The organism is Streptomyces sp. NPDC037389 (genome assembly GCF_040636475.1).
Lineage (GTDB): Bacteria > Actinomycetota > Actinomycetes > Streptomycetales > Streptomycetaceae > Streptomyces > Streptomyces hesseae.
The window spans coordinates 295,739-347,808 of the sequence record NZ_JBEZUS010000006.1 but is presented as its reverse complement, the minus strand read 5'-3'; the positions used below and the strand labels follow the sequence as shown (position 1 = coordinate 347,808).

Annotated in this window: 43 protein-coding genes and 9 pseudogenes; 23 read left to right on the top strand and 29 right to left on the bottom strand. The window is 69.8% G+C overall.

Features of this window, described 5'->3' with window-relative positions:
* The 4 genes and pseudogenes from AB0E98_RS16080 to AB0E98_RS16065 all read left to right on the top strand — a co-directional run.
* A pseudogene (locus AB0E98_RS16080) lies at window positions 1-169 on the top strand (aldehyde dehydrogenase family protein); the annotation flags it as partial.
* Between the two features lie 181 nt (window positions 170-350).
* Window positions 351-2,633: a serine/threonine-protein kinase gene (locus AB0E98_RS16075; protein WP_361702621.1), complete on the top strand. Its 2,283-nt coding sequence runs from the start codon at window positions 351-353 to the stop codon at window positions 2,631-2,633.
* 99 nt (window positions 2,634-2,732) lie between these two features.
* Window positions 2,733-3,812: pseudogene (locus tag AB0E98_RS16070) on the top strand (nitronate monooxygenase family protein); the annotation flags it as partial.
* Window positions 3,813-3,949: 137 nt separating this feature from the next.
* Window positions 3,950-5,500: an acyl-CoA synthetase gene (locus AB0E98_RS16065; RefSeq protein WP_361702619.1), complete on the top strand. Its 1,551-nt coding sequence runs from the start codon at window positions 3,950-3,952 to the stop codon at window positions 5,498-5,500.
* Between the two features lie 88 nt (window positions 5,501-5,588).
* On the opposite strand, the gene AB0E98_RS16060 is transcribed toward AB0E98_RS16065, so the two are convergent.
* Entirely contained in the window at window positions 5,589-8,075 is a 2,487-nt protein-coding gene (locus AB0E98_RS16060) for a penicillin acylase family protein (RefSeq protein WP_361702617.1), read from the bottom strand.
* Window positions 8,076-8,202: 127 nt separating this feature from the next.
* The gene (gene paaK / locus AB0E98_RS16055) at window positions 8,203-9,516 is read right to left on the bottom strand and encodes a phenylacetate--CoA ligase PaaK (protein WP_361702616.1); all 1,314 of its coding nucleotides are present in this window, start codon (window positions 9,514-9,516) and stop codon (window positions 8,203-8,205) included.
* Window positions 9,517-9,758: 242 nt separating this feature from the next.
* Here paaK and AB0E98_RS16050 point away from each other — a divergent pair, with 242 nt between their 5' ends.
* Window positions 9,759-10,082: an ATP-binding protein gene (locus AB0E98_RS16050; RefSeq protein WP_361702614.1), complete on the top strand. Its 324-nt coding sequence runs from the start codon at window positions 9,759-9,761 to the stop codon at window positions 10,080-10,082.
* A 35-nt stretch (window positions 10,083-10,117) separates the two neighbouring features.
* Here the strand turns inward: AB0E98_RS16050 and AB0E98_RS16045 are convergent.
* Both AB0E98_RS16045 and AB0E98_RS16040 read right to left on the bottom strand, forming a co-directional pair.
* Window positions 10,118-10,252, bottom strand: a pseudogene (locus AB0E98_RS16045) (dTDP-4-dehydrorhamnose reductase); the annotation flags it as partial.
* A gap of 284 nt (window positions 10,253-10,536) precedes the next feature.
* Entirely contained in the window at window positions 10,537-11,370 is an 834-nt protein-coding gene (locus tag AB0E98_RS16040; RefSeq protein WP_361702612.1) for a helix-turn-helix transcriptional regulator, read from the bottom strand.
* Between the two features lie 117 nt (window positions 11,371-11,487).
* On the opposite strand from AB0E98_RS16040, the gene AB0E98_RS16035 reads away from it, so the two are divergent.
* From AB0E98_RS16035 to AB0E98_RS15995, 9 genes are all read left to right on the top strand, one after another.
* Complete coding sequence (locus tag AB0E98_RS16035) at window positions 11,488-12,552, top strand: aldo/keto reductase (RefSeq protein WP_361702610.1); 1,065 nt, start codon at window positions 11,488-11,490, stop codon at window positions 12,550-12,552.
* A 107-nt stretch (window positions 12,553-12,659) separates the two neighbouring features.
* Window positions 12,660-13,055 (top strand): transposase, encoded by a 396-nt coding sequence (locus AB0E98_RS16030; RefSeq protein WP_361702609.1) that lies wholly within the window; start codon window positions 12,660-12,662, stop codon window positions 13,053-13,055.
* A gap of 220 nt (window positions 13,056-13,275) precedes the next feature.
* The gene (locus tag AB0E98_RS16025; protein WP_361702607.1) at window positions 13,276-14,355 is read left to right on the top strand and encodes a site-specific integrase; all 1,080 of its coding nucleotides are present in this window, start codon (window positions 13,276-13,278) and stop codon (window positions 14,353-14,355) included.
* Window positions 14,352-14,678 (top strand): helix-turn-helix transcriptional regulator, encoded by a 327-nt coding sequence (locus AB0E98_RS16020; RefSeq protein WP_361702606.1) that lies wholly within the window; start codon window positions 14,352-14,354, stop codon window positions 14,676-14,678. The genes AB0E98_RS16025 and AB0E98_RS16020 overlap by 4 nt, the downstream gene beginning before the upstream one ends.
* Window positions 14,679-14,705: 27 nt before the next feature.
* Window positions 14,706-16,298 (top strand): hypothetical protein, encoded by a 1,593-nt coding sequence (locus tag AB0E98_RS16015; RefSeq protein WP_361702604.1) that lies wholly within the window; start codon window positions 14,706-14,708, stop codon window positions 16,296-16,298.
* 165 nt (window positions 16,299-16,463) lie between these two features.
* Entirely contained in the window at window positions 16,464-16,784 is a 321-nt protein-coding gene (locus AB0E98_RS16010) for a hypothetical protein (protein WP_361702602.1), read from the top strand.
* Window positions 16,775-16,933, top strand: coding sequence for a hypothetical protein (locus AB0E98_RS16005; RefSeq protein ID WP_361702601.1), 159 nt, complete (start codon window positions 16,775-16,777; stop codon window positions 16,931-16,933). The genes AB0E98_RS16010 and AB0E98_RS16005 overlap by 10 nt, the downstream gene beginning before the upstream one ends.
* A gap of 714 nt (window positions 16,934-17,647) precedes the next feature.
* A complete protein-coding gene (locus AB0E98_RS16000; RefSeq protein ID WP_361702600.1) occupies window positions 17,648-18,244 on the top strand; it encodes an RICIN domain-containing protein in 597 nt (198 codons plus the stop codon).
* A 479-nt stretch (window positions 18,245-18,723) separates the two neighbouring features.
* A complete protein-coding gene (locus AB0E98_RS15995; RefSeq protein WP_361702599.1) occupies window positions 18,724-19,461 on the top strand; it encodes a dienelactone hydrolase family protein in 738 nt (245 codons plus the stop codon).
* A gap of 809 nt (window positions 19,462-20,270) precedes the next feature.
* Here the strand turns inward: AB0E98_RS15995 and AB0E98_RS15990 are convergent.
* Window positions 20,271-20,876 (bottom strand): hypothetical protein, encoded by a 606-nt coding sequence (locus tag AB0E98_RS15990; protein ID WP_361702597.1) that lies wholly within the window; start codon window positions 20,874-20,876, stop codon window positions 20,271-20,273.
* A 270-nt stretch (window positions 20,877-21,146) separates the two neighbouring features.
* On the opposite strand from AB0E98_RS15990, the gene AB0E98_RS15985 reads away from it, so the two are divergent.
* Window positions 21,147-21,461: a DciA family protein gene (locus AB0E98_RS15985; protein ID WP_361702595.1), complete on the top strand. Its 315-nt coding sequence runs from the start codon at window positions 21,147-21,149 to the stop codon at window positions 21,459-21,461.
* On the opposite strand, the pseudogene AB0E98_RS15980 reads toward AB0E98_RS15985, so the two are convergent.
* From AB0E98_RS15980 to AB0E98_RS15960, 5 genes and pseudogenes are all read right to left on the bottom strand, one after another.
* A pseudogene (locus tag AB0E98_RS15980) lies at window positions 21,460-21,798 on the bottom strand (transposase family protein); the annotation flags it as partial. The gene AB0E98_RS15985 and the pseudogene AB0E98_RS15980 sit on opposite strands and share 2 nt — an antisense overlap.
* A 441-nt stretch (window positions 21,799-22,239) precedes the next feature.
* The gene (locus AB0E98_RS15975) at window positions 22,240-23,097 is read right to left on the bottom strand and encodes a MerR family transcriptional regulator (protein ID WP_361702593.1); all 858 of its coding nucleotides are present in this window, start codon (window positions 23,095-23,097) and stop codon (window positions 22,240-22,242) included.
* Between the two features lie 222 nt (window positions 23,098-23,319).
* Window positions 23,320-23,772 carry a hypothetical protein gene (locus AB0E98_RS15970; RefSeq protein ID WP_361702592.1) on the bottom strand — a complete coding sequence of 151 codons (453 nt, stop codon included), beginning with the start codon at window positions 23,770-23,772 and terminating at the stop codon, window positions 23,320-23,322.
* 158 nt (window positions 23,773-23,930) lie between these two features.
* Window positions 23,931-24,134: pseudogene (locus AB0E98_RS15965) on the bottom strand (IS5/IS1182 family transposase); the annotation flags it as partial.
* Between the two features lie 31 nt (window positions 24,135-24,165).
* Window positions 24,166-25,002, bottom strand: a complete 837-nt coding sequence (locus tag AB0E98_RS15960; protein WP_361702590.1) for an alpha/beta fold hydrolase — start codon at window positions 25,000-25,002, stop codon at window positions 24,166-24,168.
* On the opposite strand from AB0E98_RS15960, the gene AB0E98_RS15955 reads away from it, so the two are divergent.
* The gene (locus AB0E98_RS15955; RefSeq protein WP_361702589.1) at window positions 25,001-25,135 is read left to right on the top strand and encodes a hypothetical protein; all 135 of its coding nucleotides are present in this window, start codon (window positions 25,001-25,003) and stop codon (window positions 25,133-25,135) included. The two genes, AB0E98_RS15960 and AB0E98_RS15955, sit on opposite strands and share 2 nt — an antisense overlap.
* Window positions 25,136-25,596: 461 nt before the next feature.
* Here the strand turns inward: AB0E98_RS15955 and AB0E98_RS15950 are convergent, their stop codons facing one another.
* Genes AB0E98_RS15950 through AB0E98_RS15940 form a run of 3 tightly spaced genes read right to left on the bottom strand, consistent with a single transcriptional unit; the run spans window position 25,597 to window position 27,460 of the window.
* Window positions 25,597-26,406: a hypothetical protein gene (locus tag AB0E98_RS15950; protein ID WP_361702587.1), complete on the bottom strand. Its 810-nt coding sequence runs from the start codon at window positions 26,404-26,406 to the stop codon at window positions 25,597-25,599.
* Window positions 26,403-27,242 carry a sigma-70 family RNA polymerase sigma factor gene (locus AB0E98_RS15945; RefSeq protein WP_361702586.1) on the bottom strand — a complete coding sequence of 280 codons (840 nt, stop codon included), beginning with the start codon at window positions 27,240-27,242 and terminating at the stop codon, window positions 26,403-26,405. The genes AB0E98_RS15950 and AB0E98_RS15945 overlap by 4 nt, the downstream gene beginning before the upstream one ends.
* Window positions 27,239-27,460, bottom strand: coding sequence for a hypothetical protein (locus AB0E98_RS15940; RefSeq protein ID WP_361702584.1), 222 nt, complete (start codon window positions 27,458-27,460; stop codon window positions 27,239-27,241). Before AB0E98_RS15940 ends, AB0E98_RS15945 begins: the two co-directional genes overlap by 4 nt.
* Before the next feature lie 636 nt (window positions 27,461-28,096).
* Here AB0E98_RS15940 and AB0E98_RS15935 point away from each other — a divergent pair.
* On the top strand, window positions 28,097-28,825 hold the full coding sequence (locus AB0E98_RS15935) for an NUDIX domain-containing protein (RefSeq protein ID WP_361702583.1): 729 nt from the start codon (window positions 28,097-28,099) through the stop codon (window positions 28,823-28,825).
* 2 nt (window positions 28,826-28,827) lie between these two features.
* Here AB0E98_RS15935 and AB0E98_RS15930 read toward each other — a convergent pair whose 3' ends face one another.
* From AB0E98_RS15930 to AB0E98_RS15895, 8 genes are all read right to left on the bottom strand, one after another.
* On the bottom strand, window positions 28,828-29,028 hold the full coding sequence (locus AB0E98_RS15930) for a hypothetical protein (RefSeq protein ID WP_361702581.1): 201 nt from the start codon (window positions 29,026-29,028) through the stop codon (window positions 28,828-28,830).
* A 181-nt stretch (window positions 29,029-29,209) separates the two neighbouring features.
* Entirely contained in the window at window positions 29,210-30,064 is an 855-nt protein-coding gene (locus AB0E98_RS15925; RefSeq protein ID WP_361702579.1) for a hypothetical protein, read from the bottom strand.
* A complete protein-coding gene (locus tag AB0E98_RS15920; protein WP_361702578.1) occupies window positions 30,051-30,407 on the bottom strand; it encodes a hypothetical protein in 357 nt (118 codons plus the stop codon). Before AB0E98_RS15920 ends, AB0E98_RS15925 begins: the two co-directional genes overlap by 14 nt.
* 65 nt (window positions 30,408-30,472) lie before the next feature.
* Entirely contained in the window at window positions 30,473-31,486 is a 1,014-nt protein-coding gene (locus tag AB0E98_RS15915; protein ID WP_361702576.1) for an NAD(P)H-dependent glycerol-3-phosphate dehydrogenase, read from the bottom strand.
* Window positions 31,483-32,379: a class I SAM-dependent methyltransferase gene (locus AB0E98_RS15910; protein WP_361702574.1), complete on the bottom strand. Its 897-nt coding sequence runs from the start codon at window positions 32,377-32,379 to the stop codon at window positions 31,483-31,485. Before AB0E98_RS15910 ends, AB0E98_RS15915 begins: the two co-directional genes overlap by 4 nt.
* The gene (locus AB0E98_RS15905) at window positions 32,376-33,524 is read right to left on the bottom strand and encodes a YcaO-like family protein (RefSeq protein WP_361702572.1); all 1,149 of its coding nucleotides are present in this window, start codon (window positions 33,522-33,524) and stop codon (window positions 32,376-32,378) included. Before AB0E98_RS15905 ends, AB0E98_RS15910 begins: the two co-directional genes overlap by 4 nt.
* Window positions 33,511-34,767 (bottom strand): TfuA-like protein, encoded by a 1,257-nt coding sequence (locus AB0E98_RS15900; RefSeq protein ID WP_361702570.1) that lies wholly within the window; start codon window positions 34,765-34,767, stop codon window positions 33,511-33,513. Before AB0E98_RS15900 ends, AB0E98_RS15905 begins: the two co-directional genes overlap by 14 nt.
* Window positions 34,768-35,446: 679 nt before the next feature.
* Entirely contained in the window at window positions 35,447-35,851 is a 405-nt protein-coding gene (locus AB0E98_RS15895) for a hypothetical protein (RefSeq protein ID WP_361702569.1), read from the bottom strand.
* Between the two features lie 199 nt (window positions 35,852-36,050).
* On the opposite strand from AB0E98_RS15895, the gene AB0E98_RS15890 reads away from it, so the two are divergent.
* The gene (locus AB0E98_RS15890; protein WP_361702567.1) at window positions 36,051-37,352 is read left to right on the top strand and encodes a hypothetical protein; all 1,302 of its coding nucleotides are present in this window, start codon (window positions 36,051-36,053) and stop codon (window positions 37,350-37,352) included.
* 12 nt (window positions 37,353-37,364) lie between these two features.
* Window positions 37,365-37,934, top strand: coding sequence for a GNAT family N-acetyltransferase (locus tag AB0E98_RS15885; RefSeq protein ID WP_361702565.1), 570 nt, complete (start codon window positions 37,365-37,367; stop codon window positions 37,932-37,934).
* 78 nt (window positions 37,935-38,012) lie between these two features.
* Here AB0E98_RS15885 and AB0E98_RS15880 read toward each other — a convergent pair whose 3' ends face one another.
* Window positions 38,013-38,447 (bottom strand): hypothetical protein, encoded by a 435-nt coding sequence (locus AB0E98_RS15880; protein WP_361702564.1) that lies wholly within the window; start codon window positions 38,445-38,447, stop codon window positions 38,013-38,015.
* 631 nt (window positions 38,448-39,078) lie between these two features.
* Here AB0E98_RS15880 and AB0E98_RS15875 point away from each other — a divergent pair.
* Window positions 39,079-39,606, top strand: a pseudogene (locus AB0E98_RS15875) (transposase); the annotation flags it as partial.
* 34 nt (window positions 39,607-39,640) lie between these two features.
* Here AB0E98_RS15875 and AB0E98_RS15870 read toward each other — a convergent pair.
* The 4 genes and pseudogenes from AB0E98_RS15870 to AB0E98_RS15855 all read right to left on the bottom strand — a co-directional run bounded on the left by AB0E98_RS15870 (window position 39,641) and on the right by AB0E98_RS15855 (window position 44,830).
* Window positions 39,641-40,006 carry a hypothetical protein gene (locus AB0E98_RS15870; protein ID WP_361702814.1) on the bottom strand — a complete coding sequence of 122 codons (366 nt, stop codon included), beginning with the start codon at window positions 40,004-40,006 and terminating at the stop codon, window positions 39,641-39,643.
* Window positions 40,007-40,083: 77 nt separating this feature from the next.
* Window positions 40,084-40,209, bottom strand: coding sequence for a hypothetical protein (locus tag AB0E98_RS15865; RefSeq protein WP_361702812.1), 126 nt, complete (start codon window positions 40,207-40,209; stop codon window positions 40,084-40,086).
* A 22-nt stretch (window positions 40,210-40,231) separates the two neighbouring features.
* Window positions 40,232-40,672, bottom strand: a pseudogene (locus AB0E98_RS15860) (hypothetical protein); the annotation flags it as partial.
* 105 nt (window positions 40,673-40,777) lie between these two features.
* Window positions 40,778-44,830: an endonuclease/exonuclease/phosphatase family protein gene (locus tag AB0E98_RS15855; protein ID WP_361702563.1), complete on the bottom strand. Its 4,053-nt coding sequence runs from the start codon at window positions 44,828-44,830 to the stop codon at window positions 40,778-40,780.
* Window positions 44,831-45,299: 469 nt separating this feature from the next.
* Here AB0E98_RS15855 and AB0E98_RS15850 point away from each other — a divergent pair.
* Window positions 45,300-45,482, top strand: a pseudogene (locus AB0E98_RS15850) (transposase); the annotation flags it as partial.
* A gap of 280 nt (window positions 45,483-45,762) precedes the next feature.
* On the opposite strand, the gene AB0E98_RS15845 reads toward AB0E98_RS15850, so the two are convergent.
* Together AB0E98_RS15845 and AB0E98_RS15840 are read right to left on the bottom strand one after the other, a co-directional pair.
* Window positions 45,763-46,731, bottom strand: coding sequence for a Tn3 family transposase (locus tag AB0E98_RS15845; RefSeq protein ID WP_361702561.1), 969 nt, complete (start codon window positions 46,729-46,731; stop codon window positions 45,763-45,765).
* Between the two features lie 34 nt (window positions 46,732-46,765).
* Window positions 46,766-48,772 (bottom strand): annotated as a pseudogene (locus AB0E98_RS15840) (DUF4158 domain-containing protein); the annotation flags it as partial.
* Between the two features lie 138 nt (window positions 48,773-48,910).
* Here AB0E98_RS15840 and AB0E98_RS15835 point away from each other — a divergent pair.
* Together AB0E98_RS15835 and AB0E98_RS15830 are read left to right on the top strand one after the other, a co-directional pair.
* Complete coding sequence (locus AB0E98_RS15835; RefSeq protein WP_361702811.1) at window positions 48,911-49,291, top strand: hypothetical protein; 381 nt, start codon at window positions 48,911-48,913, stop codon at window positions 49,289-49,291.
* 129 nt (window positions 49,292-49,420) lie between these two features.
* A complete protein-coding gene (locus AB0E98_RS15830; RefSeq protein WP_361702560.1) occupies window positions 49,421-50,488 on the top strand; it encodes a terpene synthase family protein in 1,068 nt (355 codons plus the stop codon).
* A gap of 110 nt (window positions 50,489-50,598) precedes the next feature.
* On the opposite strand, the gene AB0E98_RS15825 is transcribed toward AB0E98_RS15830, so the two are convergent.
* On the bottom strand, window positions 50,599-51,828 hold the full coding sequence (locus AB0E98_RS15825) for an IS256 family transposase (protein ID WP_361702558.1): 1,230 nt from the start codon (window positions 51,826-51,828) through the stop codon (window positions 50,599-50,601).
* Between the last annotated feature and the right edge of the window lie 242 nt (window positions 51,829-52,070).

Genomic DNA, 52,070 nt, shown 5'->3' with positions numbered 1-52,070 from the left:
TCAGAGGGGTGACCGCGGCGTCGTGGTCCGGCACTCCCCCCACGCGGGGCGGCGCGCCGGCGCGCCGGGTCCGCTGCTGGTGCGGCGGGAGCCGGTGGGCGTCGTGGCGGCCGTGGTGCCCTGGAACGTGCCGCAGTTCGGGGCGGCGGCCAAGCCCGCCTCCGCCCTCGCGCCCCGCGCCGCCCCAGGCTACCGGCACGGGTGAAGACCCGGTCACATGGCCGGTGGCGGGCCGACCGGACCCGGAACCGGTTCCGCGGGCGTCGTCGTCGGCCTACAAGGCGCCTGGCCCGGCCGCCATACTTGAGGGGCTGGGGGAGGCACAGCGAATCGACGGGGGCGGCGGCGGCATGGCGGACACCAGGCTGATCCAGGGCCGGTACCGGCTGCTCGACCTGATCGGGCGAGGCGGCATGGGCGAGGTGTGGCGCGCCCGTGACGAGTCCCTGGGCCGGCACGTGGCCGTCAAGTGCCTCAAGCCCATGGGACGTCAGCACGAGCCGTCCTACCTCCGGGTGCTCCGCGAGCGGTTCCGCAGGGAGGCGCGCGTGGCCGCCTCCCTCCAGCACCGGGGGATCACCGTCGTCCACGACTTCGGCGAGTCGGAGGGCGTCCTCTACCTGGTGATGGAGCTCCTCGACGGCCGCAACCTCAGCCAGCTCCTGGAGGACAACAGGCACCACCCGCTCCCCGTGCCCGAGGTCGTCGAGATCGCCGCCCAGGTGGGCGCCGCCCTCGACTACACCCACCGGCAGGGCATCGTCCACCGCGACCTGAAGCCCGCCAACATCGTCCGCCTCGCCGACGGCACGGTGAAGATCTGCGACTTCGGCATCGCGCGCCTCGCCCACGACATCGGTTTCTCCACCCGGCTCACCGGCACCGGCATCGCCATGGGCACGCCGCACTACATGTCGCCCGAGCAGATCGGCGCCGGCAACGTCGACCACCGCAGCGACCTGTACTCGCTGGGCTGTGTGCTCTACGAGATCGCCACCGGCGCCCCGCCCTTCGACATGGACGACGCCTGGGCCGTGCTCGTCGGCCACCGCGACACCCCGCCCCGGCCGCCGCGCGAGCTCCGGCCCGAACTGCCCTGCCCCTTCGAGACGGTCGTCCTCGACCTGCTCGCCAAGGACCCCGACGACCGGCCGGAGGACGCCGCCGCCTTCGTCCAGAGCCTCGCCGAGCTCACCCCGTACCGGATGGCCACGCCCCCGGGCGGCACCCTGCCCGAGGGGCGCACCTGGCCCGTACGGGCCTCCGCCCGGCTCTCGGAGCCGCCCCGGCTGCCCGGCTGGGCCCGGAACATGACCACCGGCTCCAAGGCCGCCGGCACCGGCCACCTCGAACCGCCGCCGGACCCCTCCGCCTCGCTCACCGGCGCGTGGACCGGCACCCGGGGCGACGGCCCGGGCCGCACCGGGGTCCGGCGGATCCCCCCGCAGCCCTCCGGATCCGAACGCCCGCCCCCGGCCGGGCACGCGGCCGACCTCGCCGCGCGCTACAGCGAGGGGCTGCGCCTGGCCCGGCTCGACCGCTGGGCCGAGGCCGCCGAGACGCAGCGGGCCGTCGCCACCGAGCGCGACCGGCTGCTGGGCCCCGACCACCCCGACACCCTCGCCGCCCGCTACGAACTCGGCTTCGCCCTGAGCCGGCTGGGCCGCCCCCAGGACGCCCTGCGGGAGTTCGCCCGGACGGCGGCGGGCCGCGAGCGCGCCGCGGGCCCCGACCACCCCGACACCCTGGCGGCCCGCCAGGAGACCGCGTACGTCCTCGGCCAGCTCGGCCGCCACTTCGAGGCCCACCAGGTCTACACGTCCGTGCTCACCGCCCGCGAGCGCGTCATGGGCGGCGACCACCCCGACACCCTGCGCTGCCGCCACAACCTGGCCTTCAACCTCAGCAGACTGGGCCGCCTGGAGGAGTCCTACCGGATGGCGAGCGACGTCGCGGCAGCCCGCTCCCGCGTCCTGGGCCGCGAGCACCCCGACACCCTCGTCACCCGCTACGAGGTCGGCTACGCCCTCGGCCAGCTCGGACGCTGGACCGAGGCGCTGCGCACCTACCAGGAGGTCGCCGACTCCCGCGCCCGGGTGCTCGGACCCGACGAGCCCGACACCCTCGCCGCCCGCTACGAGGCCGGGATCTGCCTGGGCCGGCTGGGCCGCAGCGAGGAGGCCCTGGAGCTCTACCGCGAGCTGGTCGAGGACCGCGCCCGCGCCCAGGGCCCGGCCCACCCCGACACCCTGCGCGCCCGGCACGGACTGGGCGTCAACCTCGGCCGCCTGGGCCGCTGGGAGGAGGCCCTCGCCGAGGCGCGCGACGTCTGCGCGATCCGCGCCCGGGTGCTGGGCCCCGACCATCCCGACACCCTCGTCAGCCGCCGTGAGGTGGCGGTCGGCCTCGGCTGGCTCGGCCGCTGGGCGGACGCCCTCGCCGTCTACCGCGACGTGGCCCAGGCCCGGCAGCGCGTCCTGGGCGCGGACCACCCCGACGCCCTGGCCAGCCGGCACGACGAGGCCCACTGCCTGGAGCAGCTCGGCCGCTCGGCCGAGGCCGTCGAGCTCTACCGCCAGGTCGCGGCGGTCCGCCGGACCAGCGCCACGCGGGGGAACCAGCAGCCGCGCTGACCGGCCGGGGATCCGACCCGGACCTTGGATCTGACGCTACGTCAGAAAATAGGCTCCGGTGGCTTCCCTCCACCGCCTCCCTGCGGCATCCTGCGGCCCATGCGGACCGAGCTGAGCCGCCGGCTGGGCATCGAGCACGCCCTCTTCGGCTTCACTCCCTTCCCCCCGGTCGCCGCCGCGATCAGCCGCGCCGGAGGGCTCGGCGTCCTCGGCGCGGTGCGCTACACCGCGCCCGGCGAACTCGAGCGCGACCTCGACTGGATGCAGGCGCACACCGACGGCAGACCCTACGGGCTCGACGTCGTCATGCCCGCCCGCACCGTCCCCGGCCTCACCGAGGCCGACGTGGAGGCCATGATTCCCGACGGGCACCGGGAGTTCGTCCGCAGGACGCTCGCCGAGCACGGCGTGCCCGAACTGGCCGAGGGCGAACGCTCCGGCTGGCGCATCACGGGCTGGATGGAGGACGTCGCCCGCGGCCAGCTCGACGTGGCCTTCGACTACCCCCTCGCGCTCCTCGCCAACGCCCTCGGCCCACCGCCCGCCGACGTCATCGAACGCGCCCACGGCCGGGGCACCCTCGTCGCCGCGCTCGCCGGCAGCGCCCGGCACGCCGTCCGGCACGCGGCGGCGGGCGTCGACATCGTCGTCGCCCAGGGCTACGAGGCGGGCGGCCACACCGGGGAGATCGCCACCATGGTCCTCACCCCGGAGGTCGTCCGGGCCGTCGACCCGCTGCCCGTCCTGGCCGCGGGCGGCATCGGCAGCGGCGAGCAGATCGCCGCCGGGCTCGCCCTCGGCGCGCAGGGCGTCTGGCTGGGCTCGATCTGGCTCACCACCGAGGAGGCCGGTCTGGCCTCCCGCGCCCTGACCGCCAAGCTCCTGGCCGCGGGCTCCGGCGACACCGTCCGCTCCCGCGCCCTCACCGGCAAGCCCGCCCGCCAGCTCCGCACGCCCTGGACGGATGCCTGGGACGACCCCGAAGGCCCCGGCACCCTGCCCATGCCCCTCCAGGGCCTCCTCGTCGCCGAAGCGCTCTCCCGCATCCAGAAACACGAGGTGGTGCCCCTACTGGGCACGCCTGTCGGCCAGATCGTGGGGGCGATGGACTCCGTACGTTCCGTCCAAGCGGTAGTGGACGACCTGACGAAAGGCTTCGAACGGGCGGTGAGGCGGTTGAACGCGGTTGTGGGCAATCGTCCCGCTGGGCGATGGGGGTCCCCCCTGCCCGAGCGAAGCCGAGAGCTCGGGGGAGGGTGGGCACAACCCGACCACCGGCCCGCACTCGGCGACGCGCCCCAGGAGGAGACCACGTCATGAGGGAAGAGAGCACAGGCTTCTGGGCCCAAGCCATGAACGACCCGCACCGCGAGGTCCTGGTCACCCCACAGGGCGAAACCTGGACCGCGGGTCGCCTCCACTCCGACGCCAACCGCCTCGTCCACGCCCTCCGGGCGAACGGCCTCCGCGAGGGCGACGCCTTCGCCGTCGTCCTCCCCAACGGCGCCGAATTCCTCACCGCCCATCTCGCCGCCACCCAGGCCGGCTTCTACCTCGTCCCCGTCAACCACCACCTCGTCGCCCCCGAGATCGCCTGGATCCTCGCGGACTCCGGCGCCAAGGCGCTCATCGCCCACGAGCGCTGGGCGGACACCGTACGGGCCGCCGCCGACGAGGCCGGGCTGCCGCCCTCCGGGCGGTACGCGGTCGGGCACATCGACGGCTTCCGGTCCTACGCCGCCCTCCTCGACGGCCGGCCCACCACCCCACCCGGCGGCCGGACCCTCGGCTGGGTCATGAACTACACCTCCGGTACCACCGGCCGCCCGCGCGGCATCCGCCGTCCGCTGCCCGGCATCCCGCCCGAGGAGGCCCATCTCGGCGGATTCCTCGGCATCTTCGGCATCAAGCCCCACGACGGCAACGTCCATCTGGTGTGCTCGCCGCTCTACCACACCGCCGTCCTGCAATTCGCGGCCGCGTCCCTGCACATCGGGCACCGGCTGGTGGTCATGGACAAATGGACCCCCGAGGAGATGCTGCGGCTGATCGACACCCACCGCTGCACCCATACGCACATGGTCCCCACCCAGTTCGGCCGGCTGCTCTCCCTGCCCGCCGATGTACGGGCGGCCTACGACGTCTCGTCGCTGCGGCACGCCATCCATGGCGCCGCGCCCTGCCCGGAGCATGTGAAACGGGCGATGATCGAATGGTGGGGCGGGTGCGTCGAGGAGTACTACGCGGCCAGCGAGGGCGGCGGCGCGTACGCCACCTCCGAGGAGTGGCTGCGCAAGCCCGGCACGGTCGGCCGGCCATGGCCCATCAGTGAGATCGCCGTTCTCGACGACGACGGCGAGCCCGTGCCCACCGGGCAGGTCGGCACGGTCTATCTGCGGATGGCCACGGGCCCCTTCGCCTATCACAAGGACGCCGACAAGACCCGCCGCAGCCGCGTCGGGGACTTCTTCACCGTCGGCGACCTCGGCCATCTCGACGAGGACGGCTATCTCTTCCTCCACGACCGCAAGATCGACCTGATCATCTCGGGCGGCGTCAACATCTACCCCGCCGAGGTCGAGTCCGTGCTCCTGGCCCACCCCGCCGTCGCCGACGCCGCCGTCTTCGGCGTCCCGCACGACGACTGGGGCGAGGAGGTGAAGGCCGTCGTCGAACCGGAGCCCGGCCATTCCCCGGGCGCCGCCCTCGCCGCCGAGCTCCTCGGCCACTGTGCCGCCCGGCTCGCCGGCTACAAGCGGCCCAGGAGCGTGGAGTTCACCGCCTCCATGCCGCGCGACCCCAACGGCAAGCTCTACAAGCGGCTGCTGCGCGACCCGCACTGGCGGGGCCGGGACCGCGCCGTCTGACGGGACCGCGCCCGTCCGACGCCCCGCGTGGGGGCGCCGGACGGGCGCGGACACCGAAGGCCGCGAAGCCGCGAGGGCCGTGATGGCCTCAGCGCTCGCTCACCCGCACCACCTTCAGCCCCGGCGACGCCAGGATGTCCTTTTCGCAGAACCGGCCCTTGACCATGCGGCCCTGCGAGAACAGCTCGGTCTGGTCGCTGAAGTGCGGCGACGCGGTGTTCGAGGACTGGGAGTACGTCAGCAGCGTCCGTGCCACGGGGCAGCCGCTGCCGTCCCAGCCCACCGCCTGGATGTAGCTGGAGCCCATGCCCACCTCGGTGTAGCCGCCCTGCGCGGCGTTCCAGCGGGCCTCGACGATGTTCCAGACGCCCAGAGCGTTGGAGCCGCCGGGGACCGGTATGCGCTTGCCGCCGCGTATGACGAACTGGTGCTCGCCCAGTGGGGCGTCGAGGGGTATGCCCGCCGCCCGGAGCTCCGCGACCGCGTCGGCCAGCGACCGGGCGAAGCTGTCCGCACCGGTGTTGAGCGTGTTCGGGGTGGTCACGGGGGAAGCGGGGGAGAAGGGCACCCGCCACTGCTGGTCGTCCGGGACCGTAGCGGTGAACTTCCGCCAGAAGCGGTCGAAGAGCAGGGCGCCCTTGCTGCCGGTGTGCGTCGTGCGGTCCCAGCGGGCCAGCACACCGCACGCCGCCGACACGTCGACGGTCGTGCCGTCGCTCCCCGTCGCCCGGCCGCCCGGCAGCGTGACGCACGCCTTCGCCGCGTCGGCGGCGGTCAGGTCGCCGGCGGGAGCGCGGTCGGAGAACTGGAGCTTCTGGAGGTCGTCCACGGTCAGCCTGCCGCGCCGTGCCGTGGCGGAGACGTCCTCGACGGCGCCGCGCGTCCGGTAGGACCGCGCCGTTCCGGTGTCGCCGAAGATTCGCGGGTAGCCGGTGAGCGGCCGGTCCGCGTTGGCCAGCCAGGCGCTGTCGTTGGAGTTCTCGGCGTACGGGGCGTCGACCAGGGCCGGCATCGCGGACGGGCCGAAGACACCGGGCTGGAGGGCGTCGGCGTCGGAGCCCGGGACGCAGTCGCCGCGGGAGCCGTCCAGGATCGCCAGGCCGGACGCCTGGAACGTCTGCCGGCCCATCGGCGTGGAGCACCGGCCCGCCAGCTCGTCGGTGACGCGCGGCAGCACCTGGGACTGGGTGTAGAGGCTGTGCCCGGCGGAGTCGGCCGCGACGGTGTTGACCCATGGCAGCCCCTGGGTACGGCGCAGCGCGTCCTGGACGCCGCGTACGCCGCGGGCCTTGCTCAGGCCCAGCGAGGTGTCGGTGAAGCGCAGGTTGGCGGTGTTGGGGTCGGACAGGGCGAACAGCGACGTGTTCGTCCAGGGCAGGGGCAGTCCGCGCCCGAGGCCGCTGACGACCGGGCCGTAGCGCGTCCACCACTGCGTGCGGCTGACCCGCGACAGCCGGCCGTCCTTGCCGCGCACGGTGACGCTGACCTCGCGTTTGGTCAGCTTCTCGGGCTTGCCGTCCACCAGATACGCGTACGGGTCGGAGGGCGCGGTCTTCAGTTCGAACATGTTCAGGGGCACGCCCGTGGACACGGTGTGGCTCCAGGCCGTATGGGCGTTGTGGCCGATGGAGATCATCGGGAGGCCGAGCAGTGAGCCGCCCGCGACGTCGAGTTCACCGGGGATGGTCAGCTGGGACTGCCAGAAGCGGCGGCCGCCCTCCCAGGGGTAGTGCGGATTGCCGAGCAGCAGCCCGCGGCCGTCGGCGGTGGTGGAGCCCGAGAAGGCCACGGCGTTGGAGCCCATGGCGGCGTCGCGGCGGGAGAACAACGCGCCGGCCGCCTGCGCGGGATCCGCCGGCTCCGGGGCGCTCTTCGGCCGGGACGCGTCAGGCCGGGACGCGTCAGGTTCGGACGCGTCGGGCCTGGACGCGTCGGGTCCGGACGGGGGTCTGGCGCCGGTGATGCTGTCGGCCACGGCGCCCTGCCCACCGAGGACGGTGATGGCGTAGCCGCGCCGGGCCACGTCCAGTGCGGTGACGGGCCGGATCCAGTCGGCGCCTTTGCACGTGGGGTCGGTGACACGGTTCTGGCGGAGCCAGGCGTTGTAGCCGGCGGCCCAGCCGCGCATCAGCTCCTTGGCCTGGTGGCTCGGCCCCGCCGGCGCGGGCCGGTCGAGGAGCTTCTCCACGGTCCGGGCGTCGTTGATCCCTCGGAAGAACAGGTCGCTGGAGAGGTTGTCGCCGGCGTCCGACAGGGAGTGGTCGGCCTTGCCTTCGGGGCCGAAGTGGCGCGAGCGCTCCCCGCGCAGGGTGACGAAGCCCTTGGCCAGCTCGCACACCTGGTCGTTGGCCTGGGCCCAGCCCGAGCCGAAGCCGACGTTCGCGTAGTCCTTGCCGACGATGTGCGGGATGCCGTACTCGGTGTAGCGGATGACGGCGGAGAGGCCGCCGTCCGACGGGTGCCCCGTACGCTCCGGACCGGCGGCCGCGGCCCCGCTCGGCAGGGAGACGGACGCGGCGGTCAGCAGGGCGAGCGAGACGCCCGCGAATGATCGTAAGCGACTTCTAACGGTCACGAAATACTCCTGAAGTGACAGAAGTTGACGCCAGTTGAGCGCGTGGAGAAGGACGCCACGCACGTCCCCGCGGTTGACCTCCTCCTGACCTCCTCCTGACCTCCTCCTGTCCTCCTTCTCCGCAGCGTCACTTGGGGCGTTCGTCGGCGATCCGTTTGAGCTTGCCCAGGGACCGTTCCAGGGTCTCGGGATCCACGATCTCGATGCCCGCCGTCACTCCGATGTCGTCCCTGATCCGCCGCTCCAGCTCAGCGGCGGCCGCGGCGCGCCGCTCCGGGGGCGCGTCCGGCCGTGCCTCGGCGCGGACCGTCAGCCGGTCCAGCCGGCCTTCGCGCGTCAGCCGCAGCTGGAAGTGGGGTGCGACTCCGGCGATATTCAGCACGATCTCCTCGATCTGCGAGGGGAAGAGATTGACCCCGCGCAGCACGATCATGTCGTCGCAGCGGCCGGTGATCCGCTCCATGCGCCGGAAGGCGGGCCGGGCGGTGCCCGGCAGCAGCCGGGTGAGGTCGCGGGTGCGGTAGCGGACGAGGGGCATGGCCTCCTTGGTGAGCGAGGTGAGGACCAGCTCCCCGTGGGCGCCGTCGGGCAGGGGCTCGCCGGTGACCGGGTCGACGATCTCCGGATAGAAGTGGTCCTCCCACAGATGCGGGCCGTCCTTGGTCTCCACGCACTCCTGTGCGACGCCGGGGCCGATCACCTCGGAGAGCCCGTAGATGTCGACGGCGTCGATCGCGAAGCGCTCCTCGATCTCGCGGCGCATCTCCTCGGTCCAGGGCTCGGCGCCGAAGACGCCGACGCGGAGGCTGGTGCTCCGGGGGTCGATGCCCTGGCGCTCGAACTCGTCGAGCAGCGTGAGCATGTACGAGGGGGTCACCATGATGACCTCGGGGCGCAGGTCGTGGATCAGCCGGACCTGGCGGGCGGTCATGCCGCCGGAGGCGGGGACGACCGTACAGCCGAGCCGCTCGGCCCCGTAGTGGGCGCCGAGCCCGCCGGTGAACAGACCGTAACCGTAGGCCACATGGACCGTGTCACCGGGCCGGACGCCGGCCGCGCGGAGGGAACGGGCCACCACGTCCGCCCAGACGTCCAGATCGCGCTCGGTGTAGCCGACGACGGTCGGGGTGCCCGTCGTACCGCTGGACGCGTGCAACCGCCGGATCCGCGACCGGTCGACCGCGAACATGCCGAACGGGTACTGCGCGCGCAGATCCGCCTTGGTGGTGAAGGGGAAGCGGGCGAGATCGGCCGGCGTCCGGCAGTCCTCCGGGCGCAGCCCGGCGGCGTCGAACGCCTGCCGGTAGAAGGGGACGTTGTCGTAGACATGCTGGAGCATGGCGCGCAGGCGCTCCCGCTGGAGCGCCTCCAGCTCCCCGCGCGACATCCGCTCCGCCACGTCCCACGTGTCCGCCCGTGAATGCGCACGCGCGTCCGTCATCGTCTCCCCCTGCCCCGTCGCGACCCCGAGTGCCCGACCGATCGTTCGGTAGATTCGATGGGATCAAGTATCCAGGGTCACGGCCGGGAGTCAAGGGTGCGGTGCGGCGCGGACGAAAGGTTGACCAGGGGCGGCTAGAGGTGCCAGTAGTCCTTGCTGGGGCACCGGGCTCCTTTTTGCTTCCTGCTCCGGCAGTCCTGCGGCTCCACCTCCGCCCGGCCAGGTGAACTCCACCCGAACCGGTGGCACGGGCCCGAATCGCCCACCGCCACGCACGCACCGCCGTCGTCCTGGACGTCACCGACGACGGTGGAACACGCACCATCACCATCCACAACGACGGCACGCCTCTGCCCCCGGACGAGTACGAGCACGTCTTCGAGCGGTTCATCCGCCTCGATGAGGCCCGCACCCGCGACGCAGGCGGCAGCGGCCTCGGACTCGCCATCGCCCGCGACATCGCCGAGCGCCACCACGGCACCCTCACGGCCCGCTCCGACCACCCCCACCCCGGCACCACCTTCATCCTGATCCTCCCCACCCCATACGCCCCGGGCATCCAATGAACCCGGACATTCCGGGGCGCCAGGTTGGTGCCGGGCTCGCGCACCGCCTGCTCATGGACGGAGCCCCCGTCCCCGATGATCAGCGAGGTGCGGGCGACAACAGCCTCTGGATACACCGCGAGAACCCCGGTCTCCGCGGCCGCCTTCGCTGCTCCGTACGGGGTGACGGGGCAGCGACGGCGTAGTTCTGCTGGCGGGGGTGGGGTAGAGGCGTTCGTGCTCGCGGGCGGGTGTCCGCGAAGTTCCTTCACGCGGGCCCCCGTGGGAGCCCTGCACGGTCGCGGGCCGCAACCTGTACCTGGGGCGGAATCCCGCTTCCGTCACTCCTCGCCGTGGAGGTCCGCAAAGTCCTGCCCTGACCTCGTTATAGGGCAGGGCTGTTTTCCGGGTTGGCGAATCCAAAGACCACGCCGGAATGACGGTTCGACTCCGTGCGCGAGTAGACCGTTCGACATCACCGTGCGCACAACCGGTCCAATGCCGACTGGCTCTCGTCATCCGCGGCACGGAAGATCAACAACCGCTGATCCGGATCTTGAAGCGGCATAAGCACTTCGAAATGTAACGAGATCACACCGACGCCAGGATGCCGCATCACCTTGTGCCCGCGGCCGTTGACCATGACGTTCCGCTCGGCCCACAATCGCGCGAATTCCTCGTCACGAGTGATGAATTCGGCAATGAGATCGGTCAACGCCCGATCCTCCGGATGTGCGGCCCATGCGGCGCGCAGGTGGGCGATTCCCTCCCGCACGACGCGTTCCCGGTCGACGTAGAACTCGCGTATCTCCGGATGCAGCAGGCACAGCCACATCGCATTGCGCTGCGACGGCGGCAGGGTGTCGAAATCCAGTAGCAGCCTCGTCATTTCGCGGTTCCAGGCCAGGATGTCGTAGCGGTGGTTCATCAGCATCGCCGGCAGCGGCGACAGGTCGGCGACCAGCCGGGCCAGTGGCGGCGCCGCAGTGGTGGCAGGCTTGTCAGCGTTGCGGGGGCGCTGCTGGGCCATGCCGAAGAGATAGGCGCGTTCGACGGGGGCCAGGCGCAGCGCTCGGGCCAGTGCCTCCACCACGTCCGCGGAGGGCCGTATCCCGCGCCCCTGTTCCAGCCGCACGATGTAGTCGACGCTGACCCCGGCCAGTTCAGCGACCTCTTCGCGGCGCAGTCCCGGGGTCCGCCGGGTCTGCCGACGCGAAGGCAGACCGAAATCGCCGGGGTCCAGCCGCTCGCGCCGGGTTCGCAGGAACGCGGCCAGCTCCTGTGTCGTGTCCACGCTTTGGGTCGTCATGTTCGTTCCAACAGCCAGGGTAGGACCGGCGTTCCCAGGAAGCTCTTTCCCTTACCTCCGGCTCGCGACGGTCGCAGCCTGGTTCTCGACAACGGATCACGAGCACGGGAGGACACGATGTCGCTCACCCTCGACACTTACCGGCTGCTGGGCCGCTCAGGGCTGCGGGTCTCACCGCTGGCGTTGGGCGCGGCGACCTTCGGCACCGATTGGGGCTGGGGCGCCGAGCAGGACGAGGCACGCCAACTGTTCGACCTCTACGTCGAGCGCGGCGGCAACTTCATCGACACCGCCAGCACCTACACCAACGGCAGCTCCGAGCGCATGCTGGGCGAATTCAGCCGCGGCAAGCGCGAAAGTCTGGTGCTGGCAACGAAATACACGACGCTGCGCCGGCCCGGCGACCCGAATTCCGGGGGAAGCCACCGCAAGAGTCTGTTCGCTTCGGTGGAAGCGAGTCTGCGACAGCTCGATACGGACTACATCGATCTGCTCTACCTGCACGTGTGGGATTTCACGACACCGGTCGAGGAGATCCTGCGCGGCATGGACGATCTGGTCCGGCAGGGCAAGATCTTGTACGTGGCGATCTGCAACGCCCCTGCCTGGCAGGTGTCGCGTATGCAGGCGATCGCCGACCTACGCGGCTGGTCACCACTGGTCGCGCTTCAGATCGAGTACAGCCTGATCGAGCGTACCGGGGAACGTGACCTGATCCCCATGGCACGCGAGATGGGGCTGGGTGTGATTCCGTATTCACCTCTGGCCGGCGGGGTACTCACCGGCAAGTACGGCCGCGACGACCTGACCGCGACGAACGTCGCATCCGCCGACGGCACCCGCAAGAGCTTCAACCTCGCCTTGGGCGCGCTCACCGAACGCAACCTTGCCATTGCCGATGTCGTGAAGGAGGTCGCAACGGAGCTGGGCCGCACACCCGCCCAGGTCGGGCTGGCCTGGACCCTGCGGAATCCGAACGTGACGGCACCGATCACCGGCGCCCGCACCCCCGCGCAGCTGGAGGACAATCTGGGTGCCCTGGAGGTCGACTTCACCGCCGCCCAACTGGCCCGCCTCGACGAGGTCAGCACGATGGGACTCGGCTTCCCGCACGACATGCTCGCCAGTGACCACATCCGCAATGTGACCGCAGGTGACCTGAAGATCGAAACCCGCCGCTGATACCCGAACGAGCGTCCAGGGCGGCACAACCGCGGCTCACGTGGCGATCTCGGAATGGCCAAGGGTCGGTTGTGTGAGCGGATCCTGGCCGTGGGTGATCATGTTCTGTGGGATGCGGTGATCTGACGAACGCCCAGTGGGTCAGACTGGCGCCGCTGTTGCCCAAGGACATGAAGCCGGGCCGTCCGCCGAATTGGACGCGGCGGCAGCTGATCGACGGCATACGGTGGCGGGCCCGGGCCGCGACTCCCTGGCGTGATGTCCTTGAGCGGCACGGTCCGTGGGATCGGGTCTGCGACCTGTTCCGGCGCCGGCAACGCAATGGCACCTGGGCCGGGAACGTCACCCGTCCTCAAGCGCAGGCGGACGGCCCGTCAGGTGCCGCCAGCGACGATCCGGGCTTAGCGCACGATCCGGCATGGATGTTCCTCAACCCCCGGGAGGTTCGTGGGTTGAGAGAAACTGAAGGTTGTTCACCGCAAACCCACGGGTGGATCTCCTGATTCTGGCGGTTGGGCCCACAGGTTCGTGGTCAACCCGCTGGGCCGGACTGTGCGACATCCCGTGAGTTCCCCTGAGTCCCGCTGAGCGCCTGGCTCTGTGGCCAGGGGGTTCTTCCTCCTTCGAGTGCTCCGCAGCCTTGTGAGGTAACTTCGGGATTCTTGAAGCGTTCTCACCTTGTCCGACCGATCCGCAGTCGGGCCGAAGGCGAGGAGGCTCGGGTTGGCGGCGCTGGCAGTCGTACGGGACCTGCGTGAGCACTGGGCGCCCGCGTCGGCGGAGGAGCTGGAGCGGTTCGAGACCGACGTGCTGTCCGGGTTCGTCATCGTGTGGGCCTCGGCAGGACTGGCGGACGGCACCATCCGCGGGGACGTCGGGCACCTGGACCAGATCCGCACCTGGTTCGGCCGGCCCTTGTGGGACATGGAGCCCGCCGACGCCGACGCGTACTTCGGGAAGGTGCTGCGGAACTCGCCCAGTGGCACCAGGCTGGCCCGGTCGCAGGCGCTGACCACGTACTTCATGTTCCTGGAGCTGCGGCACAAGGTCGAGCTCCACCGGTTGACCGGCCGGGTCATCGAGTGCCCGATCGACGAGATGAACCGGCCGCGCGGCGCCAAGGACGCCCAGCTGCGGATTCCGCCGACCGAGCCGGAGGTCGGGACGCTGTTCACCGGCTGGGGCGGCGAGCTGGCCACCTGCCGCAAGTTCGCCCCGACCGCCCGGAACTACACCGCGGCGAAGCTGATGTCCCAGGTCGGCCTGCGGGTCAGCGAGGCATGCAAGCTCGACCTGGCCGACATCAAGTGGAACCTCGGCCGTTTCGGCAAGCTCCACGTCCGCCACGGCAAGGGCGCCCGTGGATCGGGCCCGCGCGAGCGGATGGTGCCGCTGATCAACGGCGCTGACCGCACGCTGCGGTGGTTCATCGAGGATGTCTGGGGCCAGTTCGACGACGATCACGCCCGCCCCGGAGCCCCGCTGTTCCCCTCCGAGCGCAAGAACACCGACGGCTCCGCCCGCCGGGTCGGCGACGATGCCCTGCGCAACGGACTCGACAACGCGGTCGAGGCTCATCTTCCCAGCTGGACAGGCAAGTTAACGCCGCATGTCCTGCGGCATTTCTGCGCGTCGCAGCTCTATGGGAACGGGCTGGACTTGCTCGCAATTCAGGAGGTTTTGGGGCATTCCTGGATCGCCACGACGATGCGATACGTCCACGTCCAGCAGACCCGGGTCGAGGACGCCTGGGTCGCCGGGACCGAGCGGGCCGCGAAGCGGCTGGAAGGGCTGATCCGATGAAGTGGAACCTGCGGCTGACGGCCGCGAACAAGGGTATCTGGAAGGCATCCGAGCTCCAACGGAGCCTGGCCGAGCACGGGTTGGTGATCTCGGCCGGGAAGATGTCCGGATTGTGGTCCGGCCAGCCGGTCTCCCTCAAGCTCGACGACCTGGACGTCGTCTGCGTCGTCCTCGGCTGCCAGATCGGCGACCTGCTGATCCCCGAGCCGGACAAGGTCACCCGCCCCGGCGAGGAGACGGGCCAGCAGGCCGCCACCGCGTCCGGTCCGGCCCCGGCGGTGGTCCCGCGCCGGCGGGACGGCCGGTCGCTGCCGCCGATGTGACCCGGCGGGAGGGGGGACGAGAAGGCCGTGCTGGAACCTCAAAGCTGCTCGAACTGCCTGGCCTGGGGCCTGCTGTTCATGCGGTGTTGCGGAGGCTGCAACTCCTTCGCCCGCCCCGGCCCGCACGCGCCGTGCACCGGCTGCCGCCAACACGGCCCGCTGCGGAAGGGCTACTGCCGCCTGTGCTGGCACCAAGCGCGTACGGACGCCGCGGCCACCGGCGCGAAGGCGGAGTCGCTGCTGCCCGAACTGCGGTATCACCAGCTGTTCTTCGCTCATACGGCGCCGTTGTGGGAACGAGTCCCGCGGCCGCGGCAGCCCCAGTACGAGCACCGCGGACGACCCCGCACGCCCGCCCCGCCTCCGGCATCACCACCCGGCGGCTGGCTCCAGCCCGCCCTGTTCCCGGTCTGCCGCGACCTCACGCGCATCGACCCCGACCAGTACGAGGGTCCGGACAACCCGTGGCTGGCCTGGGCCCGCCATAGCGCCCACCGCCTCGGCGAGGCCCGCAGCTGGCCCCGCAAGACCCGTCTCGGCGTGGACAAGGCCCTGATCATTTTGATGTCCCGGCATATCGGCGGGGACGTCGTGCGCTATTCCGAACTCCACCCGGCCCTGCGGCCCCGTCGGCTGAACATGGAGCTGACCATCGAGGTCCTCGACCAGATCGGCGTATTCCTCGACGACCGGACGCCGTCGTTCGAGACGTGGCTGGAGCGCAAGCTCGACGGCATCGCCCCCGGGATCCGTCGCGATGTCGAGCACTGGGCCCGGCTCCTGCACGACGGTGGCCCCCGGTCCCGGGCCCGCGACGAGAACACGGTCTGGAACTACCTCAACCGCATCCGCCCCCTCCTGATGGAATGGTCCTCCCGCCACGACCACCTGCGCGAAGTGACCCGTGACGACGTCCTGGCCCACCTCGACACCCTCCACGGCTGGCGGCGCCAGCACACGCTCACCGTGCTGCGTTCTCTGTTCGGCCGGGCGAAGAAGAACGGCACCATCTTCAAGAGCCCGACCAGCCGCATCCGCGTCGGCCAGCGCGAGCACGGCATCGTCCAGCCCCTGGAGCCCAAACACATCGAGAACTCGGTCGCCGCGGTCACCAAGCCGGCGGACCGTCTGGTCCTCGCCCTCGCCGCCGTGCACGCCGCACGTTCCGGTGCCATCCGCCGCCTCCAGCTCGACGACCTCGACATCGGCAACCGGAAACTGACGGTCGACGGCCGTACCCGACGGCTGGACGACCTCACGCTGCATGTCGCCCGCGAGTGGCTGGAGTTCCGGTGCCGCCGCTGGCCCGACACGGCCAACCCGCACCTGCTGATCAACAAGATCACCGCTCTCGGGGCCGGCCCGGTCAGCCAGGTCTCTCTCACCGCACCCCTTCGCGGCCAAGCCGCCACCCTGGAACAGCTCCGCGTCGACCGGCAGCTCGAAGAAGCACTCGTGCACGGCCCTGACGAACTCCACCTCGCGGAGGTCTTCGGCCTGGACGAGAAGACCGCGATCCGGTACGCGAACTCCGCCCGCGCTCTCCTGAAGCGGCCGCTGGAGAACCACCCCGCGACTTCACCACGAACCAGGGTCTCGCCGGTATTGCTCCAGGATTGAACGCCAAGGGCTTGCCACAGGTCGCGCACTGCGCGCGGTAGAGGACGGCGGCCGGCCCGAGGGTGTCGGCCGGGCGGGCGCGCAGGCGCTGGCCCTCGATAACGGCGACGAGTTCTGCCCAAGGGGCCGGGCAGGTGCAGGCGGACAGTAGCGCCCCGTCAACCGGTGCGGTTATACGTCGCTCCCGTCCTGGGGCGGGTCGTCGAGGTCGGTGACCCGCCACTCGCGGAGCTTGAGGCCGGTGGTGCGCTGGACGGCGGCGACTTTCGGCTGAACTGGCTGTCCAAGGGGGCGACCGGGGATTCGGCGAACGCGGTGAAGGCCGAGCTGGGCAAGCTGGTGTTCCTGCGCGGCCTGGACGCCCGCACCCTCGACCTGGCCGGTCTGCCCGCGGAGCGGCGCCGGTTCCTGGCCACGGTCGGACGCCGTTTGACCGCGCAGTCGCTGGACAGGGGGAGCCGCAGCGGCGTCATCCGATGCTGCTGACGGTGCTCGCGCAGTCCGCCACCGACGTACTGGATGAGGTCATCAGCCTGTTCGGCCAGGCCGTCTCCGCACGGGAGAGCCGTGCCCGCCACAAGATGCGCGACACCCTCGCCGCCCGTGCCGGCGCGGGCCTGGCTGGCCGCAAATGACCGGGTTCATCCTCCGATTGAAGGGGAGCCCTCAATCCCTGCTTGCCCGAGCGAGCCTCACCAGTGCTGCAATGGCAGCCGGCGCCACGAGCAACCCGGCTATGCCCATCGCCACCAACGAGTGCGAGGTCCCCTGCCCTCGACTGCTGTCCGTATCATCCATAGCCACCCAGACTCCCGCAGCCACAATCACCAGGACCGACACCCCCAGCACAAACGCAGACAGACCCCGGCGTCCAGAACGGGAACGTATCGGAACCAGCGCGACCACAAACCAACCCACCACCAGAACCAGCAGTGAAACCGAGCCGCCCATGAGCCCCCCAAACCCTTTGACCAGTAGGGAAGTTGACCATCTCATTGGCGCCACTCAATGTCACCCCCCTACACGACAGTCATAACCAGGAGAAGAGGCGTAACAGGGGTACAGGGCGCCGAATGCGGGTGATCACCCCGACTGCGCCGCATGGCCCACCGGCGGGGGGTCGCGTCTGCGCTCACCCGAACGGCTCCCCGATCGCCGACCAGGGCGTACCGACGACCGGTAGACCGGCGCCTGGTTCACCGCCTGGAAACCGGTGTCGGAGAGCGCAAGACCGGACTGCCAGCCAATAGGCGTGTGCCAGTCGGACATTTCTTCGGCTCTCTCTTCCCTGTGCCGTGCCTGGCGCGCGACAGTCTGGACTCGACTCACGCGTCCAGGGAGGATGGCCAGTGAAGAGATTCGTGGTGCTCATCACCTGTTGTGCGGCGGCCCTGGCGGCGCTCCCGCCGGTCGGCGCTTCTGCGACTTCACGGCACGGAGCCCAGGCACACTCCGAGGGAAGCGAGATCTCCTTCGCAGAGTTCGTGGCCCGCTTCGGCCCCAAGGACCCCATGGCGCAAGCACGCATCCTCGCGGGCGGTTTCACTATCCGCAACCGGTACTCCAAAAAGTGTCTCGACGCTGACCCTGGGCAGTCCTGGGACGGAGGCCAGGTCTATCTGTGGGACTGCAACGGCACGGAGTGGCAGAAGTGGACCTTCACGAGCCAGGACGACAGGAATGCCGTGCACGCCTATGACGGTCGGGTCCTCGACGCCGTACTGAACGACACCAACGGCAGCGCCATCACCCGATACCGCTGGAGGGGCTGGTCCGATGGTGGTGACTGGAACCAGCAGTGGAAGTTCTATACCTCGGGTGAGATCAAGAGTGCCTGGAACAGGCGCTGCCTCGACGGTGACCCCGCCCAGAAGGACAGCAAACCTCAGCGGACGTGGCTGTGGGACTGCAACGGCGAGGACTGGCAGAAGTGGGATCTCGACTAAGTGTTGAGCGAGCCTTCGGTTGCTCTGCTGGAGCTTGATAGCTGGATGCCTGGTTTGCGAGCTTGATGGCTGTGGGGAATGTGGGCAACCCGAGAGATACTCAACAGACACGGGCTGCCAATCTGCGGCCACGGCCACAAGGCACAACCCCCGCCCACTCGTTGATCGAATCGATACTCAGCGTTGGCCAAAGCCCTTTGCGTTCAATCCTGGAGCAATACCGGCGAGACCCCGAACCCACGGGTCCACCCCCTAACATCGGGGCATCGGACCCTTGGGTTCCCGCTGAAGTACCTTCAGTTTTCACGAACTCGCGGGGGTCTCGGGGTGTGACCGAGATGCGCGCCAAAGGGGCAACGGGATGATCTTGAAGCCCTGAGCGCCGGGCCCGTCCCGTATTTCAGAGGGACACCCGTGCTGTTCTGCCAGCGGCAGAACACCGGCCGGACCGGGCTCGACGATCACTACAGTCCAGTCTCATGACGAAGATTACGACGCGTACGGTCGAGTACCCGGCCGACGGTTTGACGATGATCGGGCACCTCGCGCTCCCGGCTGGTGCCGACCGCCGGCCTGCGGTGCTGCTCGGGCCAGAGGGCATGGGGCTCAGCGACGTCGAGCGCCGCCGGGCCGATGCTCTCGCCGAGCTGGGATATGTAGCGCTGGCCTTCGACCTTCATGGCGGGCGCTATTTGGGCGACCCCGAGGAGATGCTGGCCCGTTGCCTGCCGCTGCTCGCCGATCCCGACCGGATGCGGGAGATCGGCCATGCGGCGCTCGACGTGTTGCGCACCGAGCCCCGGACCGACCCCGACCGGATCGCCGCCGTCGGCTACGGCACCGGGGGCGCCGTCGGGCTGGAACTCGGGCGCGGCGGCGTCAACCTGCGCGTGATCGGGACAGTCAACGCACTGACCACGGGCCGACCGGGCGAGGCGGCGCGCATTCGCTGCCCGGTGTGGGCCGGGGTCGGGTCGGAAGACCCGATCATGCCGCCCGCGCAACGGAACGCGTTCACCGCCGAGATGCAGGCCGCGGGCGTCGACTGGCGCCTCGCGGTCTACGGCGGAGCCTTGCATGCCTTCCACCATCCGCCGGTCGACCACCCCGTGGTCCCCGGCGTCGGCTACCACCGACAGCACGCGCAGCGAGCCTGGCGCGACGTCGTCGACCTGCTCGCCGAGTGCCTGCCCGTGACGGAGGACCTGGGGGCATAACCCAGGCAAACATGCTGGTGCCAGGCCTGGTCGGCGTCGCGCACTGACAGCCTCCTCCCCTCAAGCCTTCACAGCAGACCCATATTCGAAGTTGCACGATCGCGGAGATGTATTCCCAACTACCGCAGTAAATACCGGATTTGCTGCGCCGGAGCCCTGGCCGTGATCGTCGCGACCTGCGGCGGACCGTTCCGGCTTCCAGGGCGAGATGTATGCATTTACTGCGGCGTTACTGTGCTGACCACGCGTAAAGCCGCATCAGGATCTACTCATTGCCCCCTCCACGGGAGTCTGCGGGAAAGGCGCTGGCCACGGGCGGAGATGACAGCTGACATCGCAGTCGTCGGCTGCGGGTGGGTGCCTTCCGTTCTCGGGTTCCGGCAACTTCTGACCGGTCGAGGCACCGAGAAGCTTCCTTGACGGAACCAGCGGGGGCCGCGAAATAGTCTGATGCAGAACGTTGCGACGGCGCTCGATAGCCGTCTTGTGGGTGACGATCTTCGCGCGGAGGCGGGTCTCGACTTCGAAGGTGCCGGACCGGTCTTTGACCCGTTCGTAGAACTCGTTCTTCAGCGCCGCCGCGGCCGGCCCGTGAGGCTTTCGACAGTGGAACGCTGACGACCCCGAGGGCGAGGATGTGCGCTACGCGTCCGTCGGCCAGCTGTCCCTCACCTACTGGGTGAACAGGCCCCTGCGTCGCACTTCCGCCCTGAACATCAGCTGGCTCGGACAGTCACCCGGCGGCAACGCCCCGGCTCCGGCATTGCGGCTGCCGGAGCCGATTCGCATCGTGGCTACAGTCGTCCCACTCAGGCGTTGCCCCACGCCTCGAAGAATCGCTTGCGGTCGTCCTCTGCCTGGTGCAGCCGTCGGCTGGCGAGCAGAACATGCCAGGCAGTGGTCTCGGCGTCACGCAGCCACAACTGCCCGAGGTAGTGGCCACCTGCTACGGGCGCGTCATGGGCCAGCGCGTTGCCGATCACCTTGGCTACCGCGTCGCGCTGCTGGTCGTTGAGCCCTGCCAGAAAGCAGAGCACACGGCTGGCAATGCCCCCTTCGTTCCCCCCGGCCAGACGATCGAAGAACGGACCGCCCATGTTGCCGGGGACGATGTACAGAGCGGCATTGCCTCCCGCATCCTTCAGCGCGCCCCAGAACTCATCGCCTTCGGGCGCGCCTGGTAGGGGGAGGGCGGCGAAGAGGTCGGCCAGATGACCGTTGGCTGCTTGGTTGTACGAGACGTCACAGGCTGCCGCAGAAGCAATGTGCGCGACGTGCTCGGTGTTCAGCCCTCCGTCCTCTGGCCAGTCCAGTGGGGTGTTGAGCTGCTGGACGAGGTGCCGGGCCAGCTCACTATCGACGTCAAGGAATCGCCGGATAATCACAAGTTCCCCCAGGTCGGTGCCAGTTGGCATACAAAGGCGGCTCTCTTTGCGTGCCAGTCTGCCGAACTGGGGAGTGACCCGCTGGGGTGTGCGGAAAACGTCCGGAAAATCTTCATACCGACGCCAGGCCGTTTGTCCAGATTGAAGCGGTGTGCTGTGAAGTGAAGCCTGCACGCCGTCCTCCCGTGTGCCCTGGACCGGCCCGTCGGAGCGGCGCTGCGCCGGGCCCGGGCGGAACGGGCTGCCCTTCTGCCTGCCGGAGCATCCCTGCCGCTGCGCCGCGCGACGTGCAGCAGGGCGGTGTGGCGCTGCGACCGTGCCTGGCCCCGAAAGGGCAAGGTGCGGCCGGACCGGACGGCGCGGCAGGACGGGCGCGAGCCGACGGGGCTCGCAGCAGCGCTCGGCGCGCTGGTCGAGCGAGCGTGGGAGCTCCCGGCCGTCGGCGCGACGCTTCGGGAGCGATGGGCGGTCATCGCCCCGGATCTGGCCGGGCACGGCGCGGCCGTCGGCTTCGACGCGGACTCCGGCCGGCTGACCGTGTGCCCGGAATCGTCCGCCTGGGCGACGAGGGTCCGCCTGGAGCAGGCCCGCGTCATCAAGGCCGCCAACACCTGATCCGGCGGCGCCGCAGTTCCCGGCGTACGGCCTTGGAGTCGTCCGCCTTGTCGCCCAGGACGCAGTCGGGGCGCCGCCGCGGTCGGCCGGGCCGTCCCGCGATGGGCGCGATGCCGTCCACCAGGTTGAGGGTCTGGGTGATGTCGTTGACGTTGGCGACGGTGTTGTCGTGGGCGCGGCCGGGCCGGGCGGCGGATATCCAGATCAGGCGGCCCCGCTCGTCGGTGAGGGCGAGGAAGCGCAGGCCATAGTGGCGATGTTTGCCGGAGTAGTTCTTGCGGTCGGCCTTCCCGGTGCGGCGCCGGGTGGGGATGAGGGTGCCGTCAATCAGGACCACCTCCCCACCCTGCCGGGCGATCTTCTTGCACGCGCGGTCCAGGCGCGGGGCCTGTGCGGCGAGCAGTCCGATCGCCTCGCCTCGCCTCGCCGCGCCGGCGTCGGACGGTGGACTCGGAGATGTTGTTGCCGCCGGCCATGTCGGCCAGGCGCTGGTCGTGGCGCAGTACGGCCAGGACGATCACCGCGGTCTTCCCGGGCGGCAGGATCCGCCACCGGGACCGGACAGCCTTCAGACGGCGCCGCAGCAGACCGGCGAGGTGGTTGACGGTGCGCGTGGACAGCGGCAGTCGGCACCGGTAGACAAGCGGGCAGGTGCCCTCGGCGTGCTCTTCGGCTCTCTTCGCACAGTGCCCAACGGCCGCCGGGGGAACCGTGGCTACGTTCGTGCTGCACCATTTCGGGCTGCTCTTGTCGGGCTCGCCCTGAGCGCCGGTGCCAGTCAGCAGGTCCGTGGGGTGTCGCCGTCCTGATCGGCCGAGTGAAGCAGTTCGATGACACGTTCCTCGTACCGGACGCGGGCCGGGGAGAAGTCGTACGGCATCTTGCCGATGGCCTCCATCGTGCTCATCCTCGCCTCGCCTTCCTCCTCGTCGGCGTGCTCGTCCTCCTGGTCCAGGAGGTCGTCGAGGGCCTCGTCCAGGCCGGATCTGTCGATGGTGGCTCCCAAGGCGGTCTCATGTGCACACCGCTGGGCAGCCAGGTCTTCGATGCGGGGGTCGCCGGGGGACATGGTGTCGTCCAGGGCCGTCTCGGCCTCGGCCAGGCGGTCTTCCTCGGCCCGCAGCTCGGGGTGGGTGGCCAGGACGATGAACCGGCCGGCCTGGACGGCGGCGCCCAGGGGGCCGAAGACGCGCTCCGTGACCAGAAGGGTATCGAGATCGGCCGGGCGCAGGGCTCCGGGCGGCAGATCGCGCAGGCGGCCACTGACCAGCGGTGAGAGCAGGCCCAGAGGGCTGCCCACCTCGCGGAGACGGTGCACGGCGGCCCGCTGGGCTTCGATGGCGGCCGCCTTGGAGGCGAGGGACTCCTCCAGCCGGGCCAGGGACTGCTCGATGCCGGTGGCGCCCTCAAAGCCGGCCCGGATGTCGTCCAGGGAGATACCCGCATCAGCCATCTTGCGGATCCACAGCAGGCGGATCATGTCGCCGTATCCGTAGCGGCGGCGGTCGTCGCTGCCGCGTTCCGGTTCGGCGAGGAGCCCGATGGCGTGGTAGTGGCGGATGGCGCGGGGAGTGGTCCCGGCGAACGCGGCGGCATCGCCGATCTTGACCCGGCGGGGAATCGCAGGAAGGGGCATGCGAGGGAACCTCTCAGTGTCGTGCTCGCCGCCTACTGGACCACATGCCGCTACGGCACGTGCAAACCCCGCTGCCGTAGGCGCGCCCCGTGCTCCCGCACCACCAAGGGGCGTACGGATCGCTGCACGGGCAGAGAAAACGTCCCGGATGAGCAGACTTGGGAACAGAGCAGGGGTGGGGGATTCAGTTAATGAGTGCCATCAGGGCGGCAGCGTCCCTGGTCACAGGCGAGTGGTGAACCGGCCGTCGGGCAGTTTCCGAAGCAGGCCGCGATCGGCCGGCCTGACCAGCTTCCCGCGCGACGGCTCCAGTCTGGCCCGCACGCTGACGTCCACCCCCAGCACCTCGCCGACCTGCCGGGCCATGACCGGCCCGGCAGCCTCCCGCACGACGGCCAGGATGCGCTGGTAGTCCGGCGGGAGCATGGTCTCCTCCACACCGGACGTGCGGTGCGGGATCATCATCACCGCCCGGCCGCCCACCTGCCCGGGCGTCGGCCCGGCTAAGGCCCGCTCCTCGGCAAGCTGCTCGCTCATTCGCTCAAGAACCTTCTCGGCGACGGCGAGTTCGTCGCGCTCAGCCCGGACCTCCGCCAGCTGGTTGGCCAGCTGTTCTTCGAGTTCGTCCAGTTCCGCACGCCGCGCGGTGATCCGGTCCAGCAGCTCGGGATCCATACACCGGATCGTTAAAGGCCGTCCGCCCGCCGCGAGCAGGAGCCGGCAAGCCGCCCGCTGGCGGACGACCTACAGCGCAGACTCCCGCCCACGACCAGTGCAAGCGCCCCGGAACACGGTCACACCAGCCCTGCTGACCAGCGATTTTCAAGTTGGCGGAGGCTCAGTGGGGTGCCCTTGCCGTCGCAGAACAAGTGGTGCTTGCTGCCCGTCTTCCTCCGGTCGACCGGCGACGGACCGGTTGCGGCGCCCCCCTTCGCGCGGACGTGGGAGCCGTCCACGCACGCGCGGGACCAGTCGAGTTCGCCGGCCGCATTCAGCCTGGTGAGCAGGATGCGATGCAGCTTCTTGAAGACTCCGGCCTATCGGCCACGGCGGACCTTCGGGCCGGAATCAGAAGGCGGGAGCCCTCGGCACACAAGGAGCCGCCGGGGCTGAGGGGTCCATGGCCCGTTTGACCAATCCGATCGCACGCGGGCTGTACGACATGCTCAGGTGGGCGGAGAAGTCGACGAAGCAGCCCTCCTGCAAGGTGATGTTCCGCACCGTTGCCCCGGGGCCCGCTGTCATGAACGTGCTCTGCCAGGGGGTGGTGATCTCGTCGTACTTCGTGCCGATCACGGTGTAGTCGATCCCGGGAACGGTGTCCCCGCCGGTGTTGAGCTCCTTGATGAAGTCGGATTTCTCGTACTGCTGGACGCCCGCCTTCCCGAGGGGCTTCGCCCCGGCCTCCAGTATGTGGAGCTTGTCGGCGAGGGTCTCGATGCCGCTCATGGTGGTGCCGTGGTTGGTCGCGCCGAGTTGGACGACCTTCTTGACCTTGTTCTTCGAGGGGTCGGCCGGGTTCGCGCCTCCGTCGGCCTTGAGATACCAGCGGGACAGGGTCCCGCCCTGGGAGTGGCCGACAAGGTCCACCTGGCCGGAGCCGCTGGCAGCGAGCACCTTGTCCACGAAGGCGGCCAGTTCCTTGGAGGACTTCTTGATGTCTCCGTAACCCTTGACGGTGGGAGCGAGAGCCACTCCGGCGTCGTCGGTGTCGCCGAAGTCGAGGGCGTAGACGCAGTAGCCCTGGGCCTTCAACTCGGGGGACATCCGGGCCCAGTTGTTGTAGCGGTTCTCGTAGGTGCCGTGTACCAGGACGACCGGACGTGGGTGGGCGGCGCTGGGACGGCAGTTCCAGTCGTTGGCGCCCGGCGGATCGATGTCGAGGCGGAGGATGGAATAGACCATGGCGGGAAAGAAATTGTCCTGCGCCGGGCCGGTCTCCGCCGCCGCGGACGTGGAGGTGGCCAAGACCGTCGCCGCGGCGACGGCACAGACGGCGGTGACGTATCTGGGTATGTGCAAGACGGCTCCTGAGTAGTGCGGAACTCGGACCACGCGCGATATTTCCCATGAGTGCCGACCGCGGAGGGAACCCCGGGTGACCTCCCCCGACGTCCCCACCGGATGACGCCCCCCGGATCTGGTACCGCCCGAGGAGGACCCCGGACCGTCGGCCGCGTGTCCCCGGGGCGACCTCCGGGACCTCGGTGTGCACATCAAAGCGGGAAACTCTAAAGGGAGGGAAGCACAGGCGCGTACTCACACCCCGCGAACAGCCGGATCATCACACCAATCACACCCAGCCATCACATCTCTGCAAGATCGTGTTACGAGCTCTAGGTATCACTGCGAGGCGGTCGGCGCCGGGCGGGAACCCGTTTGGCGGGCCCCGCCGGATGAGTTCGCAGTCACACCGTGTTCTCTGGTGGCTGGGTCACAGCACCGTGACCCAGCCACCAGACAATGGTCGACCTGGGGGCGCGATACAGCAGGCCGTCTTCAGTGGGTCGCGGCCTCGCCTACCTGCCGGTGGGCCCGTAGCGGGGCTCGGGGGGTTGCTCGCCGTAGGCCGAGGCGGTCGTGGGGATGGGCTGGGAGATCGCTGGGTCGGTCGGTGGCAGTGTCCAGCAAGGCGCGGATCTCGCGGGCGAACTGGGGACCGGGCAAAGGCAGCTCGCTGTCGGGTTCACGGAGGTAGCCGATGGCTACGGCGGTGGGCATGTAGTTCATGAGTTCACCGACCACGGCGGAGCGTACGCGGGTGGTGTGCCCGGCGAGACGGCGCAGGACGCGCAGGATCGTGGTGGTGGAAGCCTCGTCGTCGTGCCGCAGTACGACGGGCTTGCCCTCCCAGTGGATGGTGGTGCCCACGGCGCCGGTGGGGGGCTTCACGTCGTCGGTCTGGTTGTGCCACCAGAGTGCGGTGTGGGTCTCGCCACGGGCGAGATGGTGGAGGTAGAGGCAGTATGCGGCGGCGGGCTGGCCGGCGCCGGCGGCGTATTGCCACCAGAACCGGGCGACGTCGCCGGTGTCGGTCAGTTGCAGGACGCAGGCCAGCACGAGGGCGCTGCTGGGTTCGGGGACCTGGTCGGTGATGAAGGCGGCAACCGCGGTGGCGGGGGTGTGGGTGACCAGGGTTTCGCACAGGGCGCGCAGGTCCTTGGCCGCGGACGTGTTCGGCGTCGCGCCCGGCGTGACGGGCGACCGGGTGGGTGGTTCGGCTTCACGGGGTGGGACGGTGTCGCGGGGCACAGGGCGGCGGTGGCGGACGAGCAGTGCCCTGGCCAGGATGTCTTCGAGCGGTGTCATGAGGCGGGTCCTCCGGTGTGGGGCGGTTGCTCGATGGTGTCGGCCAGGAAGCGTTCAGCATGGCGCTCGTCGGACCGTACGGCGGCTATCGGGATGCCGAGGAGGTCGGAGACCTTCTCGGGGCTGAACCCGCACAGGTATCGCAGCACCACGACGTCGAGCTGGGCGGCCGGCAGTCTGCTGATCGCGGCGAACAGCTCCAGGCTCTCGGCCAGCTGGGCCGCCTGTCCTTCCAGGGAGGTCTGCGCGCTCAAGGCGACGGTGCCGAAGGCGGCCTCGCCCAGCACGGGCCGCTGGTCGCGGTGGTCGGCCTTGGCCTGGACGGTGGCGCGCAGGATGTTCCAGGCGTAGCGGCGGATGTCCGGGCTGGCGAGGGCGTCGTCGAAGGAGAGCCAGAGGATGGCGAAGGTGTCCTCCACCGCGGCGTCAAGTGCCTCGTCGTGCAGGAAGGCCCCGGCGTAGAGGCGGTAGCACTCTTCCACCATGGTGCGCAGGGCGCCGTGTTCCAGGGGTGGTCCGGGCCGGGCGGTGGCCAGGGCGATGACGCCTTCGGTGGACCGCTCTACCCAGTCCCGACTTTTGCCGGCGTCCAGAGCCGCCCAGCGCGGGTAGTGGCCCACGCCGCGCAGCAGCTCGGAGAGCTTGGACTTGGCCAGCGGAACGCGGATGCTCAGGTCGCTGAGGGTGTGACCGCTGGCGAGGTAGTGGTCGCGGGTCGGCTCCAGCCAGGCACGATGGGAACTGCCGACGGTGGAGGTGATGGGGCCGAGCTTGCGGCCGGGGCGGACCGGGCCCGGCTCGGAGGCCGGGCCCGGTGCGTTGATCGACGTCGTCACGGGGCGTCGTCCTCCTTGTCAGGCACCGCCGCCACACGGTGCCCGGAGGCTGACGAGGCCCGCGGGGGAAACCCGCGCAGGACCTGGGTCACGGTCAGGCCCAGGACGGGGGCCAGTGATGCAATCAGTGCCACGTGCCCCATCGCCGCCATCGCTGTGCTCCAGCCGAACACCATCGTGGCCAGCACCAAGGGCAGCGCTACTTTCCTGGTGTCCATCACTCTCCTTTGTGTCATGCCGCAGCCATCCGGAGCCGCATCAACAGGAAGATCCCCTGTCAACCTGCGGGTGCCGAGCCGTGGTTGAGGGGAGCATCAGCATGGACCGACCATGACCCGCTACGCCATGTGATCAAGGAATCACGGAACTTTAGAGTCCGTTGGGTGCCAGGTCAGCGCCCGGAAAGAACCGTTCCTGCACGGGCGCAAGCACGTCGGGAAGGTCGCACGGGTGAAGTTCCCGATTTTCCTTGCAATCCCACCGTAGACCCCTGTCATATGGAGGCAGGACACCTTGGTGTCGCCCTTCCATCCGGAAGAGGCTCGGCCCCCGTGCCGAGAATGAAGGGGGCGCGCGCCGCCCGTTCCCGCCCGGCCTGAGTTGGAGGCCGGGCGGGAACGGAGCACCCCTTCACAGGGGAAGACGACCGTAGCGCAGGGCACTGACACTGACGCCTGCACCGGACACTCCACCGACGACAGGTCCCGGACCGCACGTTCTGTTACTCCGGCCGCCCCGGACAAGATGCCCGTCCCAGCCGTTCCTCCGCCTGATCCGGGCTATTCACCGGGCCGCCCGGACTGGTGGCCGTCTCCCCTATGCTGAGCTGGGTGACCGGGACGTTGCCTTCGGGCATGAAGCTCTTCGATGTTCACCGCCTTCACCTGACCGAATGCGCAGCGCCCGTGCTGTCCGCGGAGCTTGAAGCGGCGCGGGACCGGACGTGGGAGATGGCGGTTGCGGCCAATCCGGCGCTGTTCGATGGGCCGGTGGTGGCCTGTGCGGGGCTCCGGTGGGAGGAGCCGGGCACGTTGTTCCTGCGCTGGGCCGCGGTGACGTACCGCCACTATGCCCTGCGCCGTGTTCCCGGCGGTGGGGCGTTGCCGTCGTTGTTCGTGAACGCGATCCAGCCGACGGACGATGGCAGGGTCGTCGTGGCGAGGATGTCGCCGGCGACGGCTGCGCCTGGCCGATGGCAGCTGCCGGGCGGCTCGGTAGAGCCACCCCGGGACGGCGAGGTGCTCGATGAGGGGGCGTTGAGCGGGAAGGCGGCGCGGGAACTGGCCGAGGAAGTCGGGGTGGAGGTCAAGCCGGACGAGCTACGGCTGTGGGCGGCCAGTCGGGGCGGGAACCTCAGCGTCGGCCTGACCTACCTCGCTCCCGCCCTGCCCGAGGCCGAGCTGAGCAGCAGATTCACTGCGGTGGCAGCGGCCGAGCGCGCAGCGGGTCGTGAACCGGAGCTCGCTGAGATCGCGTTCGTGCGCTCCCCGCATGAGTTGGTCGGCCTGACGGGGCCGCACGCGGACTACGTGGAACCCGTCGTCCGCCGGTACACCGAGACCTCGCTGGGCCCCGGCGTCTGAATTCAGGTGCTGGTGAGGAAGTCGCGGCCGTGCTGGTCGAGCTCGGCCCCGCAGCGCAGGCCGCGGGCCCGGAAGCGGGCAAGATCGCTGCGCATGCGGGAGACCGCTTTGCGGGTGCGGACGGAGCGGACGCTCTGCATGTGGTCGATCGCCTGGTGCCAGGTGACGCATGCCTGTTCGATGTTGCCGCGCTTGAGGTGCATCTCGGCACCGGCGACGAGGTCCAGGGCGACGATCCGCGCGGAGGTGTCGGCGGTGAGAGGGTGCCGTGGACGAGGCCGGTTCGGTCAAGTCGTGCCGGGTGGGCGGGAGCAGCGTGTCGAGTAGGGCCGGTGCGGTCGGGGGCGTGCCAGGCGACGAGAACGTGGTCGAGGCGAGGAACGGTCAGGCCACGAATGCGAAGTAGGTGCCGAGTGTGAGGCCGGAGAAGGTCAGGAGCTGTCGGGGTTTGAGGCAGCTGAAAGCGACGTGCATGCCGATGCCGGCGGCGACGGCGTACGGCATCGTCTGCGGGATGAGTAGCGCGGGGGGCAGCGCGATCTCCGCCGTGATGACGGTGGTCGCGATCAGGCGCCAGAGGCGCACGTCCCGGTCGGTGAGGTTGCCCATGTGGCGACGGACGATCCGGGGGACGGCGTACTGGCGCCGGTAGGGGAGCTGGTCCTTGACCTGGGTGTAGACGTGGATCCACTGGGCGAGGTAGAGGCCGGTGCGGAATTGGGGAGAGCGGAGTTTCTGCCAGGCGCTGTTCCAGTAGATGTCGGTAGTAATCAGTACGAGGAGGCACTGTGCCCAGGTGTTCGCCGTGCTCAGGCCGTGCTCGACGTGCAGGCCGTGCCCGAGGTCCCCAGCAAGCAGGAGGGAGGCGCCGGTCAGCAGGGTGTAGCGGATGGCGTTGGGGCTTTTGAGGTAGAGCAGTTCCATGGCGGCTCCGGCCAGGACCGGAAGGAGCGCTAGCCGGGGGGCGAGGCCGCACGCGAGGGCGAGGGCGGCGGCCGTACGGACAATCAGCGCGGGCCGGTAGAGGGTGATCAGGAGGCGGGCCCGGGCGGGGCCGAGGCGCTGCTCAGCAAGGTGGGCGCTGATCGAGGTGGCGGCGAAGCGCTCCCAGCCGCCCTGGCCGAAGGCGAGGGCGAAGCGCAGGGTGAGCACGGTGCCGAAGGTGATCCGGAACCATTGGAGTTGTCCGGGGGCGGTAGGGTGCTGGAAGCCGGAGGCGAAGGCGTCAAAGAACCACATGGCTGTCCCTCACCTTGACGGGCTGCTCACCGCAAGCCGACAGGACGCGGCCGTCACCGTCGATCCGGGTGTACCGGCCGCTGTGGGTGAGGTGGTTGATGATCGTCTGGAGTTGGGGCGGGCCGAGGATGAAACTTCCTGGGGAGAGGTGGTCGTAGACGTTCACGGGCTCGGCGCGCCCGTCTTTGGTGGTGCCGGTGAGCGTGATGATCGTGAAGTTGGCCCGGCAGAACATCTTCCAGCGCAGCCAGCGGCCGGGCAGGCGGGTGAAGCCGGTGATCATCCACGTGACGAGACCGATGGTGATGGCGATCTGGACAACGGCCAGCACGGATGCGTGCATGGGGAGGGCCTCCGGGGCGGGAGGTGATGTTGACGGGTGGGCGCCCCGCCGCAGGGCGCTGGGGGTCAGCGCTCGGGCTTGGGGGGCCGCCGCATCAGCGTGGCCGCGGCCTCGTCGAGGGTGACCTTCTCGTGCAGCAGGTCGGAGATCACTTCCGTGATGGGCATCTCAACGCCGTGTGTGTGCGCCAGGGCGAGGATCGCCTGGGCGGACTTTACGCCTTCGGTGGTCTGCCGGGTGGCGGCCGTCGCCTGCTCGATGCTCAGGCCCCGGCCGAGGTGGGTGCCGAAAGTGCGGTTGCGGGAGAGCGGGGAGGAGCAAGTGGCCACCAGGTCCCCCAGGCCGGACAGGCCGGCGAGGGTGGCCGGGTAGGCGCCCAGGGCCGTGGCCAGGCGGGTGGTCTCCGCCAAGCCTCGGGTGATGAGCATGGCCGCGGTGTTGTGGCCCAGGCCCATGCCGGTGGCGATGCCGACCGCGAGGGCGATGACGTTCTTCACCGCACCGCCCAGCTCACAGCCGGTCACGTCCGTGCTGGTGTACGGGCGGAAGTAGGGGGTGCGGCAGGCCTGCTGGAAGCGGTGGGCGGTGTCCGCGTCGGGGCAGGCGATGGTGGCGGCGGCGGGCTGACCGGTGATGATCTCGCGCGCCAGGTTCGGTCCGGACAGCACCGCCACCCGGTCCGCGCTCACGCCGGTCACCTCGGTGATGATCTGGCTCGCCCGCAGACCGCTGCTCTGCTCGATGCCCTTCATCAGCGACACGATCACGGTGCCTGGTTCGATGTGCGGCGCCCAGGCGGCGAGGTTGGCCCGCAGGGTCTGCGCGGGGATGGAGAGCACCAGGAAGTCCGCTCCCGCCAGCGCGGCGGCCGCCTCGGTGGTCGCGGTCAGGGCGTCGGGCAACTCGATGTCCGGGAAGTAGCCGGGGTTGCGGTGACATGTGTTGATCGCGTCGACGATCTCGCCACGTCGGGCGTGCACGATGACGTCGGTGCCGGCGTCGGCCAGGACCTTGGCGAGGGCGGTACCCCAGGATCCGGCCGAGAACACCGTCGCACGGAGGGAACGGTGCTGGCTCACTGTGGGGTCCTCTCGCCGACAGCAGGGCCGTCGCCGAGGCGGCGGCCGGGCGACGGCATCCTAGCGGCCACGCCCGGCCCGTCGGGACCTTCCGATGGGCGTCGCAGGGTCAGCAGGACCGCGCGACGGCCCGGCAACGTGGGCAGCACCTCGTGCGCTTCGCGCAGCATGTTCTGCGTCTGGGCCTCGCCCAGCTCGTGCCGGAGCTCGTCGCCGTGGGCGATCCACAACCGGTAGAGCCGCTCCCACATCGCGGGCTCGGCCGGGCGCTCGTCCACGTGCTCCACCGCGAGGCCGGCGACGCGGGCCTGTTCGTGCCAGGCGGGGTCCGCGGCCCGCCGCCCGGCCCGGGTCAGGACCAGCCGGCCGCCCGGGGCCAGGACACACCCGAGCTCGCGCACCGCCGCCTCCCGGTCGGCGGCGCGCCCGAGGGCGTCCACGCACACGATGCCGTGGGCGTGGCGATCGGGCAGGCCAGTGTTCTCCAGCTCGGCGACGCGGAAGACGGCCCGGTCGGCGGACATACCGAAGCGGGATCGGTGGTCGTTGGCCTGGGCGACGGCGACCGGGGAGAGGTCGAAGCCCTCCAGGCGGAGGGCCAGGGCGCGGGCCAGCCACAGGCCGATGCCACCGGTGCCGCAGCCCGCGTCCACCAGGAGCTGACCCGGGCGCATCCTCAGCCGCGCGGTCATCAGCGCCAGCAGGGGCCAGTCGCACGAGCTGGAGGAGGCGACCTCGGCCGGGTAGTCCTCCCCCATCGCCGCGGCGTACAGCCGGGAGACCAGATCGGTGCGGGCGCGGGCGGCGTGGAAGGCGTCGTACTGCGCTGAACGCCCCTGCACGGGTGCGGGCGCGGGCGGCACGCAGGGGGCCGCCGTGGTGGTCGAGTTCATCGGGGCATCACCCTCCTGATCCGTGAACGGGTACCCGGGCATACGACCTGCACGGCATGCACGGGGCTGGCCGGGTCCGACAGATCCAGGGCCACTGGCTGGTGCCCGGTGACGTGTGCGACCCGTCGTGCCACGTCCCTGGCCTGCTGGGCGAAGCCGCCACCGGCCCCATCGAAGTGGTCTGTCGCCTCCGGCCACGGCGTGAGCCCGGTGGTCCGCGCCGGGCGGAAGGGCGGGATGTCGAAGCTGGCGGGGTCGCTGGGGAGATCGTCCCGGGTCCCGGCGATGACGGTCAGCCGGGACTGCGCGGCCTCGGTCAGCGCCCGGGACAGCGCGATCGCCGGGTTGCTGTGGCAGCCGCCGCCGGCGAAGACGACCGGGTGGTCATCCGACCACAGGTAGACCACGCACACCGGCAACCCGTACGGGCCATCCACCAGCGCGATCTCCAATGCCATGCCCGCGGCCACCAGCCGGTCGATCACCTCCCGGCCATGGGGGTCATCGACCGTGGCAGGCGCGATGAGCGTGCGCCGTCGGCCGTCCAACTGCCCGTCCTGGTAGAGCACGTCCCGCTCGACGACCTCGAACAGCGCGTGCACCAGTGCCTCGTCGCGGGTATTCCCGCACGCCAGGCCGGTGCTGGTCGCGCGCAGCAGATCCGGGCTCCACTCGGGCCGCTGCGCCCGGCGGCGGACCAGATCGACCGGCAGCAGCACCTTCTCCCCGCTCAGCAGGGCGGTACCGGGCGTCCACTCCCACACCACCCGGGCCAGGGTGTGCCCGGGGTAGGGAACGGTCAGCGGCAGCGCGGCCACGGGGCAGTCGGGGGCGACGTCGGCGGCCGGGCCGCAGGCCGCGACGGGCAGCGGCTGCTCGACGTGCCACAGCTCAATCGCCTCCATCACCGCCGACAGCTTCGCCAGCAGATCGGTGGCGCCTTTGCCCTGAGAGGTACTCAGGGTCCGCGAGGCGGGCCGGATCGCCGTCCAGACCGGCAGGCCGACGCAGTCCAGGCCGGTCAGGTCGGCGACCCGGGTGATGCCGTAGTCCAGCAGATACCCGGCCACCGCCTGCCACGTCTGCTCGGGGGTCCGGGCACGCACCGTGCCCGGCAGCGCCACCAGGTCGTCAACGCCCGTCACAGGTCGCCTCCGTCCGATCGGTCGTCCCGTCCAGCTCGTCCAGGAGCCCGGGAACGAGCCGCTTGGCCGCCGCGACGGCGCGCGCCTCACTGACCAGCCCGCGCGCGGACGCCTCCGCGTCGAAGTGCCGCTCAGGGCACTGCCATATCCGCAGCAGGAGCCGGCGGGTGAGGTCGTCGCGCACCGCCGCGGTCGAGAATCCGGGCCGGCTGCGGCGCTCCCTCGCGAGGGCGTCCGCGTACCGGGCGACCGCCTGGCGGTCCAGCTCGCTCTCATCTGCCAATAGCAGGGCCACGGTCGTCTCGTCCCGCAGGTCGACCATCGGGTGGAACACACGGTCGGCGGGCAGGCCACCGCCGGTGACCTGGGCCAGCCGCTCCGCCAGCGGCAGACCCAGACCGCCGTCGGATGGATGCAGGGAGCGGTGCTCGAGGTAGGCCACCCACGTCTTGCGGAACGCGGGGTCGAACACCTGCTGGTAGACGAGCCGGTCCTCGGCGAACAGCTCGAGCCCGTCCACGCGGTCGCGGGCAAAGGCATTGGACCATCGCCTGAAGTACGTCGACTCCCACACGGACGGCGACGGCCGGAAGACAGCCCGCGGCGCCCGGCCACTGAACGCGGTGCGCACGGCCGCGAGGGCGTCGGCGCGCTTGAGGTCGCCGAAGTGCCGGTCCTGCTCACGCCGCTCGGCCAGCCATGTGGCGAACTCCGTCTCGCCCTGGCGTCGGCAGGCGGCCCGCACGGCGGCCGTGGTGCGCTGCGGATAGTAGACCGCACGCAGCACCGTCAGCAGCCCGGCGGCCCGCTCGCCGTTGAGCACCCCGGCCGAAACGGCCAGCTGAAGAACGTGCCGGAGGTTGACCACCGGCCAGGTCAGCGCCTCCCACTGCCCGTCAGGGGCCTGCCCGACGGCCACCTCATCGTCGCCGACGGTATCCCCACGGGCGTAGGCGGCATAGATGCTGCCGACCCCGAGCACCCCGAACGCCGCCAACTCCGCTGCCCGCAGCGCACCGATGCTCGCCGCCCCGATCACCACAACCCCCCGGCCCATCGCCGCCAGGATCTCCTTGTGACGCAGCGCCGACGCCTGGTGATACACCCCGTCGATGATCACTGCGGTGTCGCCACCGCGGATTACGTCGGCGAACAGGTCCCCATGCCGCACCGGTGGCCACACCCGCACACCCGGCACGGCCAGCTGCGGCTCGGGCCGCGACAGCGTCGGCCCAACGAACACATGAATCACTGCGACCTCCAGACGGTCACGTACGAAGGGCGCCCCTCCCCGCCCAACGCGACCGGCGTGAGGGGAGGGGCGCCCAGGTCAGGACGTACGAGAGAGGGCTACTCCTCGTCCTCCACGTCGGTCGCGATCACCACGGCCCCGGTGATCTCCTCGGTCTTCTCCACGGGCCCCGAGGAGCTGATGGCGACGCCGGACTTGGACTGCTCCATGGTCTTCTCCTTCTGTTGCTCGATCGGACGGTGCGAGCCGACTGCCCGTACCGGTGGTGCCACGGGCCCCGGGAGATTCCCCGACAGGTCCGTACTGCCCGCCCCTGGCCTGGAGCGGGAAGCCTGGTATTCATCAGCCGGCCGTGGCGTCGGAGACGCTCACCGACGCCACGGCCGGGGTAGTAGGGGATGGCGTGCTCGCTGGCCATCAGATGGCTGGTCACGGCGAGCGACTGGAAGAGGTCCTCGCAGCTCACCTGTACAGGCGACGGCTGTGGGCTACTCCGAGGGCCATTGCGCGGCGACCGTCGGGCTCATCTCCGATGAGGCGGTCAAGCTGCTGACGAAGGACCATAACCGGGCCGGCGAACCCGAGCGCCGCGATCGCGAGAACAGCCCGCCACCCGGCGCCGTGACCGGTACTCACCGCACCGCCGTCCCGCGCCCGCTGGTCAACTCTTTCAAAGCGCGGAACAGCAGGTCCGCCTGTACGAGCGGGGGGCCTCCACCCGGGGCGCGGAGAGCCAGTCCGCGGCCGGCGCGCCCGTGCTGGTCGTGGGCACCGACAGGTGCATCCCATCCGAGAGCACCCGGATGCCCGGCAGCGTCTGGTGGGGGAAGCACCGGGGCGTGACCAGGACGCAGAGCCGGTCGCGGACGTGGTCGGCCAGCACGGGGCACCCGACCCCCGGGTCCACGCGCAGGTGGTCCAGGGCCCGCAGCCCCAGCACCAGGGGATGGATGACCACGGCGTCCCACCGAACCCCACACGCCTCCCACCGGCCCCGGTCGCGGATGCTCCCCCACGCCTCACGCTTGCCGTCGTCCGGGACCGCGAGCGCCGTCCAGCGCGTCGTGGTGTTCATCAGGGCCTCCCTGCCATGCCAGTGCTGTGCATGCGTCCACGCAAGCAGTCACCGCTCTGCGAAAGCGATGCCAGGGCGATGAAAAACCGATGTAACTACCGGCCAGGGGGTGAACCATGGCCAAAGCCCGGGCACACCAGGACTGGGAGCGGTACCGTCACCGCGCCCCGTCATTGCGGATGCTGCCCCGGAGCGCCCTATGGCCAAGCGCCATCCCCCCAATGCCGTCTTACGCGAGCTGCGCGTGATCACGTTCCAGATGTCCCGCGCCGAGTTCGCCGCCGCCGTCAACGACACGGCCGCACGCATGGGGGAGAACGTGGCGTGCGGCGCCCGGCTGATCGCGGCATGGGAGGACGGCGACGTCGGCTGTCCCCAGGCGGCGTACCAGCGCGTCCTGACGACGATGACCGGGCGGACGACCGAGGAGCTGGGCTTCCGCCTCACGACCCGACCGGAGTCCCGACGGCCGACCCGGCCGTGCGAGACGGACCAGGAGGAGGACGTGATCCGCCGTGCCTTCCTGGCCGACAGCGCAGGCGTCGCCCTCTCCCTCATCCTCCTGCGACCCGAGTCAGCCGCCCCGGGCCGGATAGGGGTCCGCGACATACGCGCCGTCGACCAGGCCGTCACCACCCTGTACGCCCACGATCACGACCACGGCTCCGCCACCCTGCGCCGCGACGCCGGCCAGGCCCTGCACACCGCCTACCAGTGGCTGCAGGAAGGCCGGTACACGGAGAAGACCGGCCGCCGCCTGCGGGCGGCGACGGGCCATCTGTCCATCGCCGCCGGCTGGCTGTCGTACGACTCCGGCCGCGCCGCCGACGCCCGCTCCCTGTACGGCGAGGCCCTGGCCGCCGCCCGCCTCGCAGACGACCCCGCCCTCGAAGCCCATGCCTTCGGATGCCTGGCACTCCTCGCCAAGTCCTCCGGCCGACCCCGCGAGGCGATCTCCGCCGCCCAAGGCGCCCAGAAAGCCGCGCACGGCCACGGCTCCCCGCGGATGCTCGCCCTGTTCGCGATGCGCGAGGCCGGCGGATGGGCCCTCATGGGCGACGCCTCCGCCACCGACCGGGCGATCGTGCGCGCTCACACCCTCCATGCCAAAGGCCCCCGCGACACCGACCCCGCGTGGCTGGAGTTCTTCACCCCCGCCGAACTGGCCGGCCTCGAAGCACTCGCCCGCGCCGACCTGGGCCAGCACGAAAGCGCTGCCGCCGGAGCCGAGCAGGCCGTCCTGCTGCACGGAGATCAGTTCGCCCGAAACCGGGCCTTGTACCAAGCCGACGTCGCCATCCAACATGCCATCAGGGGCCGACCGGAACCGGAAGCAGCCGCCGAGGCCGCCGGCCGCGTCCTCGCGTACCTCCCCGACGTGCGCTCCGACCGCCTGCTGCAATCGCTGCACAACGTCGAAAGCGCCCTGCAACGGCACAACGGCGTCCCCGCGGTCGCCGACTGGCTGGAGGAGTACCGCACCACCACCGGCACCGGCTGACAAGGAGACGGCTTGAGCACCAGCACCGACGTGGTCCTGCGCACCTACGGCCCCGGCCAAGTCCCCCCACTGCTCGACGTCGTCGCCGACATCTGGGCCGACGCCCACCCCGAACTCGTCGACAACCCCGGCGCCACCGCCGCCGGCCTGTCCGTACCCGCACTCCGCCGCCAGATCACCAGCCACCTCAAACACCCAGGCTTCACCCTCGTCGCCGCCTACATCGGCGGCACACCAGCCGGATTCGGCTACGCCTTCCCCTGCAACGCCCGCTACTGGTTCGGCCCCGACCTCGTGGACCGCGTCCCCGACGGAGCCCGCACCGAGCGCCTCATGGGCCTGTGCGAACTGGCCGTCCGCTCACCATGGCAGTCCCAAGGCATCGGCTCCCAGATCCACGCCGAGCTATTGAAGGCCATCAACCCCCGCTGGTCCTCCCTGCTCGCCCTCCCCTCCAACGAACGCGGCAAGGACCTGTACGCCCGTCTCGGCTACCGCTACGTCGGCCCGTACCGCAACACCCCCGACGGCCCCGTCTTCGATCTGCTGCTCCTCCGCGTCGAGGGGAACGAACATTCCTGACCCGGAGGAGTGCCACGTTTCCGAGGGCAGGCATGCCCTCCACAGGGCACGCCCTGGTGCAGTCTGCTCCGCCAAAGGTCAGCGAAATTCGGGCCCGTCAGGGTCGACGGGAAGCCGTGGAGAGAGGGGCACGTCGGGGAAGGTCATGCGGTCGTGGCCGGTGAGCTCAATCCTGTACGGACACCACGCCTCCACTACATCCAAGGCCAGCGGCGGGGGCGGCAACTCGGCAACGGTCACCGTCCGCTCATCAATCAGGGCGGCGGCGTGGTTATGCCACCACCGGACCCAACCGTACAGCGCAGAGGGGTACAGGCTGAGCGGGCCGGGATTCTGCGGGTCGGCGGCGGTCATGGTGACCAGGTAGCCGGTCTGGCTGGCGCCACGGGCGGTGGTCAGCCAGACCAGCACGGTGCGCCCGTCGACGATCGTGCCAACGCACCGCGCGTACGGGTAGCGGCCGCGCAGGCGGTCCAGGGCCAGCAGCGGAGGGCTGTCGCCAGCCTCGGCCACGACGATGCTTGCGGATTCCGCGCGCTGCTCCTGGTCGAAGCGGTCCTGGCTCAGCTTCCTGCGGGCTTCGGTGGACCAGGCCGGGGATCAAGGGCTCGATCTCCGCCCATGGTCTGGGCACCATGGCCATCATGTGCAGCTGGAGCGTCTCCGGCTCCTGCCACATCACCTCGGGCGGCTCCAGCGGGTACCGGGTCACGTGGACCTGGAGCACCTCGTCGGGGCCGGGCACGGCATGGGTGTCGACGTTGGCGGCCGGGACCCGGGCTCCCGGATAGATCGCGACCATTGGGTGCCCCGTCGGCGCGCGCCCGTCGTCGTTGTCTGCACGCATCTCCCCGCCCCTACTCGTTTACGTGATCGTCCGCGATGACGGTAGCAACGGGCGGCAGAGACGTGCGGTTCTGATCGAACGAGGGTAAGGCGCGACTTTGGGAGGCACCGGGCAGGGCACCAGCATGGCTGCACCAGCAGGCGCCGTGCGAACTATTCGATCGGCTCGACATCCGGCGGCCTGAACCGGCGAAAGGGGTTCGGGGCGGGGAAACCGACACGGTCCGGGCCGGTGAGGAGGACACGGTACGGACGCCATGCCTCGACGACGTCCAGGGCCAGCGGCGGAGGCGGAAGGGATTCCGCGGGCGGCACCCACGAGTTCGTGGCCTGGCTCGCCCAGCGCGGACGCTGGCTGTCCTACTCGGTCGGCATGGTGATCACCGAGGCCATCCACGAGCACGTTCTGAAGATCCCGGCATCGGCCTGGACACCTGCGGTCGAGTCGGACGGCGAGGTCCGTGATGGGGCCTGGGTCGCCGAACTCACCGGCGACCTGCTCGACGGCTGGCCGCAGGGCATTCGGTTGATCGTCCGCAAGGAACGGCCCCATCCCGGAGCCCAGTTGAGGATCGCGGACGCTGACGGCATGCGGATCACCTGCTTCGCCACCAACACACTCAACCGGCCCATCGCCCAACTCGAACTCCGCCACCGGCTGCGGGCCCGCGCGGAGGACCGGATCCCGGCCGCGCGTGCGACCGGACTGCGGAACCTGCCCCTGCACGACACCGCGCAGAACGGCATCCGGTTGGAGATCGTCCAGATCGCCCTCGACCTGCTGGCCTGGATGCCCATGCTCGCCCTGACCGATCAGACCCGGCTCGACTCCGTCAGCGGCCCATCACGAAAGATCGAGGCTAGGGAGCCAAGCTATTCCTCAGGTTCCGATAGCCGGGGTTACCAATAACGGGGAGCGGGGCGGTGTCCAGGACCTCCAGGGTGTCGACGGTGAGCCGGGCCGGGGCGCCCTCGGTGGTGGGCTGGAGGCCGGTGCCGGTGACGCGGAGGAGGTCGCCTGGCTGGATCTCGCGCAGGAGCACGGCGGTGATGCGCGGGTCGGCGGTGGTGCAGGCGTACACGGTGTCCGGGGTGTCGGGGGCGATCCGGTCTGCGTCGGTGGGGGAGTGGATGAGGTCGAACGTGGCGGTGCCCCAGCTGGCGCCGGGTGCCGGGATCGCGTCGACGTAGCCGTCTATGGCGAGGTGGGTCTGCGGGCTGGCCATCATCGGGTCTCCGTCCGGGCCTTGGCGGTGCGTGGGGAGCGGGGTCGGGGGGTGTACTGCGCGCGGAGCAGGAGCTCTCAGTTGCGCTGCTGCTGACCGGGTGTGATCGGCCGGGCCTTGGGTCCGTGGCGGTGCCAGAGCGGTGAGGCCGGCGGTTCCGGGTAGGTGAGGGCGTGGTCGACGTCGCGCTGGGTGCTGTTCATGGGGTCTCCAGGCGAGTGGTCCCGGCCGCAGGCCGGGTAGCTGCTGGAGGTCCTGTGCGGCCAGGTCCCCGGTGGGCTTCCAGGGCCCGAGCTGTCCGCGTGCGGGGATCGGCAGGGCGAGGGCTTGGACGTCGGCGAGCTCCAGGTGCCAAAGGCCGGGCTGCGCCCACTCGGTGCGGGGTGGCGCGCCGTCCAGGTTCTGGTGGCAGTTGGTCAGCCGGGCGACGCCGATCACGGTGCTGGTCGGCAGGTCGCGGCCGCGGATCGTGCGGGCGATCAGCGGCTGGCGCAGGGCGGGCTGGTCGATCTACTTGCCTGCGTGCAGGAGCATCCAGCCGTGCCAGAACCAAGCCCGGGGGCGGTTCTTGACCGTCTTGGCTCCCGCCAGGATGCAGGTCGCCCATGGCTGCTTGACGGTGAGGCTGCGGATCCGGTCGCCCTCTGAGACCGGCACGCCACCCACCTATCGGATACGGGTGCGCGGCGCACGGATGGGACCGTGCGCCGCGCTGTGGTCCCCGGGGGACCGTGGTGTGTCCGGGCTGCCCGGTGGGGGCCCGGGGGTGGTTCAGGAGGAGTAGTCGCGCAGGAACAGGGAGGTGCCGGAATCGGTGCGGGAGGCGTTGACGCCGTCGCCCCGGGTGTAGTCGCCGCGTTCGTTGTCCGCCCAGTCCTGGATGGGGCCGGCCGCTCCCTTCAGGTGCTGGAAGATGCTCGGGTCGCCGGCGGCGGAGCCGAACTGGTACACCCTGGAGGTGTCGGTGTAGGGCTGGTAGGGCTCGAAGGGGCCTCCGGCCTTGGCTTGTTTGATCAGGTTGTTGCGGAAGAAGATGTTCTGCGGTCCGGTGGCGCCGGACCAGCCGATGCCCTTGGCGCCGGCGGTCCAGTAGATGGGCCACCAGGTGCCCTTGTCGCCGGCCCCGCCCTCACCACCGCAGTTGGCGGTGCACTTGCCGGAACGGTGGTCGTAGGGAACACGGACGGTGTTGTTCTCGAAGAGGTTGCGGCGTTCCCAGCCGCCGTGCAGGTTCAGGTCGGAGTCGAAGTCGTTGCCGAGGGCGACGTTGCCGGAGGCCGACCACTGGAAGGTGAAGTGTCGTAGGTTGCGGCTGGTGTTGAAGGCGTAGAGGGAGTCCCAGACGCGGGATCCGCGCAGGTATCCGTTGCCGCCCTTGCCTTTGTTCCAGGCGCCGTCGAAGACGTTGCGCTCGATCTGGATGTTCTTGGCCACCTCGGTGACGACCGGGTGGGAGCCGGTCATGTCGGCGCGGACGCCGCGCACCCAGGAGTCGGAGGCCCATTTGAAGACGATGCCGTGCATGGCGTACTCGGGGGCCATGTTGCCGTAGTTGTTCACGGCGTCGGTCGGTGTGAGCTGGTAGGTGCCGCCTTTGAGCTTGGGCAGGCCGTTGATGTCCTGGGTGAAGGAGAAGTCCTCGAAGCCCACGTCCGTGATCATCTTCAGAGGGGTGACCTTGCTGGCGTAGGGCTTGTCCTCCAGTTCCAGTGGCGGAGAGCCGTCGGAGGTGGAGTTGACCGGGAGGTCGAACTCCAGAGGCTTGTCGATCGTGACGGTGTGCTTGGCCGGGTCCACGGCGGTGATGGTGAACACCTGCTGGCGCATGTGCAGGTTTTGGATCTTGGGGTCCTCCACCGAGGCGGGAATTTCCTGCGACTGGTAGAACTTCAGGCTGTTGGCCGCGCCGACCCACAGGTAGCCGCCCGGCTTGAAGACGCCCATGGTCGCCTGGGGATCCACTTGGATGACCCGGTCGCCCTGGCGGGCGGCGTAGTTGGCGTCGGCTGCGGCGCCGGACACCGTGACGCCCGAGTCCCAGTGCTGGTTGATCGAGCCCTCAAAGAGGTCGCGCCGGTTCTCCGGGATCTTGGAGGGGTAGTCGCAGACTCGGGTGTATTTCTCGGCGACCTCGCGCGTCTGGACGCGGAACAAGCCGCGACCCGGCCAGATCCAGCCGCCGGTGCCGATGTAGCTGCCCAGCTTGAGCTTGCACTCGTGCCTCATCCCCGCCTGCTCCCAGCGCTCGCCCTTCTCGTTCAGGGTGTCGTAGCGGGTGCTCTCATCGGGGCGGAAGACGATCCGCGAGCCGTTCTTCGGGTCCGCGCCCTGTCCCCGGATGACCAGGTAGGAGGCGTCCACGGAGAGCTGCTTGCTGACGTTGAGCACGCCCTTGGGCAGCTCGATCACCGACAGCCTGCCCGGGGCGGCGTTGGGCGTGCACGCGGTGCGAATGTGGTCGATGGCCTTCTGCAGCCCCTCCGTGTCGTCCTGTCCGTCGTCGGGCTTCACCTTGAACCGCGTCTCGAGTTCGAGCGGGGTGATGTGGCAGGCGGCGTTGGTGGTGCGGGAAGCGGCGCCAGGCAGCGTCTCACCTCCGTGGTAGCCGGCCCGGCTCCAGTCGGGCAGCCCGGCCATGGGCGCGCGGCGGTTGCTCTTGCTCAGCACCTGGTTGGTGGTGTCGACCGTGGTGTCGACCGAGTCGCCCGAGCGGAACGGCTTGCCCACACAGGCGGACGTCACCGGGGATGTGCCCAGTTTCTCCGCGACCTTGGTCAGGCAGGCCGACAGGGCCAGCTGGCCGTAGTAGTTCGGGTGGACGGCCTCCTGCTGGTGCCCCTGGGACTGCCACGGAAGGTTCTTGACGCCCTCGAACAGGTACGGCACGAACCGCACCCACTCGGCGTGCTCGGCCTGGAGCGGGGAGGACAGCTTGTGGGCCGTGTTGGCCTGCTGTGCGTTCCGGCTGCACAGCTCGTGCCCAGCGAACGCGTCCTGCAGATCCAGGAAGGACACCCCGGCCTTGTTCGCGGCGCTGCGGAGCATGGCGCTGATCCGGGGCACCACCGAGGTGTTCGCCCAGTCGCTGTCCGCGTCCAGGAACGGGCATCCGCCGCTCAGGTACCGGCTGTACTTGTCCGGCGGCAGGGGAGCGTCCTCCGGGTCGCGGTAGTCACGGCCGCGCGGCAGCGGGTTGGGGTAGGACTGCAGCACGATCTGGTACGAGCCTTCCTCCTGACCCGCCTCGCTCAGCACCTTCCGGATCGCCTCGACCGACTGCACGACCTTGTCCTGCACGGGCTCGAGGGCCTCGGCGAAGTCCTTCTCCTTGGCGCCGCGGCAGCCCTTGTTGAACTGGGACGGGGAGAAGTACGCCTTGACGCAGTCCTGGAGGATGTCGGAGAACTTCAGGTCGTTGCCGCCGATCGACAGCGCGACCAACCGTACGTCGTTGTTCTTCGCGATGTCGCGCAGGTCGTCGATCTGGGTCCGCTGGCCCTTGAACCCGGTCGTCGTGATGTTGTCCGTGACCGCACCCGAGCAGGCGATGTTGAACCGTCTCTCCACCGGCACGCCCGCGACCTTCACCCCCTTGATCTCGGCGGAGTCGGACCGGTCGCACGCGCTACCGCCCTTGCCGTAGGACGTGTCGCCGTAGACCTTCGACAGGTCGCGGTCGCAGGCGGTCTCGTCACCGTTGCAGTTCACCGCGGCCCGGTCGGTGCCCCACGCCGAACCAGCCGCGGAGGAAGCGGCATTCCCCGCCCACCGGCCGCCCTCACCCGAGATGTAGCTGTCTCCCATGGAGACGACCGCGGACGGCGAACCGCATGCGTCCCCCGCGGCACGCGCGACGCGTCGGGCACCGGCCTGGTTGTAGTACGTCAGTTTGGACCAGTCACTGTTGCACGTGGGACTGTTCAGACGGGCGAACCGCACGGGCCAGTGGTCGGATCCATCGTTCTGGTTGTTCCCGGCCACGACGAGGTTCGACAGCTGATCGCTCGCGACCATGAAGTCCAGCGGGAAGCCGGACAGCTGTGTCGGGACAGGGGTGCCGTCCGGGGCGCCGTTGACCGTCGGGTAGAACGTGGTGGGGAAAACATTGCGCGTATAGGCCGCGTGGCTGTTGAAGTCGCCCAGGGCCCGCCACCGTTGGCCGGGCATGGCACGGGCGACCGTGTTGATCAGGGCAACGGCATGCGGGTTGGGCGTATCGCCGGAACGGATCGAGGCCGCGTGGATGTCGAAGTACCAGGTGCCATTGACCTGTACACCGAACGCGGGACGCGACCTTATCCACCTGTTTCCCGTGTCCTGGGCGGGGAGGATCGTGATACGGGACCTGAGGTCGGCAAGGTTCTGGGGTGCGTGCCTCAGCCAGATCGCCATGGACTTCTGGCTGTTGCCCTGCGTGTCTGGATCATCGGGATCGATACTGGTGCCGGCGCCCCAAAGGTTCCTGTCGAGGATGTCCAGGTAGAGCAGAACCCCTTCCTCCGTTCCTCGTCCGGGCTTGCCCCACCGCTGCGCGTAGAGCCGGTACTTCAGGCTGGGAAGCCCGGTCGCGGTCTGCGTGGGGTCGTTGAGGTTGTTACCGAGCTCCACAGTCCTGGCGAAGTCGGAGGGAGGAGTTGTGGCTTCCTGCAGCGCCAGGACATCGGCGTCTTTGATCAGGCTCGACCTGACGTAGTTCCACCGGGTACCGCCCTGCATGTTGAACGTGATGGCCGACTCATCGATGGCCTCGAGCGCCCGCGCGGACGCGGGCGCGAACACTGTGACGAGCGAGGCGAGCATCGCCACGCACAGCGTCTGCACCACCGTGCGGGCCCGCCAAGGGCTCGGTCTGTGCCGGGAACTACGCCCCGGCGTACCTATGGACAAAGGTCCGTCTCTCTCTTCCGGTCCGCACACGTGGCGGACGACAGTGAGAGAATATAAAGAAATCTTAAAGCCACTTGACGGAAGCACTCACTCGCCGGGCCGCACGCCCGCGACCACAGGGGGCAATCCCCCGGACCGGCGCTCGCGCCATGCCCCGCGACGAGGAGCAGTTGAGCACCGTGACTGCGCGACCGATGACATGTTCGGAAATACATTAACCGCCTTTGAACCTGACGACCAACCACATCTCCCGGCCTGAGCGGCTTGAGTGAAGAACGGCGCTGTTCTCCGGATCCGGTCGGCACGATCGTCCGGACCCAGGATCTTCGCCGGGTGGCCCGGCCGTGCCACCGCCGACAGCGCGGCCAGGCCGCCCTTCTCCCGCAGAACGCTGACCCGGAATGACACCGCGCGCTACGGCAAGGCCGAGACCCAGGCGTGGGACCGAATGCACCCCTTGCTGACCCACCGCTCCGCATGGATCGACGACGACGGGGAACTTCCCCTGGTCAAGGGCACCCTGCTCTGGCTGAAGGTCGACCACCTCCCCGGCGACCGCGACGCGCCACCCATCTGGCTGTGGTCCTCCGCCATCGACGCCAACGCCGAGGACGTCGACTTCGTGTGGTCGTGCTACCTGGGGTGCCGTTAACGAACGGCGAACAAGGTGACAAGTGACCCGCCAGTAGCCTTCGGTTCGAAGGTGCTGGTCCGGGAGGCTGTGGGAGGACCTGCCGGAGATGGCCTCGGGCGTCACCCGTCTCCAGGCGATCCGGGCGGGGTGGCTGGATGGTCCGCCGGCGAACCGGACCGTGACCTGGCCCGGTCCTGTACGGACCCGAACTGCCTCGGCGCTCGCTGACCTCGCTTCAGGCCGCGAGCTGGAGCCGGTGGCCCATGTTCAGCTGGACCTCGCCGTACGGGCGGACGTGCATCCAGAACAGCGGGGTGAGGGCCCGCTTGTCCTCCTCGGTGAGGACCCCGGCCCATTCGGGCTCGGTGAGCAGGTCCTGGATCATCAGCGTGTTGACGAACACGAGGGCCGTCTGGAGCAGGTGCAGGGAGAGGACGGAGAGTTCCTGCTGGTCACGGCGGTTGCTGGAGAGTTCGCCGCTCTTGCCGAAGAAGATGACGTCGTTGGCGCCGTTCCAGCCCTCGACGACGTTGAGGCCTTCCTGGATTTCGCGCTGGAGGTCGCGGTTGCGCAGGTAGCGGGCGACGAAGATGGTTTTCTGTGCCCGGCCGACCTCCAGCATGGCCTGGTAGACGGGGTGGGAGGCGGTGCGGGTGAAGCGCCGCAGGATGGCCTCGGTGGAGGCGGTGCCGACCCGGATGGCGGTGGCGTACTTGATGAGCTGGTCGTAGTTGTTCGCAATAACGTCCCAGCGGATCGGGCGCGTCATCGCGCCGTGGAGGCGTTCGTAGGTGTCTTCGTCCTCGCGGCCGGGCCGGTAGAGCTTGACCTTGTTGATCTGCTTGATGCGCGGCAGCAGGTCGTAGCCCAGGAGCCTCGTGAGGCCGAACCCGATTTCCGATTGGCCGTGCGAGTCGACGTAGTTTCCTTCGGCCTGCATGGTGGTGGCGTGGCGCATCATGCCCTCGATGGCGGCGGCGACCTCGGAGGCGGTGCAGTTCAGCAGCTGGGAGTGGATGGCCATCGAGCCCTTTTCGATGTGCCAGTAGACGAGCACGCCACGGCCGCCGTAGCGGGAGTGCCATTCGGTGAAGATGTTGCGGTCCCAGGCTTTGAAGTGGGTGGAGTCCGAGGCCACGGTGGTGGTGCCCTGGCCCCAGATGGCCTCGGAGCGGGCGGCGAAGGTGGCGTTGGCGACGGCCACGCCGGCGGCTTTGAGGCCGGGGGGCGGTGAGGTAGCGGCGGGCGGTGTAGCGCAGGTCCTCCTCGCTGTGGCCGTGCTTGCCGGCGGCCACCGAGCGGATTCCGGAGTTCGTTCCGTACGCGTAGGCGATCAGCAGCAGCCGCTCCAGCAGCTTCGCCTCGTCGATCGACTCGCGCATGCCCGGCGGGCTGAGGGCCTTGAGCATCCCCGTGCGCAGGGCGGCTTCCTTGAGGATGTCGATCAGGGCGACGGTGCCCCACTTCTTACGGATCGCCTTCTTCAGCCGCCGGAGGTTCTTCGGCTCCTTCTGCGGCTCCGGGTCGGTGAACTTGATCGCCCCGCTGCGGCGCTTGCCGTCGATCGTCACCCACGGCAGCTTCGGCAGGGCCGTGTTCAGCGCGGTGAGGGCGTCGCGCATTTCGCGCCCCAGCTGGTCGATGAAGACGGCTGCGTCGCGGGGCTTGTTCAGCTTCTCGTAGTACTCCGCCCGGCGGAGCTCGAAGTCGTCGGGCAGGTCCTCATCCGGGTTACGCCATTTGTCGGCGCCCACGACCCAGATCTCCTTGCAGCGCAGGCACTCGCGCAGGGCCTGGAAGACGCACGCCTCATACACGGTCCGCAGGACGCGTTGTGGGCCCTTGGCGGGGGTGTGGAGGGCGAACTCCATCCAGTCCTTGCGGACCACGCCGTCCCAGGGAATGGTCTCGCCGAGCGGCAGGTAGGTGGTCGAGGAGTCCTTGTGGCGCTCGATCAGCTCCAGGGCTTCGATGACGGGCTTGTGCTTGTCGTTGGAGGAGCGGAAGTCCAGTACGCCCAGGAGCTTGGTCAGCCCGGCGCGGTAGTGGTTGCTGTAGGAGGACTTGAACACCTGGCGCTTGGAGCGGGCGAAGGCGGCGTTCGTGGCCTTCATCTCCGCGACCAGGTCCTTGAGGGTCGTCTCCCCGCCGGCCGCCGGGAAGACGACTTCGCGCACCGAGCTCTCCGGGGCGCCCAGCGATGCGGCGGCGATCTTCCCCAGCAGCCCGGCTTTGCCCCTGACCTTGGTGAACTCGGCGACGAACGCCTCGGTGACCTTCTTCTCCGCCCGCGCGTTGATACGGTGCACGGTGGAGTTCAGCAGCTCCACCAGGGTGTCGGTGATCTCCCGCTGCCGCTGGAAGAGCAGCGCGGCCAGGAGCACCTGCCGCGTCGCCGTATCGAAGCGCCGCAAGTGGCTGGGCGAGGCCGCCATCGCGCGGGCCCGCCAGGCATTGATCACCTGCACGCCGATCCCGGCGAACACCTTCTCCGGCACACCGACGGCACGGACCTGCTTGAGCTTCTTGATCTCGTCCAGCAGCGAGTTCAGGCTGACGTTCCCCGGGTGGGACTTGATGTCGGCCAGCACCGTCTCGACGTCGTCCTCGCCCTCCTCGTCAGGGCTGTCGCTGTCTTCTGTGGCCGCCTCGGGCTCCGCGCCGTCCGCGGGGGCCCCGGTGAGGTCGGTGAAGACCAGAGCGTCCAGGCGCCGTCGGCAGCCCTCGGCCTGCGCGAGGCGGGCGGCGACCTCGGCGACGGCCCGCTCGTCGGCCTGGCGGAGCGCGGAGCGGATGATCGACGTGACCTGGTCCGGGGTCGGCGGCTCGGTCCGGTCGTGGTGCATGCGCTGGAAGAGTTCGCTGCGGACTTGTTCCTCGCGGCGTTCGTCGTGCCAGATCGCGTCGACCAGGTGGGAGGTGAGCTTGATCTGGTCGGTGACCGAGCACTCATGCCAGCCGGTCAGCTCCCGGATCTCGGTGCGGTGCCGCTTGGCCGTGCGGGAGGTGAAGTCGTACAGCCCCATGTCGGCAGCCGGGACACCGACCTGGTTGGCCACGTGCGCGACCGCGTCCGCCGGCAGTTCGATGCGGGTCTTGGGGAAGCGGCCGCGGAAGAGGACGAACTTCAGCTGGACGGCGAAGCCCAGGCGGGTGGCCCCGCTCTTGTTCCGCAGCCAGTCCACCTCGTCGCCGACGAGCGTGAAGTGCTCGACCACCGCGTCCAGCCCCAGATCCCGACTCACCCGGGCCCGCCCCTTCCTCGACGCCCCGGGCCGGGCGACGAGCTGCCGCCGGTGGTACCGCGTGCGGCGTTCACTCGTTCAGCTCAACGACGTGATCCACTTCCGGCAACGGCCGTATGGATGGGTGAGGAGATGAGGGTGGCCATCTCGGTGGCCCCGCGCCCGCCTGAAGCCGTTGTTGAAGCCCTGCTGAAGGGCGCGACCGACAGCCCGATCTGCCGGGTGGAACCGGCGGTGCTCGCGGATGCCATCGACGTCGTGAACGCCTATGCAGAGACCGCACACACCACCGCGGAACTGGCGGAGCTGCACGATGCGGCGGCGGCCGCCTCCATCAAGAGGTGGGGCCGTGCCCGTTGGTGCTGTTCCCCGGACCTGGACCCGGAGCAGATCGAGGACGAGCCCGACATCGCCGCCGAGTGGGGATGGCGTCCCACTGCGTGGTATAGCCGATCACGGGCCAGGTATGCGCGGGCTCGCTCCCGGGGCGCACAATCGCGAAGGCTTCACGCGCCCTGAGCATGGGGCAGTCACTTCCCGCGGCAGCCGCGGAGTTATAACCGCTCTCGCCAACATGCTCACCGAGCGCCAGCACTGACTACACCCGCCCCAGCCGACTACTGCGGCCGTCCGACCGGGAGACCCGCCGTGACACCCCTGCCCTACACCATCCCTTCCCTGTACTGTCCTGCGGCGCCCCCACGCCATCCGCAGGCAGATGAGATCAAGCAGCGGGTCGATGCCCAGTTCGCTGAATACGGGCTGCGGGAGATTCCCGAGTACGCCGCCGCCTACGACAGCATGGAAATGAGCGAGCTGTTCGTGCGCTGCCATCCCGTCGGCGAGATGAGCGCCCTCCTGGCCATCGCCCCGTTCTTCTTCCTCGCCGGACTCGACGACAAGCCGCAGTCGGCCACAGATGCCGCCCAGCAACCGCCCGGTATCTCCAGCCTGATCGGAGCAAGCGCGGAGGACGTCATCGCCCTCATGGCCAGCCCCGATGTGCAGCGACTGGTCACCGACCCGCTCGCGGCGGCATTCCTGCAGGCCGGGCGGCACTTTGCGGACGTCGCCACACCGGACAAACTCCGTCTTGTCGTCACACGCTTCATGGAGTGGGTCACTGTCGAACGCCGCCTGACCGAGCAAGAAGCCAGCGGCTACAGGCCCGGCATCACAGAAGCCATCCACGACCGGATGACCTCAGTCGCGCTCCCGTTGATCGAGGCGTTCACAGCCGGGGCTTTCCCCGGCCTCACACACCGCCAGGTCGTCCAGGCCCCGGCCTCGGAGTTCTGGCAGCTCATCGCGCTGGCCGCTGCGGCCCACAACGACCTCATCTCCGGATACGTCGAACACGACGTCGCCGGCAACCTCGTAAACACCTTTGCCCGCGAGCCCGGGACCACATGGCAGGAAGCCGCCGACCGTGTGGCGGACCTGGCCGACCGCGCCCTGGCCGAAGCCCAGCGGTGCCTCGACACTCTCGTAGTCAGCAGTGCGGATCCGGAGTTGCTGGATCATCTCACCACCGCGCTGGCCCATCCGATCGTCGCCATCCGCTGGTTCTACCCCCGGCAGATGACCCGCCGGTATCGCACCACGAGTCTGGACCTGACCCGCGCGATCCCGCCCCTCACGGATGAACCCCAGAACATCGGGCCTCCCGGCATTGACATCATCGACCATCTCTGGCATCCGGAGACGGGGTTGTAGCTGCCGCTGAGGGAGCCGTCAGCAGTGCGGGCCATTCGAACACCTCGCCCGTCTCAGCCCCCAGCCGTGGGCAGCGGCGGTCTCCGCACGTGGTGGCAGACCTGTAGCGGTCATGTCCCCTGTGATGGTGTCGCGAGGTCGATCTGATCTTTGGTTTGGGGGTAGATCGTGTCCATGCTGCCTTCGGGGAGGTAGCGGCGGGGGAAGGCGATCCACTCGTCGTGCATCTCGACGAGCACGGCGGTGGTGAGGCGCTCAAGGGCATCGGGGTTGGGAAAGATCTGGACGACGTCGGTCCGGCGTTTGATCTCGCGGTTGATCCGTTCCAGTGGATTGGTCGACTGGATCTTCTTCCAGTGCCGGTCGGGGAAGTCCGCGAAAGCGGTCAGGTCCTCCTTCGCTTCCAGGAGCATGTTCTTGACCTTGGGGAACTGGCGGCCGAGCATGTCGGCGACGGTGTCGAGCTGGGCCCGGACGGCTGTGGCGGTGGGCTGGGCGAAGATCGTGCGGATGGTCGCGGCCACCATCTCCGCGGCGTCCTTGGGGATCACCGCGAAGACGTTGCGCAGGAAGTGAACGCGGCACCTCTGGTAGCCGGCGCCGAGCATGACCTTGCGGATGGCCTTGACCAGGCCGCTGTGGTGGTCGGCGATGACCAGGCGGACCCCGGACAGGCCGCGCTCGCGCAGCGAGCGCAGAAACTCGGTCCAGAAGGCTTCGGTCTCGCTGTCGCCGACCATCAGCCCGAGGACTTCGCGTCCGCCGTCCTCGGTGATGCCGGTGGCGATGACCACGGCCTGGGAGACGATCTGGTGGTTCACGCGGGCCTTGCAGTATGTCGCGTCCAGATAGACGTAGGGGAAGCGGGTGTGGTCCAGCGGCCGGGTGCGGAAAGCGGTGAGCTCGGTGTCCAGGCCGGCGCAGAGCCGGGAGACCTCGCTCTTGGAGATCCCGCTGTCCGCTCCCAGGGCCCTGACCAGGTCGTCCACGCTGCGAGTGGACACCCCGTGGACGTACGCCTCGACGATGACGGCATACAGGGCCCGGTCGATCCGGCGCCGGCGTTCGAGCAGGCTGGGGAAGAAACTGCCGGTGCGGACCTTGGGGATCGCCAGGTCGAGATCCCCGGCCTGCGTGGTCAGCGTCTTCCCGCGGTGGTCGTTGCGCAGATTGGTACGGGTCTCGGTGTGCTCACCGGGCTCCGCCCCGATGAACGAAGTGGCCTCGGCCTCGATGAGTTCCTGCAGGATCCGCTGGGCCAGGACCCGGACCAGCTCGATTCCGTCCGTCGTACGCAGTGACTCCATCAGCCGGAGTAGGTCATGCTGGGACAAGGCCATCGCGTCACCTCTCTCAACGAGCTTCGCTACTCGGAGAGTTACGCGATGGCCGGCCCATGACCAGGGGTGACGCACTGATCCCTGCTACACCACCCTGCGGGACACCATCCGAGTGGGCCGCAGCCGGCGGCAACCGCAGGTAAGTGTTGGGGGGGGGGGGCCCGGGACCCCCGCCCACAAAAACCGGGGGGGGGGCGCGGGGGGGGGCGGCCGGCAGACCGACTGGGGGGGGGACGCGGAGA

What these genes read in the sequence shown, in the direction of transcription:
- AB0E98_RS16075 (WP_361702621.1), top strand. Translation starts at nt 351, where the DNA reads ATGGCGGACACCAGGCTGATCCAGGGCCGGTACCGGCTGCTCGACCTG.
- AB0E98_RS16065 (WP_361702619.1), top strand. Translation starts at nt 3,950, where the DNA reads ATGAGGGAAGAGAGCACAGGCTTCTGGGCCCAAGCCATGAACGACCCG.
- paaK (WP_361702616.1), bottom strand. Translation starts at nt 9,516, where the DNA reads ATGACGGACGCGCGTGCGCATTCACGGGCGGACACGTGGGACGTGGCG.
- AB0E98_RS16040 (WP_361702612.1), bottom strand. Translation starts at nt 11,370, where the DNA reads ATGACGACCCAAAGCGTGGACACGACACAGGAGCTGGCCGCGTTCCTG.
- AB0E98_RS16035 (WP_361702610.1), top strand. Translation starts at nt 11,488, where the DNA reads ATGTCGCTCACCCTCGACACTTACCGGCTGCTGGGCCGCTCAGGGCTG.
- AB0E98_RS16020 (WP_361702606.1), top strand. Translation starts at nt 14,352, where the DNA reads ATGAAGTGGAACCTGCGGCTGACGGCCGCGAACAAGGGTATCTGGAAG.
- AB0E98_RS16005 (WP_361702601.1), top strand. Translation starts at nt 16,775, where the DNA reads ATGCTGCTGACGGTGCTCGCGCAGTCCGCCACCGACGTACTGGATGAG.
- AB0E98_RS15995 (WP_361702599.1), top strand. Translation starts at nt 18,724, where the DNA reads ATGACGAAGATTACGACGCGTACGGTCGAGTACCCGGCCGACGGTTTG.
- AB0E98_RS15990 (WP_361702597.1), bottom strand. Translation starts at nt 20,876, where the DNA reads ATGCCAACTGGCACCGACCTGGGGGAACTTGTGATTATCCGGCGATTC.
- AB0E98_RS15975 (WP_361702593.1), bottom strand. Translation starts at nt 23,097, where the DNA reads ATGCCCCTTCCTGCGATTCCCCGCCGGGTCAAGATCGGCGATGCCGCC.
- AB0E98_RS15970 (WP_361702592.1), bottom strand. Translation starts at nt 23,772, where the DNA reads ATGGATCCCGAGCTGCTGGACCGGATCACCGCGCGGCGTGCGGAACTG.
- AB0E98_RS15955 (WP_361702589.1), top strand. Translation starts at nt 25,001, where the DNA reads ATGGCGGGAAAGAAATTGTCCTGCGCCGGGCCGGTCTCCGCCGCCGCG.
- AB0E98_RS15960 (WP_361702590.1), bottom strand. Translation starts at nt 25,002, where the DNA reads ATGGTCTATTCCATCCTCCGCCTCGACATCGATCCGCCGGGCGCCAAC.
- AB0E98_RS15950 (WP_361702587.1), bottom strand. Translation starts at nt 26,406, where the DNA reads ATGACACCGCTCGAAGACATCCTGGCCAGGGCACTGCTCGTCCGCCAC.
- AB0E98_RS15940 (WP_361702584.1), bottom strand. Translation starts at nt 27,460, where the DNA reads ATGGACACCAGGAAAGTAGCGCTGCCCTTGGTGCTGGCCACGATGGTG.
- AB0E98_RS15935 (WP_361702583.1), top strand. Translation starts at nt 28,097, where the DNA reads ATGAAGCTCTTCGATGTTCACCGCCTTCACCTGACCGAATGCGCAGCG.
- AB0E98_RS15930 (WP_361702581.1), bottom strand. Translation starts at nt 29,028, where the DNA reads ATGCACCTCAAGCGCGGCAACATCGAACAGGCATGCGTCACCTGGCAC.
- AB0E98_RS15925 (WP_361702579.1), bottom strand. Translation starts at nt 30,064, where the DNA reads ATGTGGTTCTTTGACGCCTTCGCCTCCGGCTTCCAGCACCCTACCGCC.
- AB0E98_RS15920 (WP_361702578.1), bottom strand. Translation starts at nt 30,407, where the DNA reads ATGCACGCATCCGTGCTGGCCGTTGTCCAGATCGCCATCACCATCGGT.
- AB0E98_RS15910 (WP_361702574.1), bottom strand. Translation starts at nt 32,379, where the DNA reads ATGAACTCGACCACCACGGCGGCCCCCTGCGTGCCGCCCGCGCCCGCA.
- AB0E98_RS15895 (WP_361702569.1), bottom strand. Translation starts at nt 35,851, where the DNA reads ATGAACACCACGACGCGCTGGACGGCGCTCGCGGTCCCGGACGACGGC.
- AB0E98_RS15890 (WP_361702567.1), top strand. Translation starts at nt 36,051, where the DNA reads ATGGCCAAGCGCCATCCCCCCAATGCCGTCTTACGCGAGCTGCGCGTG.
- AB0E98_RS15870 (WP_361702814.1), bottom strand. Translation starts at nt 40,006, where the DNA reads ATGGCCAGCCCGCAGACCCACCTCGCCATAGACGGCTACGTCGACGCG.
- AB0E98_RS15865 (WP_361702812.1), bottom strand. Translation starts at nt 40,209, where the DNA reads ATGAACAGCACCCAGCGCGACGTCGACCACGCCCTCACCTACCCGGAA.
- AB0E98_RS15825 (WP_361702558.1), bottom strand. Translation starts at nt 51,828, where the DNA reads ATGGCCTTGTCCCAGCATGACCTACTCCGGCTGATGGAGTCACTGCGT.